The sequence below is a fragment of the Microvirga calopogonii genome (assembly GCF_003347665.1).
Classification (GTDB): domain Bacteria; phylum Pseudomonadota; class Alphaproteobacteria; order Rhizobiales; family Beijerinckiaceae; genus Microvirga; species Microvirga calopogonii.
The window spans coordinates 1-56,746 of sequence record NZ_QDGA01000012.1 but is presented as its reverse complement, the minus strand read 5'-3'; the positions used below and the strand labels follow the sequence as shown (position 1 = coordinate 56,746).

The following is a 56,746-nucleotide window of genomic DNA, read 5'->3' as shown; positions in this document are numbered from 1 at the left end:
CTATCTCAGTTCGGATCGCGAACATCCGCACGATGCGCTAGTGCCGGTCCTCGAGGGACCCATCCCGCACCCACTGGTAATGGGCATCGGGCATTCGTTCTTCGTTGCCGGAGCCATCGGTCGTGGCGACCAGCCGAAAGCCCTGCCGTTCGTAGAAGCGGCGGGCCTGGGCGTTGTCCTGGAAGGTCCAGAGATTGAGTTCCGGTCGATCCGCTCTGACAGCTGCCAGCAGAGCCTGCCCGACTCCGCGACCGTGCCAGAGCGGATCGACATACAGATGATCGAGCCAATCAAGCCTTGCACCGGCGAATCCGGTCAGCAGGCCTCCGGCCTGCGCGAGCCAAACCTCCGACGTGGGGAAGACCTGGTCCCGGAAAAAGACAAGATCCTCCTCCGGCGTGTGGAGATCGGGCAGATAAGGAAGGCAGGTCTTGCGGACATGGCGGTTCAGGCGCGCGACAGCCGGCATATCCGATAAAACAGCACGGCGCAGGGTGAAGCGGGACACTACTCCGCCATGACCCGCGTCGGCGGGAAGATCACCTCGACGAGGGTCCCCTCGCTCGGCTGGCTTGCGATCTGGAGCGCACCCCGGTTCGCCTCCACGAGCGCCTTGGTGAGCGGCAATCCGAGCCCGGTGCCGCCACGCCTGCGCGACGTGGCGAGCTGGCGGAACGGCTCGAGGGCGGCCTCGACCTCCTCGGGGGTCATGCCGATGCCGGTATCGCGCACCCGGAAGGCCACCTCGCCCCGGTCGGTTATGGCCGTGGAGACGATGACCTGCCCGCCTGCGTCCGTGAACTTGATGGCGTTGGAGACGAGATTGAGCACGATCTGGCGCATGGAGCGCTCGTCGGCCACCACCGGAGGCAGCTTCGGGGCGAAGCTCATGCGCATCACGATGCGGTCGCGCGCGGCCTGCGGCTGAAGCAGCGTCACGCAGGACGAGACCAGCTCGTTCAGACTCACCCCCGTGAAGGACAATTCCAGACGGCCGGCCTCGATCTTAGCCAGGTCCAGGAGATCGTTGACGAGGCTGATCACGTGAGAGCCGGATGCGTGAATGTCCTTGAGATATTCCTTGTAGCGGTCGTTGCCGATGGCCCCGAACCGCTCCTCGAGCATGACCTCGGCAAAGCCGAGAATGGCATTCAAGGGCGTGCGGATCTCATGGCTGATCGTGGCCAGGAGATCGGATTTCTGGGCGCTCGCCTCCTCGGCCGCGTGCTTGGCGCCGATCAATTCGCCCTCGGTCCTCTTGAAGGCCGTGATGTCGCGAAGGACGGCGCAGAAACGCCGATCCGGCCCGTCGCCCAAGCGCCCCATGGTCATGAAGAGCGGGATCGATCCGCCCTGACGCTCCCGGCCGACAACCTCGCGCCCGTCGTTGAGCAGGCTTCTCACCCCCGGCGAGCGCAGACTTTCGAGATAATCGAGGGCCACCATGTGGCTCTCCGGCGCCAGGAGCACGGTGATGGCATCGCCAGCCACCGCCTGCTCGTCAAAGCCGAACAGCGCCTCGGCCGAGCGGTTGAGTGAGAGGATCCGTCCCGTCTCGTTGAGCACGATCACGCCGTCTGTCGCCGTGTCGAGGATTGCCTCCAATTCCTGGATTCGGCTGTCCTGCGGCTGTGTCTCCCTATTCGACACCTTGCGGATGACCATCAGATCCGCAGGCTCTCCCTCCCACTCGGCGGAGGAGGAACGCACGTTGACGGCGATGTTCTCGTTTCCACGTGTGGTCAACGCGAGAGCGAAGTCCTCGTCTCCTGTCCCACCGAGAACGGGGGAGCCTCGGAACAGATGGACCAGACCGCCCTCGGAGCCGATCTGCTCGACATCCTCATAGCCGGTCAGTTCCAGAAGGAAGCGGTTGATGAACAGGATCCTGTCGCCGCGATGGACCAGAATTCCGATCGGCAGCCGGTCGAGAATGCCGCCACCGTCGGGAGGAGCCAGCGACCGCGAGGGAGGCGTTGGCGCTGGCCCTGCAGCGGGCTCATTTTCCTCGGAGTGAGCGGCCTCCTCGGACGCGGGCGTACCTTCTTCCAGGCGTGCTCCGAGCGCGCGTGCAATCTCCCGGAAGGCATTCCGCTCGGCGCTGGAGAGGCCCGATGCTTGGGGCTGATTCTCGGCAGGACGGTTGCGTTGGACGGGTTCCGGCTCGTGCGGCTTGGGGCCGGAAAGCGCTGCGGCCACTTGGTCGCGCAAGTTCGAGAACCAAGTGTCCTCGTCCGAGGGGGCGGCTTCGGCAGCTGGCTCGTCAGCGGGCTTTTCCTCAGGCGGCCGGAACGGCAGGGTCTCGTCGTTGACCAGGCTTTGCGCAATCAGGTCGGCGGCTGCATTCGGGATCTTCCGCTCCTGGACGGCGTCCATGCGCAGGAGGCCGAAGCCCCGGAAACCGATGAGCTCCCGGGCCGGACCGAAGACAGGCATCCCGGCCCAATCGACGGGAACCTGCAGCGGGGAATTGTCGATGCTCCAGAGAATGGTGCGCCCGCTCCAGGTCTCACGGCGTGCAAACAGGGCGGCGACGCTCCCGTCCGGATCCTCCACGACGCTCCGCGACACCTCCTCCCACGTCTGGCCGACGATGTTGCCGGCCATGGCTCCCACAGCCAGGGGAAGATCGTTTGATACATCAGTGAAACGTGTTGCCGCATCCGTGTGCCAGATGAAGCGAACCGGACCAAGGCGTCTTTCCGGCAGGCGAGTGGCATCGCCTTCCACTTGCGTTGATGGCTCGCTGTCTGGCTGCTCCGATTGCCGGGCCGAGCGGAAGAAAGAGGATTCTTTCGGCACGGGTCCGACGAAGGCCGTTACGAGAACATCATCGCCGTTCTCCAGTGTCGCCAGGCGGGAGAGGGTTGCAACGGGCAGCCAGGGACGGGAGGGATCGAGCCGCAGGCGCTCTTTTAGAGCACCGTGACGGGGTGCTAGCCCTCCCGCCAGAGCCTTGATCCGATCGCGGGCCCGGAGGCCTGGAACCGTCCGGCCGTCTTCCTCGGCCAGTGCGTTACGCAATCCCTCTGCGGCGGGCGACGCCCAGAGCAGCCTCTCCCCTGCCCGATCCCACACGAGCACGCCAGCTCCAGGCTCTGCCAGCAGGCTCAAGCTCGGCTCGGCGGCAAGCTGTGCGATCAGCGCTTCAAATGGATTGGGGCCACCTGTCATCAACGGCCTTTACGGTGAAGGATCTCAGAGTCACTCAAGAAGAGCTTCTAGACTAATATCGACTGCCAAGCATGCAAGGCAGGACACTTGAATCCTTTTACTTTCAGGTAACCTTAATAGGGCGAGGCATGAAGGAGTTGATTTTGCATCGCACAATGTGATATTGCACTGCACAAATGCCCAATGATGAGGAGCAGCCCATGGCCACGAATCCGACCCAAAGTTACGAAGTTCCCCCGGAGATGCGCGATTTCGCCGAGAAGAGCGTCGAGCAGGCCCGCAAGGCCATCGATGGTTTCATGAGCGCCGCACAGAAGACGGCCGACACGTTCGAGGGATCGGCGAACACCGTCCAGGCCAGCGCCAAGGATGCCGCGCGCAAGACCTTCGCCTATACCGAGCAGAACCTTTCGGCCGCTTTCGACCTCGCCCAGCGGATGGTGCGCGCCAAGGACATGCAGGAAGCCATGCAGATCCAGGCCGAGTTCGTCCGGACCCAGTTCGAGGCGATGCAGACCCAGATGAAGGAATTCGGTTCCCTGGCCCAGTCGGCCATGAAGCAGCCGGGCTCCAAGAAGTAACTCCCTTCTCCCTTAAACCTTGCGAGGACCTCACGATGGCGGAAGTGAAGAAGCCTAAAGCCAAGACGACAGCCAAGAGCGTGCAGAAGGCCGACGATCTCGTCGAAATGGCCGCCATCTCGGCAGCCGAGACGATCAAGGCCGTCGCGGACACGAGGCCCGCTTCGTTGCCTGTGACGATCGCTGCGCCCGTCGAGGCAGGTGCCATCTTCTCGTCCGCCAAGAAGCAGGGTGACGTCTTCCGCAAGGCCATGAGCGACGCCGTGGCGGCCTCGGCCCAAGGGGCCCTGGAAGTGAACGACAAGATCATCGACGCCGTGAACACGCAGCGCCATGCGGCCCTCGACCTGTGGCGCTCGGCGATCAGCCCCTCCCCTCTGCCTGAAGCCTTCAAGGCCCAGAGCCAGGCCACGCGCCAAGCCTACGAGACGGCCTCCGCCCAGTGGAAGGACATCGCCGAGACGACGGCGCTCTGGTTCACCAAGAGCCTGGAGCCGCTGCAATCGGCCCTGCACCGGTCGGGACGTTAATCGCTCCACATCGGCGATCCCATGCATTAAGGCTCGGCTATGCGTATAGCCGGGCCTTTTTCATGTCCCCATCCCCGATTCCCGCCGTCATCGCCGTCGTGATCCGTGACGACCGGACGCTGCTCGTGCGCCGCGCCAACCCTCCCGATGCCGGTCTGTGGGGCTTTCCGGGCGGAAAGATCGAGTTCGGCGAGGCGGTCAGGGAAGCAGCCGCGCGAGAGCTTTTCGAAGAAGCTGGCGTTCGCGCCGAAGCCCAGGACATCATCACCACTCTCGATGTTCTCGTGCGGGATTCTGTCGGCCTGGTGGAGCAGCACTACATTCTGATCGCGATTCAGTGCCGTTGGATTGCCGGCGAGCCCGTTGCGGGCGACGACGCTCTCGAGGCGCGCTGGTTCGATCTTGCAGAGCTTGACCCGAGCCGATTGGCCATGAGCGCAGACGTGGATGTAATTGCTCGCCGGGCTCACGCGGCCTCGAACCTCGGCTCTTCCTGAACCAGCGCCACGACAAAAAGGCCTCGCCTTGGGAAAAGGCGAGGCCAAGTTCTGTCTCTTGCTTTGAGGCCTCGCGGCCGAACTTCACGGCACGATCTGCGCATAGTCGGCCTTCGATCTCAAGCTGAACGCGCGCGTCATGGTTGATGAAAAGTAAACATTTATCATTCATCAAGCATGTTTCGACTGATCATCCTCTGACATATTGCAACAATCTCTCGCGATCCCTTATTAGACCCGTGACAGGCAATAAATGCCTATCCGATCTTTTGTTGCTAAGCACGGAATACAGTAATGCGTCACTCTGCTCTTGGACTTCTCGCGGCCACTGCGGCTCTCGCCATCACGGCTTCGACGGCTCACGCGGCTGACCTGCCGAGCCGCTACTCTCCTGCCCCGGCCTATAATGCGCTTCCGGTCTTCACCTGGACGGGTTTCTATGCCGGCCTGAATGCCGGCTACGGCTGGAACGTCGGCGACAGCCGCTTCTACGATCCTGCCTTCGGCACGGTCAGGGGCAGCCGCGGCGGCGGCTTCGTAGGCGGCGCCCAGGCCGGCTACAATTACCAGTTCGGCATGTTCGTGGCCGGCGTCGAGACCGACCTTCAGTATGCCGCCGTCGGCAACAAGGGCGCATCCTACGGCACCACGTATTATGACGGCGATTCCGACGGCTTCTTCGGCACGATCCGCGCCCGCGCCGGCGTCGCCTTCGACCGCGCCCTTGTCTACGGCACAGGCGGCTTCGCCTATGGCGATATTGGCGGCAACCGCGGCTACGATCCGGTGCTCGGCCATCACACCGGTGACGAAGTCAACTGGGGCTGGACCCTCGGCGGCGGCGTGGAATACGCCATCACCAACAACTTCACCGCCAAGGTCGAAGGCCTCTATGTCGACCTCGACACGAAGGACAACTACGTGCTCGGCGGCCGCGTGAACGTAAACCGCGATGCGGAATTCGGCGTGATCCGCGCAGGCCTGAACTACAAGTTCAACTGAGCAAGCCGTATCCTCAAAATTGCAGAAGGCCCGGTGGCAGCACCGGGCCTTTTTGCTTGATGAAGCAATCAAGCACACATCAGGGATCGTTGACGCCCTTCGGCATCGTAAACGCCCCCCTGGTGGTCTCGTCCCGCTTGAGAGCCAACAGACGCCGCGCGGCAACACCGCCGGGCTCGGAGGAATAGAGCCTGTTATTGAGCACCTCGATCTGCCAGCGCTGCAATTCGAGCAGGGCCTGCAGGCCCCTCACCCGTGCCTGGAGAGCGAGAGCATCCTTCAAAGGGTCTGGTCCGCCAGTCGTCATGGGACCATCCCTCACAATCTTGGGATGAATCATGTCTGAACGCGCAATGTGAGAGGCTGAACACTAATCAGTTTTGACGGCCGAGGACATCGTCCTTGAGGCCTTTGAGCAATGGTGCTCAAGCTAGACAATATTACGCCAGAAATATGGCCCCTGCGCCTGTCCAGATTGTCGCGCAGGAACCCGAAGATCAGTCAGGCCGTTCCACCCGCATAGCTTGCTGGAGATTGTCATGCCTGAGCCACGTTACGAAATCGAGGCTGAAAAGATCCTCGCCGCGCTGAGCACAACGGCCCCGGACGAGCATGCCCTGATGCAGAGCCGCCGCCTTCTGGCCGAAGCCTTGGAACAAGCGGAGCAGCGCGGGCGTCGGATCTCCGGACATCAGAAGGAATCGAGCGGCTAGGGCATTTAACGGGAATGTGGACCTGGTTTGCGCTGGCATAGGCCTGTGGGTTTGCCTCAAACAATGCGCAGTTCTTCAGACATCTCTAACGATGGCGTGTGACATTTATCAAAGGCGGTCCAGCTCTCCCCTGCGACATTGACGGCGAGGAACGGCCCCTCGCGAGGGACGTTGCTCCTCGTGTGCGATAGGACACAGCAGAACGACCTCGGACGTGATGATCTCCGAGCGTTGGGAGAACCGATCAATGCGCTCTACTTTGCTTGCAACCACGCTCGGCACCATGGGTGTCTTCGCAGCCGGCTCTGCAGCTCTGTCGGCCGACACGCGCATTGCGTCCATGCCATTCAGCGAATGCCTTTCCATCATCAACGAAGCGGCACAGGACGTCGACGAGGAACCGGTCAAGCTTGTCAGTAAGGACGATATGGTCACGGTTCGGATCAACGCCTCTGACGGCTTCGTCACCGTGTCCTGCGACCGTAGCGCCAACAAGATGACCTTGACCAAGAGCCCGGTTCCTGAAGCAGCCGGCCTGACAGCCTCCGCTCACTGACGCTTCACAGGACTGAGCAGTTCAAAATGCAACGGCGAGCCGAAGCTCGCCGTTCTTGTTTCGAGAGAAGGGCACGAACGCCTGCCCTCACTTCTTCCTGTTGTAGACATCGAGGGAGACGGCGGCGAGCAGCACGAGGCCCTTGATGACCTGCTGGTAGTCGATGCCGATGCCGAGGATCGACATGCCGTTGTTCATCACGCCCATCACGAAGGCGCCGATGACGGCTCCCGTCACCTTGCCGACGCCGCCCGTGGCCGACGCGCCGCCGATGAACACGGCCGCGATCACGTCGAGCTCGAAGCCGAGACCGGCCTTCGGAGTCGCGGTGTTGAGGCGCGCCGCGAAGATGAGGCCCGCGAGACCCGCCAGCACGCCCATGTTGACGAAGGTCAGGAAGGTCAGGCGCTCGGTCTTGATGCCCGACAGCTTGGCCGCCTTCTCGTTGCCGCCGAGCGCATAGATGCGCCGGCCGATCGTGGTGCGATTGGTCACGAAGGCATAGAGCGCGATCAGCACGGCCATGATGACGAGCACGTTCGGCAGGCCGCGATAGGTTGCCATCAGGTAGCAGAATGCGATCACGAGGACGGCGAGCAGGCCGTTCTTGAAGGCGAACAGGCCGAAGGGCGCCGTCTCGACCGCATGCTTGAGCTGGTTGGCGCGGCTGCGGAAGCTGAAATAGACCAGCGCGGCCACGCTGGCCACGCCCAGGAACAATGCCGTGTAGTTGAAGCCCTCGCCGCCGAAGACGTCCGGAATGAAGCCGGAGCTGAGCCGCTGGAACACGACCGGGAACGGGCCGACCGACATGCCGCCGAGAAGCGCCAGGGTCAGGCCCTTGAAGACCAGCATGCCCGCGAGCGTGACGATGAAGGACGGGACCTTGAAATAGGCGACCCAATAGCCCTGCGCAGCGCCGATCAGGCCACCCACGATCAGGCATGCGATGGTGGTGGTCACCGGATCGAAGCCCCAGCGCACCATCATCATGGCTGCCAAGCCACCGACGAAGCCCACGATGGAGCCGACGGAGAGGTCGATATGCCCCGCCACGATGACCAGGAGCATGCCCAGCGCCATGATGACGATGTAGCTGTTCTGGAGCACCAGGTTGGTAAGGTTGAGCGGTCGCAGCAGGGTTCCGTCGGTCACCACCTGGAAGAACAACATGATGACCAGGAGCGACAGCAGCATGCCGTAATCGCGGAAATGGGTTTTGACGAACTCCATCCACGACGTCTTCTGCTGGGGGACGTGAAGCTCGTCAGCGGTTCTCGTGTCCATCTCAGCGTCTCCCCGACTTAACGATAGCGTGCATGATCTTTTCCTGGGATGCCTCGGCAATATCGAGCTCGGCGATCAGGGAGCCCTCGTTCATGACATAGATCCGGTCGCACATGCCGAGCAGTTCCGGCATCTCGGATGATATCATGAGGACGCCCTTGCCTGCATCCGCCAACCTGTTGATGATCGTATAGATTTCGTATTTCGCCCCGACGTCGATGCCGCGGGTCGGCTCGTCCAGGATCAGGATCTCCGGATCGGAGAAGAGCCATTTGCTCAGGACCACCTTCTGCTGGTTGCCGCCTGAGAGGTTCACCGTCTCCTGGAAGACGTTGGAGCAGCGGATTCGCATCTGGCCCCGATAATCGTTGGCGACCGCCAGCTCCCGGATGTCGTCGATGACGAGGTTCTTGGACACGCCCTCGAGATTGGCGAGCGTCACGTTCTTGCGGATATCCTCGGCCAGGACCAGGCCATAGGTCTTGCGGTCCTCGGTGGCATAGGCGATGCGGTTCGAGACGGCCTTTTCCACCGTGCTGACGTCGATCTCCTTGCCGTGCAGGGTCACGCGACCGGAGATGTTCTGGCCATAGCTGCGCCCGAACAGGCTCATGGCGAATTCGGTCCGCCCTGCTCCCATCAGCCCGGCAATGCCCACGATCTCGCCGCGCCGGATGTTCAGGTTGACGTTCTTGACCACCTGCACGTGGCTGTGGAGCGGGTGATAGGCCGACCAGTTCTCGACCTGGAAGATGGTCTCGCCGATCTTCGGTTCGCGCTTCGGGTACCGATCCTCCATGGTGCGGCCCACCATGCCGCGGATGATGCGGTCCTCGCTCACGGCTTCAGCCCGGCAATCCAGCGTCTCCACCGTGCCGCCGTCGCGCAGGACCGTGATGGAATCGGCGACCTTCGAAATCTCGTTCAGCTTGTGCGAGATCAGGATGGAGGAAATCCCCTGCTCCTTGAACTGGAGCAGCAGATTTAAAAGAGCATCGCTGTCCTTCTCGTTCAGGCTCGCGGTTGGCTCGTCGAGGATGAGAAGCTTCACCTTCTTCGAAAGCGCCTTGGCAATCTCCACGAGCTGCTGCTTGCCGACGCCCAGATTGGTGATCAGCTCCTCGGGCGATTCCTTGAGGCCTACGAGCTTCAGCAGCTCCTTCGTCTTCGCGAACGCGACGGACCAGTCGATGACGCCGTACTGGGCCTGCTCGTTGCCAAGGAAGATATTTTCCGCGATCGACAGGAGCGGCACGAGCGCCAGCTCCTGGTGGATGATGATGATGCCGAGCTTCTCGCTGTCGGCGATGCCCTTGAACTGGCGCTCCTCGCCTTCGTAATGGATCTCGCCGGAATAGGAGCCGTGCGGATAGACGCCGCTCAGAACCTTCATCAGGGTGGATTTTCCGGCGCCGTTCTCGCCCACCAGGGCGTGGATCTCGCCGGCCTTGACCGAGATATTGACGTTGTCCAGCGCCTTCACGCCGGGAAACGTCTTGGTGATCCCCCGCATTTCAAGGATCGCATTCATCGCATGTCCTCAGGCAACAGGCCTTCTAGCGCATCGTGCGGAAAGGTGGACCCGGTTTTCCGCTAAGAACGATGCGCTCTTCAAAGGGTGGAGCATCGGATCCGACCCCAAAAGTGGGTTCCACTTTTGGGTCCGATGCTCTGGAAATGAGCATGGACCCTGCGCGGGCGCGCAGGGTCCATTCTTCATCGGACCAATTACTTGAACTGGTCTTCCTTGTAGTAGCCGCTGCCGACCAGAACTTCCTTCCAGTTGGAAGCATCGACGCTGACCGGCTTCAGCAGGTAGGCCGGAACGACCTTCACGCCGTTCTCGTAGGTCTTGGTGTCGTTGACTTCCGGCTGCTTGCCCGAGAGCACGGCGTCGACCATGTTGACCGTCACCTTCGCGAGCTCGCGGGTGTCCTTGAACACCGTCGAGGTCTGCTCCTTGGCGAGGATCGACTTGATCGAGGGCACTTCGGCGTCCTGGCCGGTGATGATCGGCATCGGCTGCTTCGGCGTGCCGTAGCCCACGCCCTTGAGCGACGAGATGATGCCGATGCTCAGGCCGTCATAGGGCGAGAGGACCGCATCGACGCGCTTGTCGGTGTAATAGGCGGAGAGCAGGTTATCCATGCGGGCCTGGGCCACGGCGCCGTCCCAGCGCAGGGTCGAGACCTTGTCCATGCCGGTCTGGCCGCTGACCACCTTGAGCTTGCCGCTCTTGAGGTAGGGGTCGAGCACGGACATGGCGCCGTTGTAGAAGAAGTAGGCATTGTTGTCGTCGGGCGATCCGCCGAACAGTTCGATGTTGAACGGGCCCTTGCCCTCCTTCAGGCCGAGCGCCTTCTCGATGTAGCCGCCCTGAAGCACGCCGACCTGGAAGTTGTCGAAGGTGGCGTAGTAGTCGACGTTCTTGGAATTGCGGATCAGGCGGTCATAGGCGATGACCTTGATGCCCTTGTCGGCGGCCTGCTGGAGCGCATCGGAGAGCGTCGTGCCGTCGATGGCCGCGATCACGAGCACCTTGGCGCCCTTGGTGATCATGTTCTCGATCTGCGACAGCTGGTTCGGGATGTCGTCTTCCGCATATTGCAGGTCGACGTTGTAGCCCTTCTCTTTGAGCACCTTGACCATGTTGTTGCCGTCGTCGATCCAGCGCGCGGACGACTTCGTGGGCATGGCCACGCCGACCGTGCCCTTGTCCTGTGCCTGCGCGGCGCCGAGGAGGCCAAAGGCTCCCAGAGCCACGGCCGCTATTGTGGTCGTGAATGTCTTCAAGGTCGTTCTCCCTCTCGTCCATGCCCGGAACGACATTCTCGCGCCCGGCGCATATTCACATTCTTCGTTCCAGGTCCGAGCCGGTGCTGTTTTCCAGGCGCCGCTCGGCCTGCCCTTTAGATCCATCATAACGGCAGAGCAGTCCTCAGGAACAGCCCCACCTCATGCCCCTCATGAGCGTGTGTTAGACCTCTCCTAACGGCTAATAAATCATACTATAATACTATTCTTCTCGACAAGGCGCCTGAGTGGCGATGATCCACTTGGCTGGCAGCCCTGGCAGATTTCCGGCAAGACTATTCCCCCGAGAAAGCATGAACCTGGACCGTCGCCAGTGCACTCTCCGCATGCTTGATCCGAACCCGCTCCGCTGCCTGGAGAATCAGCTCCGACATGGCCTCGCTCGCCGCCACCGGGCTCCCCCGCTCGATGGCGTCGAACACTGCTTGGTGCTGCCGCATCACTTCACGGAATCGGTCGTCGCTCGAGACCGGGGAGCTGATCGTGAACGAGGTCGCCAAGGCGGCACCGATCACCGAACCGATCGATTGCAGGAAGGGATTGGCGGACGCCTCAAGGATAGCCTGGTGGAAGGCTAGATCGGCCTTCGTGAAGCCCTGCCGGCTGCTCTCGCAATGATACATGGCCTGAAGTGCCCTGCTCATCTCCGTCAGCTGCTCCGGCGTCCGCCGCACGGCTGCCGTGGCACAGGCCAACGGCTCCAGCATCTGCCGGATCTCGAAGAGCCATCCGAGGAAACGGGCATCGACGCCCATTTCGAGATGCCATCCGAGGATGTCGGCATCGAACATGTTCCAGTTGTTGCGGTCCAGAACCTTCGTGCCGACCTTCGTCTTGGACTCGATCAGGCCCTTCGCGGCCAGCGTCTTCAGCGCCTCCCGGAGAGCCGTTCGCGAGACCCCGTACAGCTCCATCAGCTCCGCATCGCCCGGCAGGGTGCTGCCGACGGGAAAGCGGCCCTGCATGATGTTCTGACCGATCCCATGGGCAACGAGATCATGAGCTGATCGCGCTCTCGCAGGCCTCTGGATACCGTTCAGCAACACCATTCTCCCTTTTTACCTTGTTCGAAGCGACGCCGCCGAAAGGCCGCGCTGCAGCACGATGAATGTGAACAGCAGAGCCCCGATGGCGATTTTGGTCCACCACGAACTCAAGGTCCCCTCGAACGTGATGTAGGTCTGGATCAACCCCTGGATCAGGACGCCGACGAGCGTTCCGATGATCGTCCCGTAGCCTCCCGTGAGCAGGGTGCCGCCGATGACGACCGCCGCGATCGTGTCGAGCTCGACGCCGGTCGCGGCCAGGGAATAGCCCGCAGAGGTATAGAAGGAAAAGACGATTCCGGCCAAGGCCGCGAGAAAGCTCGACAGCATGTAGATGCGGATCGTCGTTCTCCCCACGGGCACGCCCATCAGCTCCGCCGAGGTCCGGTTGCCGCCGAGCGCATAGACATTGGCGCCGAAGCGGGTGAAATGCGCCAGGACGATGCCCATCGCGAATGTCAGCAGCATGACCAGGGCGATGAAGGTCAGCCGCCCGCCGCCGGGCAGCCCGAAGGCGATGTCCGTGATCTGGCCATAGGCCGGTGCGTTGATGGGGATCGAATCCGTGGTGAGCACGAAGCACAGGCCTCGTGCCAGGAACATGCCCGCCAGCGTCACGATGAAGGCGGGGATCTGGAAGGTGTGGATCAGGAGGCCCATGCCGGCCCCGAACAGAGCCGCGATCCCTAGGATGAGAACGAAGGCAATGTAGGGGTTGAGCCCGTATTTCTCGATGGTGACGGCCAGGAATACGCCCGTGAAGGCGATGACCGAGCCGACCGAGAGGTCGATGCCGCCGGACAGGATGACGAAGGTCATGCCGACGGCCACGATGCCCAGGAAAGCATTGTCGGTCAGAAGATTGCCGATCACGCGGGTCGAGGCGAAGCTCGGAAACTGCGCGAGGCAGATCAGGTAGCCGACGATGAAGACCGCGAGCGTTATGAGAACGGGAAGGTGACGCCTGATCATGCTCTTGCCTTCCAGACGGAACGGACGGCCGACAGAACGGGCGACTGGGCGAGAAGCACGGCGAGCACCACGATGGCCTTCACGATGAGATTGTATTCGGGCGGATAGCCGCTCAGCAGGATGCCGGTGTTCATCGCCTGGATGATCAGGGCGCCGACGACGGAGAGCCCGAGGCTGAAGCGCCCGCCGAACAGGGACGTGCCGCCGATCACCACTGCCAGGATGGCATCGAGCTCGAGCCAGAGCCCGGCATTGTTGGCATCGGCCCCGCGGATGTCCGCCGTCACGATCAGCCCGGCGATCGCCGCGCACAGGCCGCACCACATATAGACCGCGATGGTCACGACCTTCGTGCCGATGCCCGCATAGGAGCTCGAACGGACATTGGCTCCGATGGATTCGATGAAGAGGCCGAGGGCCGTGTAGCGGACGATGAAATGCGTGATGACGAGCATCACGATGGCGATCACCACCGGCATCGGCAGCGTCAGGAAGGATCCGCCGCCGATGGCCGCGAAGCCTTCGCTCACGAAGGTGATGATCTGTCCCTCGGTGATCAGCTGCGCGAAGCCGCGCCCCGCCACCATCAGGATCAGGGTCGCCACGAAGGGCTGGATTTCGAGGACCGCGACGAGGAAACCGTTCCAGAGGCCGCAGGCGAGACCGATGCCCGCGGCGGCCGCCAGCGCGGCGGGCAGCGGATAGCCCTGCGCGGTCAATGTCGCGGCCGTGGCGCCCGCGATCGCCATGACGGCGCCGACGGAGAGATCGATGCCCCGGGTCGCGATGACGAGAGTCATCCCTAGGGCCAGGATGGCGACAGGCGCGCCGCGGTTCAGGACGTCGATGAGGCTGCCGAAGAGCCGCCCATCCTGCAGGCGCAGGGCGAAGAAGTCGCGGAAGACGAGCCAGTTGACGAGAAAGACGACGAGGAGCGCCGCGACCTGCGGAAGCCCCCTGGGAAGCGTGCGAGCGCTACTCACTTGAATCATGCCGCTCATGAATGGCCCGCGATGGTTGTCATGATGGTATCGGCACTCACTTCGGCTCCGGAGAGTTCGCGCACATGCCGCCGGTCGCGCAGGACGACGACCCGGTCGCTGTAGGAGGCGATCTCCTCCAGCTCCGACGAGATGACGAGAAGGGCGAGCCCATCCTCGCACAGACGTTCGATTAGGCGGATGATCTCCGCATGGGCCCCCACGTCGATGCCGCGCGTCGGCTCGTCGAGGATGAGGAAGCGCGGTTCGGTGGCGAGCCAGCGGGCGAGCAGCGCCTTCTGCTGATTGCCGCCGGAGAGAAGCCCGATGGGCTTTTCCGCATCCGGCGTGCGGATGTCGAGAAGCTTGATGAAGCGGTCGGCGATCTCTTCCTGCTTGCGTCTCGGGATCAGGCGCAGCCAGCCGCGCTGCGCCTGGAGAGCCAGGATGATGTTCTCGCGCACGGACAATTCCGCCACGATGCCTTCCGTCTTGCGATCCTCGGGCGTGAACCCGAACCGCAGCCGGGCCGCATCGCGCGGCGTGGCGATGCGCACGGGCCTTCCAGCGACGAAGGCCTGCCCGCTGTCGGAGCGTTCGATGCCGAAGACCAGTTTGGCCGTTTCCGTCCGGCCGGAACCGAGCAGGCCCGCAAGTCCAACCACCTCGCCGGGACGCACAGCCAGATCGAACGGCTCCAGGAGGCGGCGCTTGCCGTAATCTTTGAACGCGACGAGTGGCTCGCCCGCGACGGGTTTACGCTGGTTGCGGTGGAGCGCTTCCGCGGCAAGCTCGCGCCCCAGCATCATGGAGACGAGCTCGATTCGCGGCAGTTCTGCGATGGGGCGTGAACCAACGAGGCGGCCGTTGCGCAGAACGGTGATCCGGTCGCAGACCGCATAGACCTGATCGAGGAAATGCGTGACGAACACGATGCCGATGCCGCGGCTCTTGAGATCCCTCAGGATCTTGAAAAGCGTTTCGACCTCATGCGCATCGAGGCTTGCCGTCGGCTCGTCGAGGATCAGCACCTTGGCGGAGAGATCGACCGCACGGGCGATGGCGATGATCTGCTGAACGGCCACCGAATAGGTGTTCAGCGGATTGGCCACGTCGATATCGAGACCATAGCCCGCCAGAAGCTCTTCCGAGAGACGGCGCATCTCGCCGGTTCGCACGAGGCCGAAGCGGTGCGGCTGACGGCCGATGAAGAGATTTTCCGCCACCGACAGGTTGGGCAGAAGATTGACTTCCTGATAGACGGTTCCAATGCCGAGTGAAAGTGCGTCAGCGGGATCCCGCGCCTCGATTTCCTGCCCGTCGAGACGAATAGTACCGCCATCGCGCTTGAAGACGCCGGTGAGCACCTTGATCAATGTCGACTTGCCAGCGCCGTTCTCGCCGAGCAGGCCGTGAATTTCGCCCGCGTGCAGCGTGAAGTCCACGTGGTCGAGGGCCTGCACGCCCGGAAAGCCCTTCGTGAGACCTCGGATCTCGAGAAGCTGAGGCTGCTCTGTCAATGATGGCATCCCATCCTCGTCGGTCCCATACATGAGGCAGCAGGCGATTGCCCGCCTGCTGCCGGGATCATGCGACGATTTCAGTAGAGGTCCTTGCGCTTGTCGTATTCGGCCTTCGCCGTCTCGGGCGTGAAGACCTTGGATTCCGTCTGGATCCATTTCTTCGGCGCGGTGCCGTTCTTCTTGAAGGCCGTGAGCGCGTCGAGCGCGGGACCGGCCATGTTCGGCGTCAGCTCGACCGTGACATTGGCCTCACCGTCGGCCATGGCCTTGAAGATGTCCGGAACGCCGTCGATGGACACGATCTTGATGTCCTTGCCGGGCTTCAGGCCGGCTTCCTTGATGGCCTGAATGGCGCCGATCGCCATGTCGTCGTTATGCGCGTAGACCGCGCAGATATTCTTGCCGCCGCCTTCGGCCTTAATGAAGCTTTCCATCACTTCCTTACCCTTGGTGCGGGTAAAGTCGCCTGATTGCGTGCGGATGATCTTCATGCCGGGATTGGCAGCGACGACCTGATCGAAACCCTTCTTGCGGTTGATCGCCGGGCTCGACCCCACCGTGCCCTGCAGCTCAACCACGTTGCACTTGCCGCCGGTTTCCTTGGCGAGCCACTCGCCGGCGACCTTGCCTTCATAGACCGTGTCGGACGTCACGGCCGTGAGATAGAGCGACTCGTCCTTCGTATCGATGGAACGATCGAGCAGCACGACCGGGATCTTGGCGTCCTTGGCCTCTTTCAGAACCGCATCCCAGCCGGTCGACACGACCGGCGCGATGAAGATCGCGTCCACACCCTGCGCGATGAAGGAGCGAACGGCGCGGATCTGGTTTTCCTGCTTCTGCTGCGCGTCGGAAATCTTCAGATCGACGCCACGCTTCTCGGCCTCGATCTTCGAAACTTTCGTCTCGGCGGCGCGCCAGCCGGATTCCGATCCGACCTGAGAGAACCCGATGGTCATTTTATTCTGAGCATAAGCGGCACCAGAGGACAGCATCAGCGCAGCCATGCCGATCGTCGTCAAAAGATGACGGGCCTTCATAAGCATTCTCCCTAAATTTGTCGTTGCTCTTCGACTTTAGCAGCCTTATCAGCTGACTATTAGTACTATTATATGAATCATATGGGTCGCATATTCGACCAAAGTCGCGCCCTTATGCACCCGACAACCGAGCGATACAAAGTTTCAAAGGCACCAAAAGAAATGACCGAAGAGAAGAAACGCCCGCTTCGCAGCCAAGCCTGGTTCGGCCGTCAGGACAAGATGGGGTTCTATTATCGCTCCTTCCTGAAGAACAGCGGTTTTCCGCAGGACCAGTTCGAGGGCCGGCCCGTGATCGGCATCTGCAACACCTGGTCCGAGTTGACGCCCTGCAACGCGCATTTTCGCACCATCGCCGAGCATGTGAAATACGGCGTTCTGGATGCCGGCGGCTTCCCGCTCGAATTCCCGGTCTCCTCGCTCGGCGAGGTCACCATGCGTCCGACGGCCATGCTGTTCCGCAACCTCGCGGCCATGGACGTGGAAGAGGCGATTCGCGCTCACCCGCTCGACGGTGTCGTGCTCCTCATGGGCTGCGACAAGACCACCCCTGCCCTGCTGATGGGCGCGGCCTCGGCGGACCTGCCCACCATCGGCGTGTCGGGCGGCCCGCAGCTGCGCGGCGTCTATCGCGGCAAGTATATCGGCTCTGGCACCAACATCATTTCGATGAGCGAGCAGCTGCGCGCCGGCGAAGTGACCTTGCAGGAATTCCACGAGGCGGAAGGCGGCATGAACCGATCGGCCGGCCACTGCATGACCATGGGAACCGGCTCCACCATGGCGTCCATGGTCGAGGCGCTCGGCGTCGGTCTGCCGGAGAACGCCGCGATCCCGGCCGCCGACGCGCGGCGCAACCATCTCGCCCGCATGGCCGGCCGGCGCATCGTCGAGATGGTGAACGAAGACCTCGTGCTGTCGAAGCTCATGACGCGCCAGGCCTTCGAGAACGCCATCCGCACACTCGCGGCCATCGGCGGCTCGACCAACGCAGTCGTGCATCTTCTCGCCATCGCCGGGCGGTGCGGCGTCGACCTGACCCTCGACGATTTCGACCGTCTCGGGCGCGACATTCACTGCCTCGTCGACCTAATGCCCTCAGGCCGCTTCCTGATGGAGGATTTCTATTACGCCGGCGGCCTGCCGGTCGTGCTGCGCACGCTCGGCGAGCGCGGCCTGCTGCACAAGGATGCTCTCACCGCCAACGGCAAGCCGATCTGGGAGAACGTGAAGGACGCGCCGTGCTGGAACCGCGAGGTGATCACCACCTTCGAGGAACCCTTCAAGCCGGAAGCCGGCATTGCGATCCTCAAGGGCAACCTCGCGCCCAACGGCGCGGTCATCAAGCCGTCCGCCGCCTCGCCCGAACTGATGCAGCACACGGGCCGGGCAGTCGTGTTCGAGACTATCGAGGATCTGCATCATCGCATCGACGACGAGGATCTCGACATCGACGAGACCTGCATCATGGTGCTGAAGAATTGTGGCCCGAAGGGCTATCCGGGCATGGCCGAGGTCGGCAACATGCCGCTGCCGCAGAAGCTGCTCAGGAAGGGCGTGCGCGACATGATCCGCATCTCGGATGCGCGCATGTCCGGCACGGCCTACGGCACAGTGGTGCTGCACGTTGCGCCGGAAGCCGCCGCCGGCGGCCCGCTGGCGCTGGTGCAGAACGGCGATCTCATCACGCTCGATGTCGCGGCGCGAAGCCTGCATCTTCACGTCGAGGCCGAGGAGATGGAGCGCCGCCGCGCCGCCTGGATTGCGCCCTCACCGCATGCCGATCGCGGCTGGGCCAAGCTCTATGTTGACCACGTTCTGCAGGCCGACAAAGGTGTCGATCTGGACTTTCTCGTCGGACGGACAGGATCGCCCGTTCCACGAGACAACCATTGAACGCGACACCATCAATATTGTGAAGGGAGAAACCATGTCCATGTCCGGCAAGACCGCCACGCGCCCCTATCGCGGCGTGTTCCCTGTGGCCCCCACCATCTTCGATGACGGCGGCAGGCTCGATCTCGAAGGCCAGAAGCGCGCCATCGACTTCATGATCGATGCAGGCTCCGACGGCATCTGCATTCTCGCGAACTTCTCCGAGCAATTCCTGCTGACCGATGCCGAGCGAGAGGCCGTGATGACGACGGTGCTCGATCATGTCGCCGGGCGGGTTCCGGTCATCGTCACCACCAGCCACTTTGCGACCGAGATCTGCGTCGATCGCTGCCGCCGGGCCGAGGCCGCGGGCGCCGCCATGGTCATGATCATGCCGCCCTTCTTCGGCGCGACGCTGCGCGTGTCGGAGGCCGGGATCTACGAGTTCTTCCGCAGGGTCTCGGATGCCATCACCATCCCCATCATGATCCAGGACGCCCCGATGGCCGGCACCTTCCTGTCGGCCTCCTTCCTGGCCCGCATGGCCAAGGAGATCGCCAACGTCTCCTACTTCAAGATCGAGGTGCCCGGCACGGCCGGCAAGCTGCGCGAGCTGATTGCGCTGGGCGGCAACGCCATCGAAGGCCCCTGGGACGGCGAGGAAGCGATCACCCTCATGGCCGATCTCGATGCCGGTGCGACGGGCGCGATGACGGGCGGCGCCTACCCGGATGGGATCCGCAAGATCATCGATCCCTACATGGCCGGCAACAAGGAGGAGGCCGCTGCCGCCTACGAGCGCTGGCTGCCGCTGATCAACTATGAGAACCGGCAATGCGGGCTGCTGGCCGCCAAGGTGCTGATGCAGGAAGGCGGCGTGATCCGATCCGACGCCGTGCGCCATCCGTTGCAGCCCCTTCACCCGGACACCCGCAAAGGCCTGCTCGAGGTTGCTCGCCGCCTCGATCCGATGGTCTTGCGCTGGGGCCGGTAGTCCGCCGAGCCAGTACGCCATCCCTGAACCTTATCGGGAGCGTCGCAGCCGCAAGGCCGCGACGCTCTTCCTGTTTCGGTGCCTCGTCACATGATGGAAACTGGCTGCGCGAGACTTATATGGGGGAAAACCCCACGAGATGCCCTCCATGCCCGATACAGACGACCAGCCGGAAGACGAACTGGAAGAGCTTAACGGTACGAAGCGGATCAACTTCCGCGACTATCCGAGTTCCGGCCTCGTGGTGATCGCCGCCCTCAGCTCGGGCTTGGGGTGGATGCTGTTCAAATGGCTTGGCAAGAAGCGCAAGGCCCGGAACGGCACATCGGCTGACGAAACCCCCGCCACCTCCCCTTCTGAAACGGGATCGTCGGAGGGCGGGAACCGGTGAGCCGGGATGGCCCCTCCCATGGGATGTGCTGCTGCGCACCGCCTCCTGAGGCACATGGGTTTACCTTAGGGAACCAATTGGAGGTTCCTATGGCTCATTCGGCCGTTTCCTTCGTTCTCGGCATTATCGCCCCCGTGGCACTGGTCGGCTGGCTGCTCGTGCTCCACTGACAGTTCTCGTCGCTCCGTTGCCCCATCGCTGTCCTTACATGGAGTGGCACTGCGCTTTCGAAGTTCGCGACTCCGAGCCGTTCCAGCATGATCGTTCAACGAGGGTTCCAGCTTCTTCTCCAGCTAGCCCCGTTTTTGCGGCGGAGCCAGCCGCTCTCCTTCGCACAGTGAAGCGCGCCGCGGTGACAGGCCTGCCGCTCTTTAATCGTGTCGGCGAGTGCACTGGTAACGAAATCCAGAACGATTCCATGGAAAATCGGAGGCTCTCCTGGGCAAGCTTCTAAAGCATCGGATCCGATAATGGGTGCATCGTTGATGCGGAAAACCGGGTCCACTTTTCCGCACGATGCGCTAGCATCCCGTGTATAAGAGCCACAGCGACACGCCAGACTCAAGGAAGACCGATGGTGGACCTTCAACGCAATGCATTCAAAGCCGCTCTCCAGAACAGGCAGCTGCAGATCGGGCTCTGGAGCAGCCTCTGCAGCAACATTGTGGCGGAGATCATTGCTCATAGCGGCTTTGACTGGATTCTGCTCGACATGGAGCATTCCCCCAACGAGGTGCCAGGAATCCTGAACCAGCTCCAAGCCCTTTCTGGCGGCACTGCCACTCCCATCGTACGTCCGGCCTGGAATGATCCCGTTCTGATCAAACGTCTCCTCGATATCGGCGCGCCGGCGGTTCTGATCCCGTTCGTTCAAAATGCCCGGGAAGCAGAGCAGGCGGTTGCCGCCTGTCGCTATCCTCCCGCAGGCATTCGCGGAATCACGTCGGTAAGCCGTCCCAGCGGGTATGGCCGCTTGCCGGCTTACCTGAAGCGGGCAGACCAGGAGACATGCGTTCTGGTGCAGATCGAGACGTCAGCGGCTCTCGCAGAACTGGAGGCGATTGCAAGCGTCGATGGAGTTGATGGCGTCTTCATCGGCCCCGCAGATCTGTCTGCATCCTTGGGCCATATTGGGAACCCGCAGCACCCTGAGGTGCAGGCCGCCATTCAAGATGCCGTGCGGCGGCTCAAGGCTGTGGGAAAGCCCGCCGGCATTCTTGCACCGCGTGAGGCGGATGCGCGCCGCTACATCGAGTGGGGCTATGAGTTCGTCGCGGTCGGATCCGACCTGGGACTTCTCGTTAAAGGCGCGGACGACCTAGCAAACAGCTTCAAGACAATCACGTCAAAGTAAGTTTGCCGCTGCCGTCTCAAAGGGTAAATTGCGAGGCAAGAATTGTCCTAGCAATGCTCCGACGACGGCACCAGTACAGCCTTACTCACTCTGACCTTGTATGCCATCGCTCTCGATTTGCGTCTGATAGGGTGTAGGCGTCGGTTCGTAAGTGGCCTCGGCGACGGTGTCCGGCTCGTGCCAATCTTCCGGTTCGGCATACACCGATCGCCTTGGCTCCTTGCAAAGATCCTCACAAACGCTCCGGGTTGCCCGCCTATTGCTGGCTTCAATGCGTTTGTTGAACTTCTCTTGCTTCACAAACCAGTCGCTGTTGCGGTCAGGCGTCTGAGCACCGGCATGACTTGCTATGATAAGTCCAGTGATCGCCAGGAAGAGTGGTTTCAGTCGCATCATCATACTGCCAACGATAATCCTGCCGGGCATGGTGTCCGACGCTGTTGCACTATCACTATGACTAGAGTGAAGAAACTGAATCACAAACAACCCTGTAGTCGAAGCCGGCTGACTACAAAGTATGAAGCCTCTCGGTCGCCTTCATTCACATCGGCTCCGGCAGAAGCCATTCTTCCATCCGCAATTCATCATTGTAGCCAGGGGTCAGGAGCATTCCGACGTCAGGCGCCCGCTCGCGCACGCCATCAACAAGCGCCAACATGCTGCGTACCGTCGTCGGCCCGGATATTCGGATCGTCGTGGAGATGAAGAGCCATCGTCATCGCGGAGGATGTCGGCCTCCCGTTATACGTCTCAGAATCCGCGACAGTTCCTCAGCCGCGTAAGGCTTCTGCAACAACTCGAACCCGTGCCGCCCTTTCTCGGCCAGCACATGGCTGTAGCCCGAGGTCAGGACGACCGGCAGGTCTGGATAGCGCCGACGGATCTCCTGACCGAGCTCGATGCCGCTCATGCCCGGCATGACCACATCGGAAAAGACGACGTCGAAATCGTCCGCTCTTTGCAAAAGCGCGAGGGCCTAGGTGGCATTGGCGGCCCAAGTCGTCTCGTAGCCGAGATCCTGGAGGACCTGCGTCGAGAAACGCCCCACCTCGACGTTGTCCTCCACCACGAGCACCCGACGTCCACGCCCCTCCTCCGGAGCCGAGCCGGAGGGAACGTTGCGCGTGTTCCCAGCAGCGGCTGTTTCGTCGATGCGTGGTAGATACAGGGTAAACGTTGTGCCGCGGCCAACCTCACTCTCCACCGCCACATCGCCACCCGATTGCTTGGCAAAGCCGTAGACCTGGGACAGCCCCAGCCCCGTACCCTTGCCGACCTCCTTGGTGGTGAAGAACGGCTCGAAGATCCGGACGAGCTCGTCTGGCGCGATGCCAGCGCCGGTATCCTTCAGCGAAACGGCCACGAAAGGACCCGCCCCACCGCGATGCCCACGGATCGCCGGCACCCCGGACGCCTCCTCGACCCGTACCGTGAGCGTGCCTTCACCGTTCATGGCATCCCGCGCATTGACCACCATGTTGACCAGAGCAGTCTCGAACTGGCTCATGTCGGCTTCGATCAGGCAACGCTCGCTGCTCATCTCCACGATGATCCGAATGCGCGAGCCGACGACGGTTCGCAGCATGTCGGTGATGGCGCGGATGCGCTCGGACGCGTCGAACACCTCCGGCTTCAGGGCCTGCCTGCGGGCAAAGGCCAGGAGCTGGCCGGTCAGCCTGGCGGCACGGTCGACCGTATCGGAGATCGCATCGACGTAGCGCCGCCGCCGCTCGTCCGGCAATCCGGGCTTGCGCAGCAGATCGGTGGACGACTTGATGATCGTGAGCAGGTTGTTGAAGTCATGCGCCACGCCCCCCGTGAGCTGCCCCACTGCCTCCAGCTTCTGCGACTGGCGCAAGGCGTCCTGAGCCTGTGCCAAGGCTGCGGCGGCCTCCTTCTCGGCCGTGACATGGCGCCCGTAGGCATAAACCTGGTCGCCTTCCACAGAGGTGTGCCAGGAGATCCAGCGGGGACTTCCGTCCTTGTGGCGGTAGCGGTTCTCGAAATTTGTGAGATCATGCGCAGCGGCCGCTTCGTCGAGACCGTCCTGAGTCAGGGCGGCATCCTCGGGCCAGATGAACTCCAGGAAGCTATGGCCGACCACCTCGTTCGGCAGGTGGCCGAGCATGGTCGTCCAGGCCGGATTGACGGCCCGGAAGATGCCGTCGGCACCAACGATGACGAGTAGGTCCCGCGAATTGCGCCACACACGGTCGTACTCGGCGCCTCGCTCCGCGACTTGCTGCTCCAGCGATGCGGCCAGCGCTTGCAGCTCCTGCTCGGCCTCCAGCCGCGCCACCGCGGTCCGGGTGCGCTCGGCGACCTCGCGCACGAGGGCAAGCTCGTCCTCTTGCCATTCGCGGGCCGTGGAGTGATTCAGAAACAGCAGGGCGACGAGGTTTCCCCGTTCCGTCACGGGCATGTTGATGAAAGCCTGCGCGCTGATGCCCTTCAACATCTCAGCCGTCGCGGCTGTTCGTGGATCCAGGTAGGCATCGGCGATCACGGCAGTCTCCCCACGCTTGAGGTCCTCGATGTACGAGCCGTAGTCGCGGAAATGGAGGATGCCTGCGATGGTCTTGATGCCCGGGGCGTTCCAATCGCGTGCGATGGTGATGGTCTCGGCGGATTTATCGACTGTGCCATAGCCCGCCCGGCTCACCTCCAGAGTCCGTCCAAGGATCTCGGCTGCGGCGAACGAGAGTTCCTCGGGATCGGTGATGTCGCGAATGCGTTCCCCAAGTTCGACGAGTGCCCGGCGGTGGGTCTCGCCACGAACGCGGTCCGTGACGTCGTACCCCTCAACGAATATGCCGGTCACGGCGCCGGCGGCATCCGTCAACGGCTGGTAGACGAAGTCGACGTACCTTTCGTCGACAGGCCCGTCTTGTATCGCTTGAACGGCATACCTCGCGGCGGTGAGCCTCAGAGCCCTGCCGCTGCGATAGACCTCGTTGAGCAGATCGACATAGCCTTGCCCGGCAGCCTCTGGGAGCGCCTCGGCGATCGTCTTGCCGATGATGTCGCGATGGCCGACCACCTGCATGTAGGCAGGATTGGCCAATCCGAACCGATGTTCCGGTCCTTCCAGCAGCGCCACGAAGCCTGGCGCCTGCTCATACATCCGGGCCAAGCGCTCTCTATCAGCCTGCATGCGACGACCGGCCAGCACCTTGGCGGTTGTCTCCTGAGCAACGCAGAAAATGCCCATGATTCGGTCGTCGTCACCCCGCAGCGGCGTGTAAGAATAGCTGAACCAGCTCACGTCCCGGTCGCGACCGGCGAGCGCGAACGGCATGTCCTCGAACCACTGCGCCTCGCCCGCGAGCACGGCCGCGTTGATCGGACCCAGCGTATCCCAGACCTCCGCCCACAGGGTCGGTGCAGGCTGACCCAGCCCGGCTGGATGCTTGCTGCCAAGAATGGGAATGTAGCCGTCGTTGTAGAGCGAGATCTGTTCGCTCCCCCAAGCGACATAAGCCGGCTGGCGGGCCTGAAGCATGAGGCTCACGGCCGTCTTCAGGGCCTGCGGCCAAGTCGCGGGAGGTCCAAGGGAGGTCGCGGACCAGTCATGTGACCGGACCAGTGCCCCCATCTCACCACCACCAGACAGGAAACCAGGACTGGCAGGAAAAACAGGCTTGCTGTCCCTCATCCGCGAGCATGCTCCGAGCGCAGCGCGGCTCCCTTTTTCCGATTTCGCTGCTCCGGTCTCCAGAGCTGGCGCAGGTTCGCCCCGACCGCGTCGCCGTCCCGATGCCGGCAGGACGCGATCTGAGCACGAATGAACGGGTTCAGCTCCGCCGTGAGCGAGGCGTTGCGGATTGGATCGAAGGCCATGAGGACAAGTCCAGTGAGAGAGAGCATCTAGTTGTCAAGCATTGGCAATCAAGGAAATACAAATGCGTCACCTAGGCTGATGCAAGGATGAATGGGAACCCGAACCACCGGATATGTCCTGTGACACTCAGTACTCTGGCACAAGCCGTTCCTCGACGAGAGGAATATCCATATGGCAGGAGAGCCCCTCGCGATCATAAGCGATGTTGATCGTCGCATGGCATTGGTGGGTCAGAACCCGATGCAGCAACGTGGAGCCGAAGCCTTTACGACTGGGCTTCGCGACTGGCGGGCCGCCGCGCTCCAGCCATTTGATGTCGAGCCGGCGCCCTGCCTCTAGATCACGCACAGTCCAAATCACGGTGATCTGTCCACCTGGAACCGAGAGTGCCCCGTGTTTGGCCGCGTTCGTCGTCAGCTCGTGCACGGCCATTCCGACCGGCACGGCCAGGTCCGCCGAAAGTTCCACGGGTGGCCCGTCGAGGGTGATCCGTTGTTGCGCACCATCGTCGTAATGGGACAGCTCATTCCTGAACATCTCGATCAGTGGCGCCGTCTGCCAGTAATCCTCCGTAAGGAGGTTGTGCGTATTGGACAGGGACACGATCCGGTCGGCGAAGGAGTGATAGAATTCGTCGACGGAGCGCGTGGAACGGGCCGTGGCCCCGAGCAGGCCCTGCACGGTCGCAAGGGTATTCTTGACGCGATGATGCAGTTCGCGGATCAGCAGGGCTTGACGCTCATGCGTCCGCTGCCGCTCTTCGAGATAGGTCTCCACCTCTCTCTGACGCTGGCGCGCCCGCAGGGCCGACCGTACGGCATTCACCAGGACTGTCGGATGAAACGGGCGCTCCAGCACCGTCACATTCCCGAGCAACTCGGTGAGGTGCTCGACTGGCGAGCCGCCGCGATAGGTCAGCAGGATGAACGGCAAGTCGGACCAGGGCGGCTGTCGTTCAACCCACCGGGCAAGCTCCCGCCGGTCGGCACTGAGCAGCGCCTCCTCCGTGATCACACCGCACGCGGCCGCATCCAATCCCGCGACGAGTGTTTCGAGATCGGAACAGATTGTGGCTTTGATTCCGACTTCGCCGAGAATGGCCGCTGCCACCGTGCCGTCCCGCCCGTGCGGAGCGAGGATCAGCACGGACACCTCATCGGCCTGCGTCATTGTCGGTCTCACGCCCCTCAAGAAGTGAGGTGCGACGGCCCTCGAATGTCGGCACGCCCGTCAACACACCTCGGAACTGCTCCAGTGGTGGACCAACGCGCAAACCCTGACTATCGATCCGGAACTCCCGGATCGTGTCCTCGTGCGCGCCCGTGCGCCGTTTCACGACCGACAAGGCCCGCCTGATACGCCCGTCAGCCTCGAAGAAGCGAAGCAGAACAACCGCGTCGCTCAAATAGGTGAGATCGATAGGCGAGACCATCTGGCCGACCATCCCGTGCTGGGCCAGGATCAGGACCGTCACCACGCCTTGCTGGTTCAGATAAGTGAGCAGTTCATGCATCTGAAGCACGATGAAGGGCTGCTCCGGCATCGCGTTCAGGTACCCGGTCAGGCTGTCGATCACAACGACCTTCGCCCCGCCCTTCTCCACGGCATCCCGCACCCGTCCGGAGAACTCGCCGGGCGAGACGTCCGCGGGATCGATCTGCTCGATGCGTAGCCGCCCGGATTCCACATGGGGCGTCAGGTCGAAGCCGACGCCCATTGCCCTTTGGAGCAGAATGCCGGTTGTCTCGTCGAAGCTGACCATGAGTCCAGGCTCGCCGCGCTCCAAGGCAGCCCAGAGGTAGCCGAGCGCGAGCGTCGACTTACCGGCCCCTGAGGGACCGACCACAAGCGTGGATGTCCCGCGGCTCAAGCCACCACCGAGAATGGTGTCGAGTTCATCGATACCGCTGGCGATCACCTCGAATGCGAATGGAGTGTGATGATCTGCCGCTACAAGACGGGGAAAGATCCGCAGGCCGCCACGCTGGATGACGAGATCATGGAAGCCGCCCCGGAAAGCGGTGCCGCGCATCTTGGTAACGCTGATCCGGCGCCGCTCCGACCCATAGGCGGGAACAACCTGCTCAAGACGGATGACGGCATGGCTGATCGAGTGAAGGTTGAGATCGTCCTGCTCGGATGTGAGGTCGTCGAGCATCAGGACCGTGGCATCGTTGAGCAGGAAATAGCTCTTCAAAGCCAGCACCTGCCGCCGATAGCGCAGGGAGCCCTGGGACAGGAGCCGAATTTCGGACAGGGAGTCGAACACGACCCGGCTCGGCTTCACCCGTTCGATCTCCGCCAGCGCCATCCGCACCGTCTCGCCAAGTTCCAGATCAGACGAGTAGACGAGGCTCTGCTGCTGTTGCGGGTCGAGGCTCAGCTCCGGCGGCACCAGTTCGAAGATCTCGATGCCGTCGAGAACCCAGCCATGGCGGGAGGCAACGGACATGAGTTCCCGTTTGCTCTCGGACAGGGTGATATACAGGCAGCGTTCCCCCTGCTTCGCACCTGCGAGCAGAAACTGCATGCCCAACGTCGTCTTGCCGGATCCGGGACGCCCTTCGATGAGATGAGCGCGATTGGCGGCATACCCGCCGGCGAGAATATCGTCGAGACCGGGGACCCCGGTCGGAATCGGCGTGGCATCGGAATGCGACGGAAGCGTCATGAGGGTCTCAACGGGTCAAAGATTTCGATTACGACCGAGTCAACGCCTTAGGGCCCATATTACTCATTGGGTCTGACGTCCGGCTCATCGATAAGGGCAGCCCACATGGTGAGGCGCTTATGTGCCCTTGTAGACATGAACCACGGCGCTGTCTGTCTACTTGTGCACACAGTTCGGAGGTTATGTTCACAGTTGAACGCAAGTTGATCTTGCGCGTTGGACCTGCCGAAGGAGTGGAGGGAAGACACCCGATGCAGCCTGCCATGATCCCATCGCGCCTCAGGGAGCGGATTGCCTGCAACAATCTCCTGAGCGCTCTCAGACCTGATGACCTGGCCATCGTGGCGCCTTCACTTCAGGAATGGGAGGGAGAAGCCGGAGCCATGCTTTACCAGCCTGGAGATGAAGTCAGGTTCGTCTACTTCCCCTGTGGGCCCAGCCTGGTCTCATTCGTGGTCGAGCTCGAGGATGGCCTGACGGTGGAAACGGCCCTGATCGGACGCGAGGGAGCGGTTGGTGGCATCGTGAGCCAAGGACGCCTTCCGGCCTTTGCCCGCTCCGAGATCCAGTTCCCTGGTCCGTTCCTGCGCCTCTCCACAGCGGATCTCGAGGAGTTCGAAGTTCGATCACCGAGCCTGCGGCAACTGTTTGCCCGCTATGCGGACTGCATGCTTGCACAGGTGTTCCAGTCGGTAGCGTGCAATGCGGTTCATACGATCGAGCAGCGCACGGTGAAATGGCTTTTAGCCGCCATTGATCGAACGGGCGACCATGACATTCCCCTGACCCAGGAACAGTTGGCCAGCATGATGGGAGTCGGTCGAAGCTATGTCAGCCGGGTCATCCAGTCGTTGAAACGCCGGCATCTGCTGGAGACGCGAAGAGGAGGCGTCCGCGTCCGCGATCTGGATAGCTTGAACGGCTTGTCCTGCGGCTGCAACAATGCGCTGCGCCGCCATTTCGATCAGGTCCTGGCAGGCGTCTATCCTACCGTGGAGGAGAGTTCGGCACAAAAGGTGGAAGCAGGTAGCAAGCGTCCTGGTTCCCGGATGAAGGCCTGACGCATCACGAACCTGGTCGATGCCTCCTGCGCGGCTCGGACAAGCTGGGAACTCTTTCCCCTTGGAGAGGCGTTATCGTGAACGTGAGTCCTTTCTGCTTGCAGACCTGTTCACGCTTCCCGTGGTAGAGACATCATTCGTGTTGGCTGCGAGCATGCCACCGGATTTCACAGCATCCGTATTCCACGCAATGTTTTCAGCCGGGAGAAGATGAGCAACAAGCTTGCGGGTCTCACGGGACAGGTGTTTGCCTGCCTGGGCCAGGGGCTTGAAGTCGGTGAGCTTGTGCGGGCCTCCAGGTCGGCCCGTAAACACGCGCAGGCCATCCGGGAACATCACCATGTCACCAGGACGCAAGGTGCTGTCAGCCAGAAGAGCCGGAACAGGATTGGCGATCTCGCCGACCGGTTTTGGCTCAACGGGTTTCTTGGTCTCCGGTTGTTCAAGAACGACGGGCTTCGGGCGGGGCCGGGCTTTTTGGTACGAACGCTCAAGCGCAGGATCGGGCTGGTACCCGAAGGATTGCGGCGGCGGAGACGGTGCAGCGGGCTGTGTGAGTGCTTGAAGGAATGCGAAGATCCCTTGAGCCTGGGCGGGCATGCTCCCGACGATGGCCGGGAGGATCAGGGCCAGAGCCAAAACGCGTCCAGGTTTTGCCTGTGTTGAAAGTGGAACTTTAAGCTTCAGCATCCCCGCCTCCTACGATGATGGAAGCAACGTGGCCAAGCTCCTCACGTTCCTGTTACTTAGTAACAAATGAAAAATAAACATAAGTTATTGAAATCTGCAGAACGAACCGGAACGGACTCCGCGAAAATGAGTTGAATTTCCACTCTGAAAAGTGAGCCAGTGATGGGGATATCGATGGACCTTGGAGCAGACGAAGACTGGCCGGAGGGCCATATCATCGTTGTGCCTCATGCATGGCGAGGCGATGGTCTCTGGAACGACATGCAAGCTGAAGCTCAGGAGCGGATCGGAACGACATTATGCGAGATGTACGCCGAATTTCTTCAGCAACCGCTCCCTCCCGGATTACAGAAAGCGATCCTCTCACTCGAGACGGGATCGAAGATGCACTGACATCGATGCTGGGCCATCAGGTAAAGATGGGCATGCGGAGGATCGGCACCTACCCCGCAATGTATTGACCTGCCGAAAGACAGCGCTCGGACGTTCTGTTTGTGCTCCTTCACTTGATCCTCTCTCCTGGAGCAACAGCCGCAAATAAAATGCGCCAGGTCTGAGATCACTTGCGAAGCGGATGCTTGCGGCGCGCTTCGCTCACTCCTCGCTTACGCTTTGCCCTCCTGCCCGTGGTTGCGGCCTGGAAACGATCTCCATAAGGAGCCCCCCGACCCCAAGGGACATGATGTCCGCCTGGGTTACCGGCACATCGGCCAGAAGGCGGTGCAGGATCCAGTCGAAGCCATTCTCCTTCGGAGACCGGGCACAACCAGGTGCGCCAATGATGGGCTTGCCGGCGATTGATCCGACAAGCAGCAGATTTCCCGGATCGACCGGCATGCCGAAATGCTCCACTCGTCCGCCGGCTCTCTCGATGGCCGAGGGAATGACGTCACGGCGGTCGGCAATGGCCGAGGCTCCAAAGACGACGATGAGCTCCGCCTGGCCGTTTGCCTGGAGAGCCAGTTCCTCGGCCAGGGGGGCGGTTTCGTGGGGCACGCGGCAATCCTGCTCCACGCGCGCATGCGCCGGCTCCAGTCGCCTGCCGAACACGGCCAGAGTCTTATCGACGACGCTCGGCTTGAGCCCGGGAAGAAGCGTTGAGACGACCACTACCTTACGCCGCCTGTAGGGTGCGATTCTCAAGGCGCCGTTTTCGGCTTCCGCGATTCCCTTCTGCAGCAGCCCCCCTGGAATGGCATAGGGAATGATCTTGACGGTGCCGATCATCTCGCCCGCGACGACTGGCTTGTAGGCCGGCAGGGTGGCGGCCGTCATGGACTCGTCGACGGCGTTGAACCCGTGGATTGCATCGACATCAATGACGAGTACACCCGAGGTTTCGGCATAGAGATTGGAGCGCCCCGTGAAGGGTGCTTCGACGATGACGTTGCTCCCCGCAAGAGCATGCGCGAGCCGGGAGGCGGCCTCGTCTTCGGCGATGTCGCCGGGTTCGAAACGGGCTGCGATGAGTGTCTCGACACCGGCCTGCTTCAGCCGTCCGGCGATCTCGGATGTAACGAGGGTTCCTTTCTTCACAACCGTTTCGCCGGCCCTGACGCTGTGAGCCGCCAAGGCCCCAACGGCCTCCTCGACTGGAACCTGACCAAACTTCACGTGGAGCGCCTCCGCTCCTTGCGCAGGCTTGCGACGATTTCGGCCAAGATGGAAACCGCGATCTCCGCAGGCGAAACGGCCCCGATGTCGAGGCCGATGGGCGCATGGATCCGAGCGAGGTCCGTTTCGCTGAACCCGGATGCGATCAGGCGCTGAATTCGGCGTTCATGGGTTTTACGCGAGCCCAGCGCTCCGATGTAGAAACACGCCGACCGCAGAGCGGCCGTGAGCGCAGGATCGTCGATCTTCGGGTCATGGGTGAGCGCGACGAGGGCCGTGTACCGGTCGATCCCGAGGTCCGACAAGACGACATCGGGCCATTCGGCCAAGACCGGGACATCGGGAAAGCGTTCGGGCGTCGCGAATGCGGTGCGCGGATCGACGATGGTGACGTCGAGGTCGAGGCCTTTGGCCATGGGCGCTAGGGCCTGACTGATATGGACGGCCCCGATGACGATCACCTTCACAGGTGGCGCCTGTACGGTCAGGAAGTACCGGCGGCCATCCCGCTCAATGAAACCGCTCTTGCCCTGGCGTAGAGCCCCCAGAACCTCCTGGGTCAGCGGGTCGTCCCCGATATCCGCCTCCCGGACGAGTCGCTGCCCGCCCGACTCGACATCGGTCACGAGGACGGCAGCGCGGCGGGCGGCACGTTCTGCATTCAGATCGGACAGGAGGCTCAGGCGCATGCTGCTTAGTCCACCCGCTCTACATAGACACTGATCCGCCCGCCGCAGGACAGGCCGACTTGCCAGGCGGTCTCGTCGGCGACTCCGAATTCGATCATGCGTGGCCTCCCATCGGCAATCACGTCCAGAGCCTCCGTGATGACCGCTCCCTCGACGCAACCGCCGGAAACGGAGCCAAGGAAGTTCGTGTCTTCGTCGATGACCAGATGGCTGCCTACGGGTCGGGGTGCCGATCCCCAGGTCTCGACTACGGTCGCGATCGCAACCCCCCTGCCCTCGCGTCTCCAGGCTTCCGCCGTCTTGAGGATGTCCAAATCGGTCGAGAGCATGATCCTCCCCGGTGGCAAGTGCATCGTGAAGCCCAAAAAGCGGGCCAGATGTATCTAGAGCATCGGACATCAATTCGAAGTCACGTCCGATGCCTTACGTTTCTGGTTCTGAGGATCGCACGCAAAATCGTTCCCGCTTTTGCACTCGATCCTCTGGAGCGCCGTCCGCGGCCGCCCATGTTCGATATTGCCACCTCCGGTCCTGCGACGGCAACCGGCATTGAAGCAGGCACCTATCGTATCATTGACAGATACAGTGCAGCGGCGTCTCATCTGTCAGGAACAAGCACCTTCGTCGGATGGAACACGGCCGGGATGCTGAACGACATCTACAGCCGCCGCATCCTGGAACTGGCGGCAGACATACCGCTTCAGGGGACGTTGCAGGACGCCCATGCCAGCGCCAAGGCTCATTCGAAGCTGTGCGGGTCGACGGTCACGGTTCACCTCAAACTCGACGGAGATGTCGTCAGTGCCTTCGCCCATGAGGTGAAGGCCTGCGCCCTCGGTCAGGCCTCCTCGTCGATCATGGGACGGCATGTAGTCGGCTCGACCGTGAATGAACTACGGGCACTCCGGGAGGACATGCGTCGCATGCTGAAGGATGGCGGGGAGCCTCCTTCGGGCAAATGGGCCGAACTGGGGCTCCTGAAACCGGCGCGGGATCTGAAATCCCGTCATGCCTCCATCCTCCTGACCTTCGACGCCGTCGTGGAGGCGCTTGCCAGGGCGGAAGCGACCGGACCGGAACAGGCCGCCATCGCGCGGCACTCCTAGGGCCTCGAACCGTGTGTGCACCGCAGCAACGCTTGGCAGATGACGCGCCATTCGATTTGCACTTACTCTGCGGTTCGACTGAGACACGAGGAGAACCAAACATGGCGATGACGATGCAGGGTGAAGTCGAGCTTCCAGCCGACCGGTCAGCCGTCTGGGCCGCCCTCAACGATCCGGAGGTCCTGAAGGCGGCAATTCCCGGGTGCCAGGAGTTGGACAAGATCAGCGATACGGAATTCCAGGCGACCGCCAAGGTATCGGTGGGCCCCGTCAAGGCGACCTTCAAGGGCGGCGTTACCCTCACCGATCTCGACCCGCCCAACGGCTACACGATCGGCGGCGAGGGTCAGGGGGGCGTGGCCGGCTGGGCCAAGGGTGGGGCAAAGGTACGGCTCGAAGACATCGAGGGCGGAACGAAGCTCATCTACGATGTCGAGGCCAATGTGGGCGGCAAGATCGCCCAGCTCGGCGGCCGTCTCATCAATGGTGTCGCCAAGAAATATGCCGACGAGTTCTTCGCGAACTTCGCCAGGATACTCTCGCCTGCGACTTCCGATGCGTGATCGTTCTATGGGTCATTCTGCGCCATCTCCCGATACTTGACCGTTCAACCGGAGAAGGCCACACTCGGCTTCGACGGATCGCATTCATGCGGCCGTCCAACAAGAATATCTGCCGGTACCTGAGACCACCTGAAGGTTGGCCGGGCTGCTGGCACCAGAGGAGGATACCACGCATGACCACCGTCTCCCTGACGGTGAACGGTCAATCCGTCACCGCAGACGTCGATCCCCGCACCCTGCTCGTTCAATTCCTGCGCGACAATCTTCGACTTACCGGAACCCATGTGGGCTGCGACACCAGCCAATGCGGTGCCTGCGTCGTTCATCTGAACGGACAGGCCGTAAAGTCCTGCACCGTTCTCGCCGTTCAGGCGGCTTCCAGCGTCGTCACCACCATTGAGGGCATCGCTGAAGGCGGCGAGCTGCACCCGATGCAGGCGGCCTTTCGCGAGCATCACGGCCTTCAGTGTGGATACTGCACGCCCGGCATGATCATGTCGGCCATCGACATCGTGAACCGCAAGGGCAACGCTCTCGACGAGCAGACCATCCGGGCCGAACTCGAAGGCAACCTGTGCCGCTGCACGGGCTATCACAACATCGTCAAGGCTGTGGCCGCCGGCGCTCAGGGCATGGCCCAGGCACCCATGCGGCAGGCGGCGGAATAGACCGACAGGCTCACCGAAGACGCGACGCCCTCATTAGCGGGTGGAAGCCCCGGGCGAGCCTCGAAGCAGGCGTAGTCTCACCGACGTCAGTAACGAGGTCCCCGCTCCCGCCTCATGAGGCCCATGAAGACAAGTGAGGACAGCATGACCGCAACAGGGATCGGCGCACCCGTCCGCCGGAAAGAGGATCAGCGTTTCGTCACCGGCCAGGGGCGCTACGTGGACGATTTCAACCGGCCTGGCCAGACATATGCATACTTCCTCCGCTCGCCCCACGCACATGCCGTGATCCGTTCCATCGACACGGGCCCGGCCACGATCATGCCGGGCGTGGTCGCCGTATTCACGGGGGATGATCTGGCCGCCGACAAGATCGGTGGCCTCATCTGCGGCTGGATGATCCATTCCAAGGACGGCTCTCCGATGAAGGCCGGGCCTCATCCAGCCCTCGCCCAAGGCAAGGTGCGCTACGTGGGAGACCATGTGGCGGTAGTGGTCGCCGAAACGCTTACCCAAGCCAAGGACGCTGCGGAGGCCATCGTGGTCGACTACGACGTTCTCCCGGCCGTCGTCGACACGGCACAGGCCACGAAGACGCCAGTCCAGGTGCACGACGTTTCGCCCGACAATACCGTCTTCAATTGGCATCTCGGCAACAAGGACGAGACGGAAGCAGCCTTCGCGCGGGCGAAGCACGTCACCAAGATTGACCTCGTCAACAACCGGCTGGTGCCCAACGCCATCGAGCCCCGCGCGGCCGTCGGCGAGTACGACCTTGGGACCGACAATTACACGCTCTACACGACGAGCCAGAACCCTCACGTGGCCCGGCTTGTTCTCTCGGCATTCATCGGCGTAGCGCCGGAACACAAGCTGCGCGTCATCGCACCGGATGTGGGCGGCGGGTTCGGCTCGAAGATCTTCATCTATGCCGAGGAAACGGTCTGCGTCTGGGCGGCCAAGAAGGTCAAGCGGCCGGTGAAGTGGACGTCCGACCGCTCGGAAGCCTTCCTGTCCGACGCGCACGGCCGCGACCACGTCACCCACGCGGAGATGGCAACCGACGAGAACGGCAAGATCATAGGCCTGCGGGTGCACACCACAGCCAATCTCGGCGCCTATCTCTCGACCTTCTCCTCGTCCGTGCCGACCTATCTCTATGCTCCGCTCCTGTCGGGCCAGTACGACATTCCAGCCATCTACTGCGAGGTGGATGCGGTCTACACGAACACGGCGCCCGTCGATGCCTATCGCGGGGCGGGTCGACCGGAAGCCACCTTCGTGGTCGAGCGGCTCGTCGAGAAGACAGCCCGCGAACTGGGCCAGGATCCGGCCGAGTTCCGCCGCCGGAATTACATCACGCAGTTCCCGCATGCGACGCCGGTCATCATGACCTACGACACGGGAGATTACGCTGCCTCGCTCGACAAGGCGCTGGAGATCGCCGATTACAAGAACTTCCAACAGCGCAAGCAGGAGAGCGCCCGTCGCGGCAAGCTTCGGGGCATCGGATTCTCGAGCTACATCGAGGCCTGCGGCATCGCTCCCTCGCAGGCCGTGGGATCTCTCGGTGCGGGCGTAGGCCTGTGGGAATCTGCCGAGGTGCGCGTCAACCCCACCGGCTCCGTCGAGGTGCTAACGGGCTCGCACAGCCACGGCCAGGGCCACGAGACCACCTTCGCCCAGTTGGTCTCGGACCGGCTCGGCATTTCCATCGACCAAGTCAGCATCGTCCATGGCGACACCGACAAGGTGCAGTTCGGCATGGGCACCTATGGATCGCGCTCTGGGGCCGTCGGCATGTCGGCCATTGCCAAGGCCATCGACAAGGTGATTGCCAAGGGCAAGAAGGTGGCAGCCCACGTGCTCGAAGCGTCGGAAGGCGACATCGAATTCAAGGACGGACGATTCGGCGTGGCCGGCACCGACCGTTCGCTGGCCTTCGGAGAAGTGGCACTCCAGGCCTACATTGCGCACAAGTTCTCGGGCCAGGATCTGGAGCCCGGCTTGAAGGAAGGTGCGTTCTACGATCCCACCAACTTCACCTTCCCGGCGGGCGTGCATATCTGCGAAGTGGAAATCGACCCGGATACGGGCGTGACCAGCATCCAACGATGGACGGCGGTGGACGATTTCGGCGTGATCATCAACCCGATGATCGTCGAGGGCCAGGTCCATGGCGGCATCGCACAGGGCGTCGGCCAGGCGCTTCTCGAAGGCGCCGTCTACGACCAGAGCGGGCAGCTCATCACAGCCAGCTTCAACGACTACTGCATGCCACGCGCCATCGACCTGCCGTCTTTCCAGGTCGGCATGACGGTGACCCCCTGCCCTTCGAACCCGCTTGGGATCAAGGGTTGCGGCGAAGCCGGCGCCATCGCGGCGCCACCGGCCGTCATCAATGCGATCACCGATGCCCTCGGCCATGAGGACATCGCCATGCCGGCGACGCCTCAGGCGGTGTGGCGTGCGGCCCAGAAGGCACGCATGCCCGTGGCAGCGGAATAAGGGGAGGATGGGATGTACGCTTTCGAATACCACCGCCCGACGAGCATCAAGGAGGCCGTCAGCCTCACTGGTCAGGTCGAGGATCCCAAATTTCTCGCCGGCGGACATACACTGCTGCCGACGATGAAGCTGCGGCTCGCCGGACCCGCCAACCTGATCGATCTCGGTCAGATCGCCGAACTGCGCGGCATCGAGCGCTCCGGCGACACGCTCACCATCGGAGCCATGATGAAACATGCTGAGGTCGCGAATTCAGCAGAAGTGAAGGAAGCGATCCCGGCCCTGGCCGAACTGGCCGAACTCATCGGCGATCCGCATGTGCGCAACCGTGGCACCATCGGCGGATCGATCGCCAACAACGATCCTTCGGCGGATTATCCGGCCGCCTGCCTGGCCCTGAACGCGACGATTATCACGAACCAGAGGAAGATCGCGGCAGACGATTTCTTCCAAGGCATCTTCACGACGGCCTTGGAAGAGGGAGAGATCATTACCGGGATCTCGTTCCCCATTCCCTCCCAGGCGGCCTATGCCAAGTTCCGCAACCCGGCGTCGCGTTATGCTCTCGTGGGCGTGTTCGTGGCCAAGCATGCTGATGGAGTGCGTGTCGCTGTGACAGGCGCAGGCTCGAACGGCGTGTTCCGCGCGAGCGAACTGGAGCAGGCGCTGAGCGGAAACTTCACCCCTGAGGCCCTCGCCGCCGTTACCGTGTCGGAGACCGAGATGAACAGCGACATCCATGCGGATGCCGCCTATCGGGCCCACCTCGTCGGCGTCATGGCTCGCAGGGCCGTCCAGGCGGCCGCCGCACGAGGCTGAACGGCCACTTTAGAAGGATGGTGACTCGATGCCCGGGCTCGCCTCGGGCATCGTGCCTTTAGGAGCAGCAAAGCCCGTGGCCGACAAACCCGGTTCCATCGACGACACTTTGACCCTTCTGCAAAGCACCGGCTACGTGGCCGACCGCCCCCTCGCGACGGTGCTCTTTCTGGCCCTCAGGCTCGGGCGGCCGCTCTTTCTGGAGGGAGAAGCGGGCGTCGGCAAAACCGAGATTGCGAAGGTGCTCTCATCTGCGCTCGGACGGCGCCTTATTCGCTTGCAATGCTACGAGGGGCTCGATGTCGCGTCGGCAGTCTATGAGTGGAATTATGCCGGGCAGATGATGGCTATCCGTCTGGCCGAGGCCATCGGTGCGGTGGAGCGCGACACGCTGGAAAGCGACCTGTTCTCAGAACGCTATCTGGTGAAGCGTCCGCTCCTGCAGGCTCTCGAGCCCGATACCGCCGGCGCGCCGGTTCTCCTGATCGACGAACTCGACCGCACCGACGAGGCCTTCGAGGCCTTCCTTCTGGAGGTGCTGTCCGACTTCCAGGTCACCATACCGGAATTCGGCACGATCAAAGCGGAGCATCCGCCGATCGTCATCATCACATCGAATCGCACACGCGAGATTCACGACGCCCTCAAGCGGCGGTGTCTCTACCATTGGGTCGATTATCCGGATGCGGAGCGGGAACTCGCGATCCTCAGGAGCCGTATCCCGGAGGCTTCGGACCGATTGTCCCAGGAAATCGTCGCCTTCGTTCAGTCGATTCGTCAGGAGGATCTGTTCAAGGCGCCAGGCGTGGCGGAAACCCTCGACTGGGCCTCGGCCCTCGTGGAACTCGATGCGGTGGCGCTCGATCCCGCCCTGGTGTCGGATACGCTCGGCGTTCTCCTGAAATACCAGGACGACATCCAGAGGATGCAGGGCAGCCGGGCGAAGGATATGCTGGATCGGGTTCAGAGCGTGTTGAGGACACCCACGTGACCGATCCCACCGGTCAGGGTGAAGGCCGCCTTGCGGACAACATCGCTTATTTCGCGCGGGCCCTACGAGCCGCAGGTCTGCCGGTCGGCCCCGGGGCAGTTCTCGATGCCGTTACGGCGGTTCAAGCGGCGGGGATTGGACCTCGTGAAGACTTCTATTGGACACTCCATGCCGTGCTCGTAAAACGGCACGAGCACAGCATCCTGTTCGACCAGGCTTTCAGGATCTTCTGGCGGCGGCGTGCCCTGATCGAGAAGCTGATCGCGCAGATGTCGCCCATCGCTCCCGGCGCGGCAAGAGAGGAGAAGAAGCCGCAGGCCGGTGCCCTGCGCGTGGCCGAGGCCCTCGCGACGCCCCAGCAGGAGAAGCCGGATCCGGTCGAGAAGACGGAATTCTCCGCCCGCCTGACGGTATCGGATCGTGAAGTCCTGAAAGCGAAGGATTTCGCGCAAATGTCGGCCACGGAGGTCGCCGTCGCCAAGCGCTTGATCGCCGGCATATCCCTGCCGGATGACGAGGTGACCACGCGCCGATTCCTGGCCGATCCGCGAGGCCGCAGCATTGATCCGCGGAGGACCTTCCGACGGTCATTACGCGGCGGCGGGGCCGCGATCGACTTGGCCTATCGCTCTCAGACCATCAGGCACGTGCCGGTGGTGGCACTCATGGACATTTCCGGCTCCATGGCGGATTACACTCGCGTCTTCCTGCACTTCCTGCACGCCGTCGCCGAGAAGAGACGACGGGTCTATTCCTTCGTCTTTGCAACCCGGCTGACCAACATCAGCCGCGAATTGACAAGCCGCGACCCGGACGAGGCCCTCGCCCGCGCCTCGAAGCGCGTGCAGGACTGGGAGGGTGGAACACGCATCGCCCATGCGCTCCACAGCTTCAACCGCCACTGGTCGCGCCGGGTGCTCGGTCAGGGGGCTATCGTGCTGCTCTTCACCGATGGTCTCGAGCGGGAAGTGACGCCGGAACTGACCTTCGAGATGGATCGTCTCAAGCGCTCCTGCCGACGCCTCATATGGCTCAACCCACTCCTCCGATTCGACTCCTTCGAGGCTCGCGCCGCCGGGATTCGCACGATGCTGCCCCATGTCGACGAGTTCCGTCCCATCCATAATCTCGCGTCGATGGAGGATCTCTGCCGCACGTTGTCCGGCGACCCGTCCAAACGAACCGATCCACGCCGATGGCTGCGTGCGTCCTGAGGCTTGAACATGCCGCGCGATGAACTCCCTTGCGCGTTGTCGCAAGAGGCATGGCTAATTCTCTGCCGCGTCGGACCGCTTGGCTGACGTCGATCGATTGCGTGGCTTGCGCGTGTATGCGTTTGGCCGAGTCACAGGCTTGCGAGGCGCGACTGGTTTCTCCGGCTTCGTCCTCTCACGGCTGAAGAACACAGCACTGCAGGACAGGACGAACAGGAAAGGCATCACCAGAAAAGCGAAGATCTGTGTATCGGTCATTCCTATGAATCGCGTGGAACTGTCGGTGTTGAATGCCGCCCTCAACACGCTCGCACGGTGTCTCAAGGTTGGCCAGAACTTGGCAGGAATGTGGGATTGTCTGCTCCAATGAGCGACCTACATCCAGGATGTGCGTCATTCCCTTGGCACATGAGCGCCCCAATCGAGGCTTGAGACAGCGCTTCGGTCGGGGCGCTCTCTCGTTTTCTCATTTGCCATCGATGATCCCGGTTCCGGGAGGCCGCGCTCGACATTTGAATGAATGGTGCGGCCGAGAGGACTCGAACCTCCACGGGTCTCCCCGCTACCACCTCAAGGTAGTGCGTCTACCAATTCCGCCACGGCCGCGCTGGCACTCTGTTAGCGCATCGTGCGGCAATGTGGAACCCCGCTTTCCACTCGCGACGATGCGCACGTCCGGGATTGCAGCATCGGCTCCCGGGCTCGTCCTGCCCGTGTCGACGCATCGGGTTCATAAAAAAGCCGTTGATCTCCCCGATGGCCTGCACTCCCCACCGACCATTACGAGGTTAAAGGCACCTTGAGCACAGGTATTATCGCGACTGCAATCGTCCTGATCATCGGCTACGTTGTCGTGACCAGGGTCATCGGCTTGGCGTTCCGCCTTGTGGTTCCTCTGGCTCTGCTCGCCATCGTGGGTGGAGCCGGCGTGTTCTCGAGCCTGATTCCGGAGCGTGCCCCGGATGTTTCCTACGGCCAAGCTCAGCAACGCGTCGGGAGCGGCATCGGGGATCTCCGCCTGCGCGACATCGCCGATGTCGCGATCGATGCGATTCGCTCCGCTCTGCAGGGCAGCCTTGCCCTCTTGAATGGCGTTCGTGGCGACAGCGAACCGGAGCTGCGACGCGAGCCGCGCTGGACCGATGAGCAGCAGCGCATCCGTCGATATGAGCCCCATGAAGATCGGTCCGAGTTTGCCGATGACATGCGACAGGACGAACCTCGGCACCGGTGGTAAGCAGCCTTTGGCAATTCCTGTCGCGCAACAAAGCGGTTGAAGAGAGTCAGTCGCCGGATTTCCCGGCGGCTTTGCGCAGGGCTGCGTTGATACGCTCCTGCCAGCCCGGACCGTCCTCCTGGAAATACGCGAGCACGTCCTGGTCGATGCGCAATGTGATGGTCTCTTTCACGCCCGGGATCGCCGTTGTCTTGGGAGGTCCTTCGATCGGCTTCGCGGTGACCTTCTTGAATGCTGCCTCTGCCGCTTTCAGGGGATCGGTCGTCCGACGTCCGCCAGGTGCTCTCGACATGCTGTTCCTCCTCCGATCGAGCCATAGGGATCTGACAGGTGCATGGTAGCAGGTCCAGAAGGATTTGAACTCCACCCGATCCTTTTGAGCGACCGCTGCAGATCGACCGCACCTCCGATCGATATCCTACATCATCGCAGGAGTGGCGAACTTAGACTTGTGTCTGCGCCAACTTCTCCTTGCTGAGGCCCAGCCCGTCTGCGTACATTGAAGCCCATCAAAGAGAATAACAAACGATCCTGCGGGGACCTTGGGGGGAGCCTATTGGCAGAATACGATCTCGTCATCAAAGGTGGACGCGTCGCGACTACCGAAGGCGTCTCAACGATGGATGTGGCAATCCACGATGGAACGATCGCCGCTTTGGGCCGAGAGCTTCAGGCCCGGGCTAGCATCGATGCTGCCGGCAAGCTCGTTCTGCCCGGTGGCGTGGATGCGCATTGCCATATCGAGCAACTCTCCGGTGGCGGATTGATGAATGCCGATACCTTCGAGACGGCGACACGCTCCGCAGCGTTCGGCGGAACGACGACGGTCATTTCCTTTGCGGCCCAACATCGGGGAGACAGTCTGCGCGATGTCGTGGAGAACTACGCGCGCCTCGCGGCAGCCGGCGCGGTGACGGACTATGCCTTCCATCTCTGGATCTCCGATCCGACACCTGAAACATTGGAGCGGGATCTGCCGGAGCTGATCGAGACCGGCCATCGGTCGATTAAGATCTTCATGACTTATGATCGGGTGCGCCTCCTCGACGAGCAGGTCCTCGACGTGATGATGGTGGCCCGCAAACACGGAGCCCTGGTTTGCGCTCATGCCGAGAACCACGGCATGATCAAATGGATGGCCGAGAGACTCATAGGCCGTGGATACGTTGAGCCGAAATTCCATGGCGTCAGTCACCCGCGGGTGTGCGAGATCGAGGCTTTCGAGCGCCTCATCCGGTTTTCCCAGCTTCTGGACCAGCCTGTCATGCTGTTCCACGTCTCGACTGCGGAGGGCGCCGCGATCATCCGGCGCGCACGCGGTGAGGGCATCAAGGTCTTCGCGGAAACCTGTCCGCAATACCTGTTCCTGACCGCCCGGGATCTCGACCGTCCGGGCGTCGAGGGCGCCAAATGGATGTGTTCCCCTCCTCCACGCACGATCTCGGACCAGGAGGCCCTGTGGCGCGGGCTTGATCTTGGCGACCTCCAGATCGTTTCCTCCGACCATGCCCCTTACCGATTCGATGAAAGCGGCAAGCTTGCCGCTGGCGCAAACCCGGATTTCAAGCAGATTGCAAACGGACTTCCGGGACTGGAGACCCGCCTGCCGCTGCTCTTCGACGCCATGGTGAGCCAGGGTCGATCGACCATCGAGAAATTCGTCGAGCTGACAGCCACCGCCCCGGCGAAGATCTACGGACTTCATCCTCGAAAAGGCGCCATCACAGTGGGCGCCGATGCGGATATCGCGATCTGGGATCCCGACCGGGAGACGGTTCTCCGGGATGACGGCCTGCATGACAATGTCGGCTATAATCCCTTTGCGGGTCGCAGGCTGAAAGGCTGGCCGGAGATCGTGCTGCGCCGCGGCGACACGATCATCGCCGACGGACGGCTTCAGGCGTCTCCCGGATCGGGACAGCTGCAGCTGCGTGGCATCGCGCCCTCCATGTGGCCGACTGGCAGGCTCAGTCCTGAGTTCGATCCCGCCACCAATTTCGGCGCACACCTCCTGTGATCACGCCGGCAGCTTGCTCCCTTAACACTCAACCCATTGCATTGGCCGATAGATCATGACTGACACAATCAAGGTTGTTCGAAAGGCCGACTGGGCCATTGCGTGGGACGCGGACGCTTCGCAACACGTTTACATGCAGGACGCCGATATAGCCTTCTCGGCATCCGGCATCCTGTATGTCGGCCCGGCTTTTGAGGGCCATGCCGATGAAGTGATCATCGGCGCAGGCGTCATGGTCATGCCCGGCCTCGTCAACATCCATTGCCATTCCGGCGACGAGCCGATTGCCAAGGGTCTTTTCGAGGATGTCGGAACGGCCGCTCTCTGGGGCAATGCTCTGTATGAGTATTCAGCCCTGGTCGATGCCGATATGGATGCCAAGGCAGCCTGCCAGACGGTGATGCTGAGCGACCTGATGCGCAGCGGCGTGACCACTCATCTCGACATCGCATCGCCCTCTCCGACCTGGCTCTCTCTTGCTGCCGAGAGCGGCTTGCGGGCATATCTCGCGCCTGGCTTCCGGGAAGCGCAATGGCGCATGGCCGGCAGCCACCGCCTCGACTTCGACTGGAACAGAGCCCAGGGTCGCGAGCGATATGCCGAAGCCCTGACTTTCGTTGATAAAGCACGCGCGCATCCGAGCGGCCGCATCGATGGCGTGATCGCCCCATCCCAGATCGAGACCTGTTCCGAGGAGCTGATCCAGGAAGCCGTCACTGAGGCACGCCGCCGCGGAATGCGCGTCACCATCCATGCGGCCCAGACCATGGCCGAGCATGAGGAATTGCTGCGGCGTACCGGGGAGACCGCCCCGGCGTTTCTGGAGCGCCTCGGCGTCCTCGGACCGGACCTGATCCTGGGCCATTGCATCTTTCTCGATCACCATTCCTGGACAAGGCAGCGCAGTCGTGACGACCTTGCACGGCTCGCCGCAAGCGGAACATCGGTCGCCCATTGCCCCGTCACGTTCGCGCGCAGCGGCATGACCCTGGAAAGCCTCGGCGCCTATCGCCGTGCCGGCGTCAATGTCGGGCTCGGCACCGACAGCTACCCGTTCAACATGCTGGAAGAAATGCGGGAGGCGCTGATCTGCTCGCGCATTTCCGGCCGCAGCGTTTTCGATCTCGATACGGGCAGCCTGTTCGCGGTTGCAACGACGGGCGGGGCGAAAGCCCTCGGCCGAGACGACATAGGACGGCTGACGGCCGGCGCCAAGGCGGATCTTGCATTAGTGGATTTGAGCCATCCAGCCATGCAACCCGTTCACGATCCGTTACGCAATCTGATCCATTGCGCTGCGGAGCGCGCCGTTCGCGACGTTTACGTGGATGGACACGCTGTCCTGAAGGACCGCCGCGTCGTCAATCTCGACTATGAAGGCGCGGTTCGCGAGCTGCAAGATACACAGAAGCGCGCCTGCCGGCGGGCTGAGCGGGACGATCCCCAGGGCCGCCCGCTGTCTGTTCTCTCCCCCTACTCCCTGCCGCTTGCACGCCGAGGGTAAGACGATCATGGGCTCCCCGGTCTATGTGATCAATCCGAATTCATCCCAAACCGTCACGGCAGAGATCGACAAGGCCGTGGCACCCCTGCGAAGCACCGATGGGCCGGAGATTGTCTGTCTCTCCCTGGCCGAAGGCCCGCCCGGCATCCAGTCTCAGCGGGATGTCGACGGCGTGGTCACGCCGATCCTGCGCAAGGCGGCTGACTTGGAGGAGAGTGCAGGCGCGTTCGTCATTGCCTGCTTTTCGGATCCAGGCCTCCACGCCCTTCGCGAACAGAGCCGCCATCGCGTTCTCGGCATCGCCGAATGTGGCGTGCTGACGGCACTCACATTCGGTCAGCGCTTCGGCGTCATCGCGATCCTGCCGACATCCATCCCAAGGCATCTTCGCTATTTCGGCGCGATGGGCGTCATGGATCGCTTCGCAGCCGATCTTCCGATCGGGCTCAGCGTTGCAGAACTCTCCGATGAAGATCGAACGTTGGCCCGCATGGCCGATGTCGGGCAGACGTTGAGAGACGTGCACGGCGCCGACGTTCTCGTCATGGGATGCGCCGGCATGGCCCGATACCGTGCCGCGCTGCAAGACGCGGTCGGCATCCCTGTCGTCGAGCCGACCCAGGCCGCTGTTGGCATGGCTGTCAGCCATGTTCGCCTCTCGCAGGCGCTCGCATCCTGAAAACTCCTATCGTTTCCCCGCCTCTTGGAGCCCGAAATGACCACCCCTGTCGCCAAGACAACGCTTTTCCGGAACTGCGACTGGATCGTCGCCTGGGATGAAGCCGCTGGATCCCATGTCTATCTCCGCAATGCGGATTTTGTGATCCGAGGTTCGGACATCGTCCATGTCGGCAAGGACTATCCCGGTCCTGTCGATGTTGAAGTCGACGCCAGCAAGATGATGATCATCCCTGGCTTCGTGGATATCCACAGTCATCCCGGACATGAGCCCGGTTGGAAAGGAATGCTGGAGGAACTGGGCAGCCCGCGCCTCGGACAGAGTTCGCTCTACGAATTCATGCCAGTCTTCCAGATCGGTCCCGAATACACGCGCCCTGCCCTGCGCGTGGCAACGTCCGAGCTCTTGAAAAGCGGCGTCACGACGATCTGCGATCTCGGTCGCCCCCGCACGACCTGGGCCGATGAATATGCGGAGACCGGCATCCGCGCCGTGCTCTGGGGCATGTTCCGGTCCGGTCCCTGGAAGACTACCAACGGCCACTCGGTGGAGTACGACCTCGATCCGGCCACCGGCGACCGGCTGCTGCGCGAAGCCATCGAGATCGCGGATGCTTCCTCGAAACATCCGAGTGGTCGCATCACAGGGTTCATCGGCCCGGCTCAGATCGATACCTGCACCGAGGGGCAGATCCGGGACGCACTCGATGCGGCACGGGAGCGGGGCCAGCCGATCCAGATCCATGCCGCGCAGAGCATCGTCGAGTTTCAAGAAATCATGCGCCGCTATGGCTGCACGCCCATCGAATGGCTCGACAAGATCGGAGCGCTGGGTCCCGACACGATCATCGGCCACTGCATCTTCCTGAACGACCATCCGTGGCTGCACTGGCCTCACGCCAACGACTTCGAGCGTCTGCGCGACAGCGGCGCCCAGGTGGCGCATTGTCCTGTCGTCTTCGCGCGCCGCGGCATCGCTCTGAACACATTGACCCGCTACGTGAAGGCTGGCATCCGGTGCGGCATCGGGACGGACAGCTTCCCGCACAACATGCTCGATGAACTCCGCATGGCCTGTTACGCCGGCCGCATCGTGGGAGGCAGCTTCACGGCCGCCACGACCCACGATGCATTCATGGCTGCCACTGCTGTTGGTGCCGACATGATCCATCGGCCCGATCTGGGACGCCTCGCGCCCGGCTGCAAAGCAGATTTCTCGGTCGTCGACATGAGCAATCCCTATATGCAGCCGGATTACGAACCTGTTCGCAGCCTCATCTATTCCGCCAATGACAGAGCTATCAAGGATGTCTACGTGGACGGGCGTCAGGTCGTAAGAGACGGCGAGATTCTCGACTTCGACATCAGCGACGATCTCGAAATGCTGCGCAGGGGGCAGGCGGAAGCCATTGCGGCGGCGCCTCAACGAGACTGGGCCGGGCGTGGGCTTGAGGAGCTGAGCCCCAGGGTCTTTCCCATTCGCAATTAAGCTACGTCGAACAGACGGTCCAAAAGACAAAAGGCTCCGAATGGATTCGGGGCCTTGTTAGATTCGAATGCTGTTGGTTCGACGGGTAGCACTCAGCTAGCCATCTCCCCATGGCGATCAAACACGATCTCGCCCCCGCGAATCGTGAGGTCGCACCGGGTGTCATGCAGGATCTCTTCAGGGGACGCCGTCAGGAGATCGCGGGAAAAGACCGCTACATCTGCCGCAAGGCCGGGAACGAGACGCCCCCATTCGTGCTCGGCCTTGTTCACATAGGCTCCGAATTCCGTGAAGGCCATGATCGCCTGCTCGATGGACACCACCTCCCGCTCGTCCATGATGGTTCCGTGAGCCGTCTTGCGGGTCAGCATCGAGAAGAAGTTCGGGAAGGGGTTGATGTCGCAGACCGGAGCATCGCTGCCGGCAGCAGGCTTGAAGCCGAGATCGATCCATGTCCTGAGCGGATAGGAGGGCTTCGCCCGCTTCTCGCCAACAACCGAAACATAAAGATCACCGAAGTCGTAGATGAACACCGGCTGCGGCACGGGCTGAACACCCAGTCGCTTCATGCGGGCATTCTGGTCGGCTCTCGCATAGCCCGCATGCTCTATTCTGTGACGACGGTCTGAGTCCGGCATGGCCTCAAGAGCGAGTTCGAAGGCATTGAGGGTCTGCTCGATGGCCGCATCGCCGATCGCATGGACGGCAAGCTGATATCCTTTGGCGTGATAATCATGCACGAGATCGTTCATCTCGTTGTCGTGCAGGAGCATCAGGCCGTTGGTCTTGGGCTCTCCGAGATAGGGCTCGCTCATGGCGGCGGTTCGCCCACCGGCACTGCCGTCGGTAAAAATCTTCACGGGTCCCACGCGCAGCATGGAATCGCCCACACCCGTCACCACGCCGTCCGCATAGGCTTGCTCCACGATGCCTCCTGGCCCGCCGAGTAGGCACTGGGTCGTCCGAACAGGCAGACGATGGAGGCGCTGGGCCGTGCGATAGGCAGCGACCTCGCGGTACCCTGCCCTCATGCCGACACCGGCATCCATCACGCTGGTGATGCCGTAGGACAGGCACGCGCGGCCGGCGTCGTCGATGGCCTGGACGAGTTCCTGGTCCGTCGGCTCCGGCAGTACCGCCTTGAGCTGGTCGCGCCCGGTCTCGGCCAGCAGTCCGGTGAGCCGTCCGTCCCGTTGCTCGATGGCGCCTCCCTGGGGAACGGGCGTGGTCTCGTCGATGCCCGCCAGTTCAAGCGCCTTCGAGTTGCAGATCGTAACATGGCCGCAGGCCCGCACGATCGCGACCGGGTGATCGGGCGCCGCCGCGTCGAGCTCCTCCCGGAGCGGATGGCGTCTCACATCGAGTTCGAACTGGTCGTATCCACGCCCTTGAATCCACTGTCCCGGCGGCGTGACGGCGGCACGCTGCCGAACCTTGTCGAGCAAAGCCGCAAGTGTCGGCGCGGAGGATGCGCGCACGTCCACATGTCCCATGATTACGCCATAGGGGAGAAGATGCATGTGAGAGTCGCACAGTCCCGGGGTCGCGAGGCGGCCTCGAAGATCGATCACCTGGGTCGACGGCCCGATAAGGGGCTCCATGTCGGCCGCCGATCCTGCAGCGAGAACCTGACCGGCCCACAAGGCAACGGCTTCGGTCACCCGCTCTGAGAATCCGCGAAAGACGCGGCCGTTCGTGAGGATGATATCGGCTTTCGGCAGGATAGGCATGGACCACTCGCGCGGCAGGGGTGGTTGCAGCAGAGGCTGCAGTCGAAGGCGGGCGAGTGTGCATACCTTTTAGTCAATCAGCAAGATCTCAAACGCCTTACGTTAGGAAATTCTATCCTTGAAACCTTGATTGTTTCGGGTCTAGCTTGACACGGAGCGACCAGATAAGGCGCAGGGAAAAGAGGGAGTACAATGATTCAATCGAAAACCATAGGCCGGTGGCTCGCACTGGGCCTCATCGCCGGTGTCGCGGCTGTTTCCGCAGCACCGGCATCTGCTCAATCAACCCTTGAGACGGTCAAGAAGCGCGGCAAGATTCTGTGTGGCGTATCGCCTGTCGCTCCAGGATTCTCCTATGCCGACGACAAGGGCGTTCGACGGGGCTTCGATGTCGACATCTGCCGTGCCGTGTCGGCCGCCGTCTTCGCCGATCCCGACAAGGTCGAATATGTTCCGCTGAATACCAACGTCCGCTTCCAGGCCGTTCAGTCCGGAGAAGTCGACATCCTCTCCCGCCAGAATACCTGGAGCTTCACGCGCGATGCCTCCCTCGGCCTCGATTTCGGGCCCGTGGTGTTCTACGACGGCCAGGGCCTGATGGCGCCGGCCAAGCTCAACGTGAAAAGCGCCAGCGAACTCGCCGATGCGGCGATCTGCCTGCTGCCCGGAACGACGACCCTCCAAAACCTGGAGGACTTCTTCCGGCCCAAGAACATCAAGTATGAATCCGTGGTGTTCGAGAACTCCGACGAATGGCGCAACGCCTTCTTCAACGGACGCTGCGATGCCATCACGACGGATCGCTCGGACCTTGCTTCCGTCCGTGCGATCGCCAACGACCCGTCGCAGTATGTCGTCCTGCCCGAGACGATCTCGAAGGAGCCGCTTGCGCCGACGATCCGCCAGAACGACCCGAACTGGCGCGACATCCTGAACTGGTCGATCTATACCCTCATCGGCGCGGAGGAGAAGGGCGTCACCCAGGCGAATGTCGACGAGCAGCTCAAGAGCGAAGATCCCGAGATTCAGCGCATGCTCGGCGTGAACGGCGACTTCGGAAAGATGCTCGGCCTCGACAACAAATGGGGCTACAACATCATCAAGTCGCTCGGGAATTACGGCGAGGTCTTCGACCGCAACCTCGGCCCGAAGACCCGGTTGGGCCTGACGCGCGGACCGAATGAACTCTGGACCAAAGGTGGCCTGCTCTACGCGCCGCCGTTCCGGTAGTCTGAGATCGACGGGTGGTCGCAAGGCCACCCGTTCCCTCCTCAGTCCTATCCGGAAAGGATCATCATGCGCGTTGATGCGATGAGCGGGACGAGACTCCTGTACAATCTGCGTTTTCGGGCGATCCTCTATCAGATGATCGCCGTCGGAAGCATCGTTCTCCTGGGACTTTACCTGTTCTCGAACGTATCGCGAAAGCTGGCCGAGCAGAATATCGCGACGGGTTTCGGCTACCTGAGCCGCGAAGCCGGCTTCGTGATCAGCCAGACATTGATCGACTACAAGCCCACCGATACATATGGGCGGGCAATCCTTGCCGGCATCGTCAACACGGTCTGGGTTTCGGCTTGGAGTGTCGTGCTCGCGACAATCATCGGGCTTTTCGTCGGCATCGCCCGCCTTTCCCGAAATCCGCTGTTGGCGCTTCTGGCCTTTCTCTATGTGGAAGCGCTGCGCAATGTGCCTTTGCTGCTCTATCTCTTCCTCTGGTATGCCCTGATCGTCACGAGCCTCCCGGCCGTGCGCGAAGCATGGGAAATTCTGCCACACGTCTTCCTGAGCAATAGCGGCCTGACCGTGCCGTCTCTCGTATGGACCAGCGCTCATACGCTTGTCCTTCTGGCGCTTTTTATCGGAGGTGCTCTCGGAATTTTCGTTCATCGCCGGGCGACGGCCGAACGGATCCGCACAGGCAAGGCGCGAATGACGTGGCCCTGGGTTGCCCTGGCCCTTCTGGTGCCGCCGATGCTCGCAATTCTAATTGCGCAACCCGATCTGACCGTCAGCCTTCCGGAGAAGGGGCGCTTTCGTCTGACGGGAGGCGCTCAACTCAGGCCGGAGTTCACCGCCCTGCTCGTCGGCCTTGCTCTTTCGGCTTCTGCCGGCATTGCGGAGATCGTGCGAAGCGGGATTCTGTCCGTCCGAAAAGGACAATGGGAGGCAGCCCGCGCACTTGGCCTGCGCGATGGATTGACCATGCGTCTCGTCATTCTCCCTCAAGCGCTCCGCGTGATCATTCCGCCGCTCACCAGCAGCTATTTGAGCCTGTTCAAGAATTCGTCTCTCGCCATCGCGATCGGATATCCGGATCTCGTCATGGTATCGAATACCACCATGAACCAGACCGGACAGGCGATCGAGGGCATTGCGATCTTCATGCTCGTCTATCTCGGCCTGTCGATCATGATTTCCCTGTTCATGAACTGGTACAACAGCCGCGTCGCGCTGAAGGAGCGCTAGACCATGACGACAGCGACCGACATCGCGGAAGCTCAACTGAAGATGCCGGTACAACGGGAGCCGGATATTGGCCGCCGTCTTCTTCATCGTGCGCTCAAGCCTCTCGTCGGGACCCCTGTCAATGCGGTGATAACGTTGGTATGCCTATGGATCCTGTGGCTTGGAGCCAAAGGCGCCTATGGCTGGCTCGTGACCCGAGCGGTTACCGAAGGAGGTGCCCAGGCCTGCAAGGTCGGGAACGGGGCCTGCTGGCCATTCTATGAAGCGAAGCTGCGCTTCATGATCTTTGGTGTTTATCCCTATGACGAACAGTGGCGCGTGCTGCTCGCCATGGTGCTGTTTCTGGGCGCCATGGGGATCACCATGATCCCGCGCTTCTGGAGCAGAAATCTTCTCGTGCTCTGGGGTGTAACGATCGTCGCAACGGCAGTCCTGATCGGGGGCGGCGTGTTTGGCCTTTCCCATGTGCCAACGACGCAGTGGAGTGGCCTGCCCCTGTCCTTTCTGCTGTCTGCGGTCGGGCTTGCCTTCGGCTTTCCTCTCGGCGTGGTTCTCGCCCTTGCCCGCTCATCGAAACTCCCTGCCATCCGAGTGATCGCAATCGTCTTCATTGAGGTGATCCGAGGCGTGCCGCTCATCAGTATCCTGTTCATGGCGTCCGTGATGCTGCCTCTCTTCATGCCGAGCGGGATAACGGTGGACAAACTGCTGCGGGCTCAGATCGCCATCATAATCTTTGCCGCAGCTTATATCGCCGAGGCGGTGCGTGGCGGATTGCAGGCTATTCCCCGAGGGCAGCATGAGGCCGCCAGCGCGATGGGCCTGCATTACTGGCAAGCCATGCGCCTCGTCGTTCTGCCGCAGGCCCTGAAGATCGCGATTCCTCCGCTCGTGAACATTTCCATCGGCTTTTTCCAGGACACGACCCTCGTCACGATCATTGGCCTTCTGGATTTCCTGTCCACTGTTCGTACGGCCATGACGGACCCGAACTGGGTCGGCATCGCCGTTCTCGAAGGATACGTTTTCGCAGCCTTCGTGTTCCTGGTGTTCTCATACGGGATGGGGGCCTACAGCCGCTTCCTGGAACGGCGCATGCGCCTCGGTCACGATTGAAGCATCGCCAGAGCGGTCAGGCGGCCCGTGCCGCCCGACGCTCCTTTGCACGATCCAGGGCCTGATAGGTCCAGTACGTGATCTGCGCCGCGGCAACGCCGAACGGCCCTCCGTTCCATGCGAGGCTGAAGGGCTCGTAAAGGCGGTAACGATCGCTCGTTCCAAGAATTCCTTCCGCGATCACACGCCCGCCGATGGCGGTCGTGTTCATGCCCCGTCCACCGAAGCCGAACACGTGCCAGACACCCGGTTGAAGCTTCCCGATGAGGGGCATCAGATGACGGGCATAGGCCATGAGACCCGACCAGGCTGTCTCCACGCGCACACCCTCAAGCTGCGGATAGGTAGAGACCATCGTCTTTTGCATCATATCCGCGAGACGTCGCGGCTCCGTCGTTCGTGTCGTGATCCGTCCTCCCCAGAGAAGCCGCGCCCCTCCGTCGACAACACGATAGTAATCGCCTGCACGCCGGTTGTCGCTGATCGCCACCGGCGTTCGCACCGCCTCTGCGATCTTCTCCGGGGCCGATTCCGTTAGAAGAACATACGTTGCGATCGGGAGGATGCTGCGGCGCAGGCGAGGCACAAGATTATCCGTATAGCCGCCGCCAGCGAGGACCACGTCACGCGCCCTAACGTCGCCATGTTCCGTCCTGATAATCTTCTCCGCACTCTCGAAATCGCAATCGACTACGCGTGAACCCTCAAAGATCCTTCCTTTCAGATCTTCAACCGCTTTTGCCAGTGATCGAGCGTAGTTAAGAGGATGGAAGTGAAAGGATGCCGGGTCGTAGAGTGCCTGATAATACTTTTGTGAACGCAAGACTGCACGGACGGCGTCAGTCTGCATCACCTCGATGTGGTAATCGAACTCCTTCTTCAGCATCTCGCGCTGGCGCGTGAGACCATCGGGATCGTGGTATCGGAGCACGCTCATCTTGCCATAGACGCGCTTGTTCTCGTTCATGCCAAGGTCGTTCAGATTTCCTTCAACGACACTCACGCCTTCGATCGAGAGCCGATGCAGGGCTTTGGCCTGCTCGCTGCCAACCATGCGGGTGATGTTGGCATGGCTCGTTGCATAACCCGGACCGACGAAGCCTCCATTGCGCCCCGATGCCCCCCACCCGACCCGCTCGGCCTCCAGAACCACGACCGATCGGCCTGCTCGAGCTAGTTCGAGAGCTGCCGTGAGGCCTGCGAGCCCACCTCCGACAATGGCAACATCGGCCTTAACCGTCCCTGTGAGCGAAGGTCGTTGCGAAGCATTAGCGAGTGTACGGGCATAGTAGGTGTCGCCATAGCCGGTCATGAAGCCCCCTCGATTCCGGTGATCTTCGCGAAGCGTAGCGCATCCTGCGGAAAAGTGGATCCGGTTTTCTGCCCCGGTGTACCACGGACCAAGTCCGTTCTCCGCTCCCGCTCGTTGATGGAACCTCTGTTGAAACCCTATGACTCGATGCGGAATACGTGCTCTTCGACGAGCCCTTGAATAATCTCGACATGAAGCATGCGGTGGGCATGATGAAGCTGCTGCGCCGGGCCGCCGATGATCTGGGGAAGACGATCGTCCTCGTCCTCCACGACATCAACGTTGCATCCTGCCACTCGGACTACATCGTGGCCATACGTGACGGAGCAATCATCCGCCACGGGTCTCCCGACGAAACGATGACGAGCGAGGTGATCCGGGACATCTACGACATGGATGTCACGATACAGGAAACGAGGGGACGAAAGATCACGATCTATTATACCTAGTTCTGACGAACTTCGGCGAAGCCGTGCCCCTTGCCGGGAGAGCCCCTATAGCGGGACCGGATCCTCCGACGCGGTGAGGCATCTCTGTCTGATTGGTGGGAATGTTCTGTTCCAGCCTAGCTTAAATATTCAATGGGAGCGCCTGTCTCCCATTGGCCAGACATATTGAACGATGGTCTAGCTGTTCGGCGTGCTTCGGTTCGACGGCAAATGGCTTGCCGCCCAGATTGCCGCCTGCGTGCGGTTCTTCGCCTGAATCTTGCGCAGAATCGCTTTCACGTGGACTTTGACGGTCGCTTCCGTGATGTCGAACTTTCGGGCGATGATCTTGTTCGAGTCGCCATCCATGAGGCAGCGTGCGGATACCGGTGAAGCCGGACGCGTATTCCAAGGTGAAGCCGGACACCCATTCCGATTTCATTCCGGACAGCGTTCCGATCTGAAGCCGGACACTCTCCTCGTTTGATCCTGGGTCATGGGAGATGGTGGAGTGGGATTGGCCGGTCGTCAATCGGACGATGATGCAGCGGCCGGGGAGCGCTGCTTGCGCAGGCTCTCGCCGGACAGTTCAATCCTGTAAGCATTGTGGACCAGGCGATCCAGGATCGCATCGGCGATGGTCGGATTGCCGATGATCTCATACCAGCGGTCGACCGGGATCTGGCTCGTCACGATGGTGGAGCGCCGCTCGTACCGGTCCTCGACGATCTCCAGCAGATCCCGCCGCTGATCGTCAGCGAGCTTCTCGGGCCCCCAATCATCAAGGATGAGAAGATCCACGCGGGCCAGCGCCTTGAGCATGCGCGCGTAGCGGCCGTCCCCGCGGGCCAGACCAAGCGCCGCAAACAGCCGCGGGGCACGGTGATAAGCGACCGAGAAGTCCTCCCGGCACGCCTTCTGGCCCAGCGCGCAGGCCAACCAGCTTTTGCCGACCCCGGCTGGTCCGGTCAGCAGGAGCCCGCGTCGTTCACGGATCCAATCGCAGCCGGCCAGCTTGAGAAAGAGCCCGCGGTCGAGACCGCGCGCCGCCCTGAAGTCGACATCCTCGACATGCGCGTCATGGCGCAGGCGGGCCGCCCGCGCCCGGCTCTCAAACCGCTTCTGACAGCGCAGCGTCGCCTCGCGTTCGAGCAGCAGTGCAAGCCAGTCGCCATGCTCGAGAGCCCGAGCCTCGGGCTGGGATTGCAGAGCCTTGAAGGCACTGGCCATGCCGTGAAGACCAAGATCGGCCAGCAGAGCGAGAGTGGGATGGGTCAACATGCAGGATCTCCTTAGTGGAAGTAGCCGGGGCCGCGCAGGTTGGCGTGCTCCAGAATGGCGGTGGGCTCGGGGTCGCGGGCGGGTTGGGCGGCCAGGCGGTTGGCCAGGATCGAGGCGATGCTCTTGGAGGTGAGCGCCCCGATCTGGAGAGCGCGGGCCGACACCGCTTCAGCGCGAGCGGGTTCGAGATCGCGCAACAGGCGCAGAACCCCGAGGCAAGTCCGGAAGCCCTGCTCAGGATGCGGGCGGCGCGCCAGAATAGCCGTGATCAGACCTTCCGTCTGAGGGCCGACGGACGCCGCCCAACGGCGGAAGCGCTCCGGGGTCCAGTCGGCATAGCGCCGATGGGAACTCGGCATGTGGTCCGGGTCGGTGCCGTGCCGGCGCCCACCGTAGCGGCGCTGATGGGTTGCCACGCGCTGGCCGCGGTGGAAGATCTCGATCGTGCGGCTGGTGGCCCGCAGGTCGACCTGCGCGCGGATCAGGCCGTGCGGAACCGAATAGAAGAAGCCGTCGTACTCGACGTGATAGTCCGTGCCGACCCGCACGAAGCGCCATTCGGCGAACTCGTAGTCGTCGCCCGGCAGCGGCGCGAGCGCCGGGCGCTCCATCGTCTCGAAGAGATGCCGGCGGCTGACCCCGAGGCGGCGCACGACATGATCGTTGATGCGCTCGCACGCGCCGGCAATCGCCGCATTGGCTTCGGCCAGCGAGAAGAAAGTCTGGTGCCGCAGCCGTCCGAGAATGCAGGTCTGGGCAAAGCGCACGCCATTCTCCACTTTGGCTTTGTCCTTGGGCTTTCGTGGCCGCGCCGGCAGGATGCCGATGCCGTAATGCGCGGCCATCATGCCGTAGCTGCGGTTGATCTCGGGATCGTAGAACGAGGCCCGGTTGACCCCTGACTTGAGATTGTCCGGCACGATCAGGCGCGGAACGCCGCCGAAGACGCGGAACATGCGCCCATGCGCGCCAATCCAGTCCGGCAGGGACTGGGTCCAGGTCGCCTCAGCGTAGGTGAAGTTGGAGGCGCCGAGCACGGCGACGAAGATCTCGGCCTGGCGGATCTCGCCGGTGTCGGAATCAACGATGGCGATCTTCTTGCCGGAATAGTCGACGAACACTTTGTCGCCGGCAATATGGTCCTGGCGCATGGTCGGCGAGAGCCGGCTCTCAAACGAGCGGAAGAGCTCGCAGAAGCGGCTGTAGCCATAGCCGTTGGAATGGACGGCCCGGTACTCCTCCCAGAGGATTTGCAGGGTGACGCCGGGCTTCTTCAATTCGACGATGGCTTCGGCCCAGTGGGGCTCGGGCCGCCGGCGCTGTCCCTGCTTGACGCCGGCGCGGGCGAAAAGCCTGTTCTCCAGGGCCTCGTCGGTCAGGTCGCCGGGCAAGGGCCAGCTCAAGCCGGCCTGCTCGGCGCGCTTGAGGTTCTCCTGGACGGTGCTGCGCGCGATCCCGAGCCTCTCGGCGATGTCACGCACGCTGATGCCGTCCCGGGCCAGGCGCAGCATCTGTCTCAACTGTCTCATGGTCAGCTTCCTCTTGGCGGGCATTCCATTCTCCTCGATGACGTGAGGAGGGTGATGCCCGAGTTGCTGACCCAGGGGATCATCAGAGTGGGGAAAGTGTCCGGTAATTGATCGGAACGGTGTCCGGCTTCATTCCGGAATGCTGTCCGGCGTCAAATCGGAATCCCCGTCCGGATTGAATCGGAATCCGCA

Annotated in this window: 50 protein-coding genes, 1 tRNA gene and 4 pseudogenes; 27 read left to right on the top strand and 28 right to left on the bottom strand. The window is 62.2% G+C overall.

All coding sequences use genetic code 11. The features are described 5' to 3' along the window. Positions 1–37 precede the first annotated feature (37 nt). Both DDF70_RS12375 and DDF70_RS12370 read right to left on the bottom strand, forming a co-directional pair. Positions 38–508, bottom strand: a complete 471-nt coding sequence (locus DDF70_RS12375; protein WP_245435463.1) for a GNAT family N-acetyltransferase — start codon at positions 506–508, stop codon at positions 38–40. Further along, positions 508–3,174, bottom strand: a complete 2,667-nt coding sequence (locus DDF70_RS12370) for a PAS domain-containing sensor histidine kinase (protein WP_245435462.1) — start codon at positions 3,172–3,174, stop codon at positions 508–510. Before DDF70_RS12370 ends, DDF70_RS12375 begins: the two co-directional genes overlap by 1 nt. A gap of 200 nt (positions 3,175–3,374) precedes the next feature. Here DDF70_RS12370 and DDF70_RS12365 point away from each other — a divergent pair, with 200 nt between their 5' ends. From DDF70_RS12365 to DDF70_RS12350, 4 genes are all read left to right on the top strand, one after another. After that, positions 3,375–3,755, top strand: coding sequence for a phasin (locus DDF70_RS12365; protein WP_114945235.1), 381 nt, complete (start codon positions 3,375–3,377; stop codon positions 3,753–3,755). Between the two features lie 35 nt (positions 3,756–3,790). After that, positions 3,791–4,285: a phasin family protein gene (locus DDF70_RS12360; RefSeq protein ID WP_114945168.1), complete on the top strand. Its 495-nt coding sequence runs from the start codon at positions 3,791–3,793 to the stop codon at positions 4,283–4,285. Positions 4,286–4,347: 62 nt separating this feature from the next. Next, positions 4,348–4,782 carry an NUDIX hydrolase gene (locus DDF70_RS12355; RefSeq protein WP_114945167.1) on the top strand — a complete coding sequence of 145 codons (435 nt, stop codon included), beginning with the start codon at positions 4,348–4,350 and terminating at the stop codon, positions 4,780–4,782. 294 nt (positions 4,783–5,076) lie between these two features. Next, a complete protein-coding gene (locus tag DDF70_RS12350) occupies positions 5,077–5,784 on the top strand; it encodes an outer membrane protein (protein ID WP_114945166.1) in 708 nt (235 codons plus the stop codon). 79 nt (positions 5,785–5,863) lie between these two features. Here DDF70_RS12350 and DDF70_RS12345 read toward each other — a convergent pair whose 3' ends face one another. Further along, the gene (locus DDF70_RS12345) at positions 5,864–6,091 is read right to left on the bottom strand and encodes a hypothetical protein (protein ID WP_162820365.1); all 228 of its coding nucleotides are present in this window, start codon (positions 6,089–6,091) and stop codon (positions 5,864–5,866) included. A gap of 232 nt (positions 6,092–6,323) precedes the next feature. Between DDF70_RS12345 and DDF70_RS36545 the strand changes: the two genes are divergently transcribed. Continuing rightward, positions 6,324–6,497 (top strand): hypothetical protein, encoded by a 174-nt coding sequence (locus DDF70_RS36545; protein WP_162820364.1) that lies wholly within the window; start codon positions 6,324–6,326, stop codon positions 6,495–6,497. Positions 6,498–6,744: 247 nt separating this feature from the next. Next, positions 6,745–7,053, top strand: a complete 309-nt coding sequence (locus DDF70_RS12340; RefSeq protein WP_114945164.1) for a hypothetical protein — start codon at positions 6,745–6,747, stop codon at positions 7,051–7,053. 87 nt (positions 7,054–7,140) lie between these two features. Here DDF70_RS12340 and mmsB read toward each other — a convergent pair whose 3' ends face one another. The 8 genes from mmsB to ytfQ all read right to left on the bottom strand — a co-directional run bounded on the left by mmsB (position 7,141) and on the right by ytfQ (position 16,721). Continuing rightward, positions 7,141–8,286, bottom strand: a complete 1,146-nt coding sequence (gene mmsB, locus DDF70_RS12335) for a multiple monosaccharide ABC transporter permease (protein ID WP_425374071.1) — start codon at positions 8,284–8,286, stop codon at positions 7,141–7,143. 55 nt (positions 8,287–8,341) lie between these two features. Then, a complete protein-coding gene (gene mmsA, locus DDF70_RS12330) occupies positions 8,342–9,871 on the bottom strand; it encodes a multiple monosaccharide ABC transporter ATP-binding protein (protein ID WP_114945162.1) in 1,530 nt (509 codons plus the stop codon). A 197-nt stretch (positions 9,872–10,068) separates the two neighbouring features. Further along, the gene (chvE, locus tag DDF70_RS12325; RefSeq protein ID WP_114945161.1) at positions 10,069–11,169 is read right to left on the bottom strand and encodes a multiple monosaccharide ABC transporter substrate-binding protein; all 1,101 of its coding nucleotides are present in this window, start codon (positions 11,167–11,169) and stop codon (positions 10,069–10,071) included. 260 nt (positions 11,170–11,429) lie between these two features. Next, positions 11,430–12,197 (bottom strand): FadR/GntR family transcriptional regulator, encoded by a 768-nt coding sequence (locus DDF70_RS12320; protein WP_245435461.1) that lies wholly within the window; start codon positions 12,195–12,197, stop codon positions 11,430–11,432. A gap of 15 nt (positions 12,198–12,212) precedes the next feature. Continuing rightward, on the bottom strand, positions 12,213–13,172 hold the full coding sequence (gene yjfF, locus DDF70_RS12315) for a galactofuranose ABC transporter, permease protein YjfF (protein ID WP_114945159.1): 960 nt from the start codon (positions 13,170–13,172) through the stop codon (positions 12,213–12,215). Beyond that, positions 13,169–14,173, bottom strand: coding sequence for a galactofuranose ABC transporter, ATP-binding protein YtfT (gene ytfT / locus DDF70_RS12310; RefSeq protein WP_114945158.1), 1,005 nt, complete (start codon positions 14,171–14,173; stop codon positions 13,169–13,171). The genes yjfF and ytfT overlap by 4 nt, the downstream gene beginning before the upstream one ends. After that, a complete protein-coding gene (gene ytfR / locus DDF70_RS12305) occupies positions 14,170–15,681 on the bottom strand; it encodes a galactofuranose ABC transporter, ATP-binding protein YtfR (protein WP_114945234.1) in 1,512 nt (503 codons plus the stop codon). The genes ytfT and ytfR overlap by 4 nt, the downstream gene beginning before the upstream one ends. A gap of 71 nt (positions 15,682–15,752) precedes the next feature. Beyond that, positions 15,753–16,721, bottom strand: a complete 969-nt coding sequence (ytfQ, locus tag DDF70_RS12300) for a galactofuranose ABC transporter, galactofuranose-binding protein YtfQ (RefSeq protein WP_205772418.1) — start codon at positions 16,719–16,721, stop codon at positions 15,753–15,755. 156 nt (positions 16,722–16,877) lie between these two features. Between ytfQ and DDF70_RS12295 the strand changes: the two genes are divergently transcribed. From DDF70_RS12295 to DDF70_RS12280, 4 genes are all read left to right on the top strand, one after another. Continuing rightward, positions 16,878–18,611: an IlvD/Edd family dehydratase gene (locus tag DDF70_RS12295; RefSeq protein ID WP_114945157.1), complete on the top strand. Its 1,734-nt coding sequence runs from the start codon at positions 16,878–16,880 to the stop codon at positions 18,609–18,611. Between the two features lie 34 nt (positions 18,612–18,645). Further along, on the top strand, positions 18,646–19,584 hold the full coding sequence (locus DDF70_RS12290) for a dihydrodipicolinate synthase family protein (protein WP_114945156.1): 939 nt from the start codon (positions 18,646–18,648) through the stop codon (positions 19,582–19,584). A gap of 148 nt (positions 19,585–19,732) precedes the next feature. After that, positions 19,733–19,975, top strand: coding sequence for a hypothetical protein (locus DDF70_RS12285; protein WP_162820362.1), 243 nt, complete (start codon positions 19,733–19,735; stop codon positions 19,973–19,975). 577 nt (positions 19,976–20,552) lie between these two features. Then, complete coding sequence (locus DDF70_RS12280) at positions 20,553–21,329, top strand: HpcH/HpaI aldolase family protein (protein WP_114945232.1); 777 nt, start codon at positions 20,553–20,555, stop codon at positions 21,327–21,329. Positions 21,330–21,410: 81 nt separating this feature from the next. Here the strand turns inward: DDF70_RS12280 and DDF70_RS12275 are convergent, their stop codons facing one another. The 6 genes and pseudogenes from DDF70_RS12275 to DDF70_RS12250 form a co-directional block, all read right to left on the bottom strand. Next, the gene (locus DDF70_RS12275) at positions 21,411–21,728 is read right to left on the bottom strand and encodes a hypothetical protein (protein WP_162820361.1); all 318 of its coding nucleotides are present in this window, start codon (positions 21,726–21,728) and stop codon (positions 21,411–21,413) included. Between the two features lie 316 nt (positions 21,729–22,044). After that, a pseudogene (locus tag DDF70_RS12270) lies at positions 22,045–24,051 on the bottom strand (ATP-binding protein). Between the two features lie 63 nt (positions 24,052–24,114). Then, positions 24,115–24,453: pseudogene (locus DDF70_RS39200) on the bottom strand (PAS domain-containing protein); the annotation flags it as partial. Positions 24,454–24,980: 527 nt separating this feature from the next. Then, positions 24,981–25,196 (bottom strand): hypothetical protein, encoded by a 216-nt coding sequence (locus DDF70_RS12260; RefSeq protein ID WP_114945153.1) that lies wholly within the window; start codon positions 25,194–25,196, stop codon positions 24,981–24,983. A gap of 100 nt (positions 25,197–25,296) precedes the next feature. Next, entirely contained in the window at positions 25,297–26,340 is a 1,044-nt protein-coding gene (locus tag DDF70_RS12255) for a sensor histidine kinase (RefSeq protein ID WP_114945152.1), read from the bottom strand. Beyond that, the gene (locus DDF70_RS12250; RefSeq protein ID WP_114945151.1) at positions 26,324–27,841 is read right to left on the bottom strand and encodes an ATPase domain-containing protein; all 1,518 of its coding nucleotides are present in this window, start codon (positions 27,839–27,841) and stop codon (positions 26,324–26,326) included. Before DDF70_RS12250 ends, DDF70_RS12255 begins: the two co-directional genes overlap by 17 nt. A 263-nt stretch (positions 27,842–28,104) precedes the next feature. Here DDF70_RS12250 and DDF70_RS12245 point away from each other — a divergent pair, with 263 nt between their 5' ends. Continuing rightward, positions 28,105–28,902 (top strand): Crp/Fnr family transcriptional regulator, encoded by a 798-nt coding sequence (locus DDF70_RS12245; protein ID WP_245435460.1) that lies wholly within the window; start codon positions 28,105–28,107, stop codon positions 28,900–28,902. A 72-nt stretch (positions 28,903–28,974) separates the two neighbouring features. On the opposite strand, the gene DDF70_RS36540 is transcribed toward DDF70_RS12245, so the two are convergent. The 4 genes from DDF70_RS36540 to DDF70_RS12220 all read right to left on the bottom strand — a co-directional run bounded on the left by DDF70_RS36540 (position 28,975) and on the right by DDF70_RS12220 (position 32,224). Beyond that, positions 28,975–29,592: a hypothetical protein gene (locus DDF70_RS36540; RefSeq protein WP_162820360.1), complete on the bottom strand. Its 618-nt coding sequence runs from the start codon at positions 29,590–29,592 to the stop codon at positions 28,975–28,977. A gap of 594 nt (positions 29,593–30,186) precedes the next feature. After that, positions 30,187–31,206 carry a molybdopterin-binding protein gene (locus tag DDF70_RS12230; RefSeq protein WP_114945148.1) on the bottom strand — a complete coding sequence of 340 codons (1,020 nt, stop codon included), beginning with the start codon at positions 31,204–31,206 and terminating at the stop codon, positions 30,187–30,189. Next, positions 31,203–31,895, bottom strand: a complete 693-nt coding sequence (locus DDF70_RS12225; RefSeq protein ID WP_114945147.1) for an XdhC family protein — start codon at positions 31,893–31,895, stop codon at positions 31,203–31,205. The genes DDF70_RS12230 and DDF70_RS12225 overlap by 4 nt, the downstream gene beginning before the upstream one ends. Before the next feature lie 5 nt (positions 31,896–31,900). After that, positions 31,901–32,224 carry an XdhC family protein gene (locus DDF70_RS12220; RefSeq protein WP_114945146.1) on the bottom strand — a complete coding sequence of 108 codons (324 nt, stop codon included), beginning with the start codon at positions 32,222–32,224 and terminating at the stop codon, positions 31,901–31,903. 315 nt (positions 32,225–32,539) lie between these two features. On the opposite strand from DDF70_RS12220, the gene DDF70_RS12215 reads away from it, so the two are divergent. The 7 genes from DDF70_RS12215 to DDF70_RS12185 all read left to right on the top strand — a co-directional run bounded on the left by DDF70_RS12215 (position 32,540) and on the right by DDF70_RS12185 (position 39,764). Next, positions 32,540–33,001 (top strand): iron-sulfur cluster assembly scaffold protein, encoded by a 462-nt coding sequence (locus DDF70_RS12215; RefSeq protein WP_114945230.1) that lies wholly within the window; start codon positions 32,540–32,542, stop codon positions 32,999–33,001. Between the two features lie 101 nt (positions 33,002–33,102). Beyond that, positions 33,103–33,564: an SRPBCC family protein gene (locus DDF70_RS12210; RefSeq protein WP_114945145.1), complete on the top strand. Its 462-nt coding sequence runs from the start codon at positions 33,103–33,105 to the stop codon at positions 33,562–33,564. Between the two features lie 173 nt (positions 33,565–33,737). Next, positions 33,738–34,232, top strand: a complete 495-nt coding sequence (locus DDF70_RS12205) for a (2Fe-2S)-binding protein (RefSeq protein ID WP_114945144.1) — start codon at positions 33,738–33,740, stop codon at positions 34,230–34,232. A gap of 144 nt (positions 34,233–34,376) precedes the next feature. Further along, the gene (locus DDF70_RS12200) at positions 34,377–36,740 is read left to right on the top strand and encodes a xanthine dehydrogenase family protein molybdopterin-binding subunit (protein WP_114945229.1); all 2,364 of its coding nucleotides are present in this window, start codon (positions 34,377–34,379) and stop codon (positions 36,738–36,740) included. A gap of 12 nt (positions 36,741–36,752) precedes the next feature. After that, the gene (locus DDF70_RS12195; protein WP_114945143.1) at positions 36,753–37,559 is read left to right on the top strand and encodes an FAD binding domain-containing protein; all 807 of its coding nucleotides are present in this window, start codon (positions 36,753–36,755) and stop codon (positions 37,557–37,559) included. 28 nt (positions 37,560–37,587) lie between these two features. After that, positions 37,588–38,550 (top strand): AAA family ATPase, encoded by a 963-nt coding sequence (locus DDF70_RS12190; protein WP_114945142.1) that lies wholly within the window; start codon positions 37,588–37,590, stop codon positions 38,548–38,550. Next, positions 38,547–39,764, top strand: coding sequence for a vWA domain-containing protein (locus tag DDF70_RS12185; protein WP_114945141.1), 1,218 nt, complete (start codon positions 38,547–38,549; stop codon positions 39,762–39,764). The genes DDF70_RS12190 and DDF70_RS12185 overlap by 4 nt, the downstream gene beginning before the upstream one ends. A 521-nt stretch (positions 39,765–40,285) precedes the next feature. Here DDF70_RS12185 and DDF70_RS12180 read toward each other — a convergent pair. Next, a tRNA-Leu gene (locus DDF70_RS12180) sits at positions 40,286–40,370 on the bottom strand. 193 nt (positions 40,371–40,563) lie between these two features. Between DDF70_RS12180 and DDF70_RS12175 the strand changes: the two genes are divergently transcribed. Continuing rightward, entirely contained in the window at positions 40,564–41,001 is a 438-nt protein-coding gene (locus DDF70_RS12175) for a hypothetical protein (RefSeq protein ID WP_114945140.1), read from the top strand. A 46-nt stretch (positions 41,002–41,047) separates the two neighbouring features. Here the strand turns inward: DDF70_RS12175 and DDF70_RS12170 are convergent, their stop codons facing one another. After that, positions 41,048–41,293 (bottom strand): BrnA antitoxin family protein, encoded by a 246-nt coding sequence (locus DDF70_RS12170; protein WP_114945139.1) that lies wholly within the window; start codon positions 41,291–41,293, stop codon positions 41,048–41,050. Positions 41,294–41,557: 264 nt separating this feature from the next. Between DDF70_RS12170 and hydA the strand changes: the two genes are divergently transcribed. Genes hydA through DDF70_RS12150 form a run of 4 tightly spaced genes read left to right on the top strand, consistent with a single transcriptional unit; the run spans position 41,558 to position 46,689 of the window. Then, on the top strand, positions 41,558–43,018 hold the full coding sequence (hydA, locus tag DDF70_RS12165) for a dihydropyrimidinase (RefSeq protein ID WP_114945138.1): 1,461 nt from the start codon (positions 41,558–41,560) through the stop codon (positions 43,016–43,018). 55 nt (positions 43,019–43,073) lie between these two features. Next, positions 43,074–44,522 carry an amidohydrolase family protein gene (locus DDF70_RS12160; protein ID WP_114945137.1) on the top strand — a complete coding sequence of 483 codons (1,449 nt, stop codon included), beginning with the start codon at positions 43,074–43,076 and terminating at the stop codon, positions 44,520–44,522. A gap of 7 nt (positions 44,523–44,529) precedes the next feature. Then, positions 44,530–45,201: an aspartate/glutamate racemase family protein gene (locus DDF70_RS12155; protein ID WP_114945136.1), complete on the top strand. Its 672-nt coding sequence runs from the start codon at positions 44,530–44,532 to the stop codon at positions 45,199–45,201. Positions 45,202–45,237: 36 nt separating this feature from the next. Continuing rightward, positions 45,238–46,689, top strand: coding sequence for an amidohydrolase family protein (locus tag DDF70_RS12150; RefSeq protein ID WP_114945135.1), 1,452 nt, complete (start codon positions 45,238–45,240; stop codon positions 46,687–46,689). A gap of 92 nt (positions 46,690–46,781) precedes the next feature. Here DDF70_RS12150 and DDF70_RS12145 read toward each other — a convergent pair whose 3' ends face one another. Continuing rightward, positions 46,782–48,419, bottom strand: a complete 1,638-nt coding sequence (locus DDF70_RS12145) for an amidohydrolase (protein ID WP_114945134.1) — start codon at positions 48,417–48,419, stop codon at positions 46,782–46,784. A 192-nt stretch (positions 48,420–48,611) separates the two neighbouring features. Here DDF70_RS12145 and DDF70_RS12140 point away from each other — a divergent pair, with 192 nt between their 5' ends. The 3 genes from DDF70_RS12140 (at position 48,612) to DDF70_RS12130 (ending at position 52,004) form a co-directional block, all read left to right on the top strand. Then, positions 48,612–49,649, top strand: coding sequence for an amino acid ABC transporter substrate-binding protein (locus tag DDF70_RS12140; RefSeq protein ID WP_114945133.1), 1,038 nt, complete (start codon positions 48,612–48,614; stop codon positions 49,647–49,649). Between the two features lie 66 nt (positions 49,650–49,715). Beyond that, positions 49,716–50,888: an amino acid ABC transporter permease gene (locus tag DDF70_RS12135; RefSeq protein WP_114945132.1), complete on the top strand. Its 1,173-nt coding sequence runs from the start codon at positions 49,716–49,718 to the stop codon at positions 50,886–50,888. 3 nt (positions 50,889–50,891) lie between these two features. Next, positions 50,892–52,004 carry an amino acid ABC transporter permease gene (locus DDF70_RS12130; RefSeq protein ID WP_114945131.1) on the top strand — a complete coding sequence of 371 codons (1,113 nt, stop codon included), beginning with the start codon at positions 50,892–50,894 and terminating at the stop codon, positions 52,002–52,004. Between the two features lie 16 nt (positions 52,005–52,020). On the opposite strand, the gene DDF70_RS12125 is transcribed toward DDF70_RS12130, so the two are convergent. Further along, the gene (locus DDF70_RS12125; protein WP_114945130.1) at positions 52,021–53,316 is read right to left on the bottom strand and encodes an NAD(P)/FAD-dependent oxidoreductase; all 1,296 of its coding nucleotides are present in this window, start codon (positions 53,314–53,316) and stop codon (positions 52,021–52,023) included. A gap of 146 nt (positions 53,317–53,462) precedes the next feature. Here DDF70_RS12125 and DDF70_RS12120 point away from each other — a divergent pair. Then, positions 53,463–53,765 (top strand): annotated as a pseudogene (locus DDF70_RS12120) (ATP-binding cassette domain-containing protein); the annotation flags it as partial. A 177-nt stretch (positions 53,766–53,942) separates the two neighbouring features. Here the strand turns inward: DDF70_RS12120 and DDF70_RS12115 are convergent. The 3 genes and pseudogenes from DDF70_RS12115 to istA all read right to left on the bottom strand — a co-directional run. Continuing rightward, a pseudogene (locus DDF70_RS12115) lies at positions 53,943–54,113 on the bottom strand (LuxR C-terminal-related transcriptional regulator); the annotation flags it as partial. Positions 54,114–54,272: 159 nt separating this feature from the next. Next, positions 54,273–55,025 (bottom strand): IS21-like element helper ATPase IstB, encoded by a 753-nt coding sequence (gene istB / locus DDF70_RS12110; RefSeq protein ID WP_114945129.1) that lies wholly within the window; start codon positions 55,023–55,025, stop codon positions 54,273–54,275. A gap of 11 nt (positions 55,026–55,036) precedes the next feature. Next, entirely contained in the window at positions 55,037–56,578 is a 1,542-nt protein-coding gene (gene istA / locus DDF70_RS12105) for an IS21 family transposase (RefSeq protein WP_281024360.1), read from the bottom strand. Positions 56,579–56,746 lie beyond the last annotated feature (168 nt).

What these genes read in the sequence shown, in the direction of transcription:
- DDF70_RS12370 (WP_245435462.1), bottom strand. Translation starts at nt 3,174, where the DNA reads ATGACAGGTGGCCCCAATCCATTTGAAGCGCTGATCGCACAGCTTGCC.
- DDF70_RS12365 (WP_114945235.1), top strand. Translation starts at nt 3,375, where the DNA reads ATGGCCACGAATCCGACCCAAAGTTACGAAGTTCCCCCGGAGATGCGC.
- DDF70_RS12360 (WP_114945168.1), top strand. Translation starts at nt 3,791, where the DNA reads ATGGCGGAAGTGAAGAAGCCTAAAGCCAAGACGACAGCCAAGAGCGTG.
- DDF70_RS12355 (WP_114945167.1), top strand. Translation starts at nt 4,348, where the DNA reads ATGTCCCCATCCCCGATTCCCGCCGTCATCGCCGTCGTGATCCGTGAC.
- DDF70_RS12350 (WP_114945166.1), top strand. Translation starts at nt 5,077, where the DNA reads ATGCGTCACTCTGCTCTTGGACTTCTCGCGGCCACTGCGGCTCTCGCC.
- DDF70_RS12345 (WP_162820365.1), bottom strand. Translation starts at nt 6,091, where the DNA reads ATGACGACTGGCGGACCAGACCCTTTGAAGGATGCTCTCGCTCTCCAG.
- DDF70_RS36545 (WP_162820364.1), top strand. Translation starts at nt 6,324, where the DNA reads ATGCCTGAGCCACGTTACGAAATCGAGGCTGAAAAGATCCTCGCCGCG.
- DDF70_RS12340 (WP_114945164.1), top strand. Translation starts at nt 6,745, where the DNA reads ATGCGCTCTACTTTGCTTGCAACCACGCTCGGCACCATGGGTGTCTTC.
- mmsB (WP_425374071.1), bottom strand. Translation starts at nt 8,286, where the DNA reads ATGGAGTTCGTCAAAACCCATTTCCGCGATTACGGCATGCTGCTGTCG.
- mmsA (WP_114945162.1), bottom strand. Translation starts at nt 9,871, where the DNA reads ATGAATGCGATCCTTGAAATGCGGGGGATCACCAAGACGTTTCCCGGC.
- chvE (WP_114945161.1), bottom strand. Translation starts at nt 11,169, where the DNA reads ATGTCGTTCCGGGCATGGACGAGAGGGAGAACGACCTTGAAGACATTC.
- yjfF (WP_114945159.1), bottom strand. Translation starts at nt 13,172, where the DNA reads ATGATCAGGCGTCACCTTCCCGTTCTCATAACGCTCGCGGTCTTCATC.
- ytfT (WP_114945158.1), bottom strand. Translation starts at nt 14,173, where the DNA reads ATGAGCGGCATGATTCAAGTGAGTAGCGCTCGCACGCTTCCCAGGGGG.
- ytfR (WP_114945234.1), bottom strand. Translation starts at nt 15,681, where the DNA reads ATGCCATCATTGACAGAGCAGCCTCAGCTTCTCGAGATCCGAGGTCTC.
- ytfQ (WP_205772418.1), bottom strand. Translation starts at nt 16,721, where the DNA reads ATGCTTATGAAGGCCCGTCATCTTTTGACGACGATCGGCATGGCTGCG.
- DDF70_RS12295 (WP_114945157.1), top strand. Translation starts at nt 16,878, where the DNA reads ATGACCGAAGAGAAGAAACGCCCGCTTCGCAGCCAAGCCTGGTTCGGC.
- DDF70_RS12290 (WP_114945156.1), top strand. Translation starts at nt 18,646, where the DNA reads ATGTCCATGTCCGGCAAGACCGCCACGCGCCCCTATCGCGGCGTGTTC.
- DDF70_RS12285 (WP_162820362.1), top strand. Translation starts at nt 19,733, where the DNA reads ATGCCCGATACAGACGACCAGCCGGAAGACGAACTGGAAGAGCTTAAC.
- DDF70_RS12275 (WP_162820361.1), bottom strand. Translation starts at nt 21,728, where the DNA reads ATGATGATGCGACTGAAACCACTCTTCCTGGCGATCACTGGACTTATC.
- DDF70_RS12260 (WP_114945153.1), bottom strand. Translation starts at nt 25,196, where the DNA reads ATGCTCTCTCTCACTGGACTTGTCCTCATGGCCTTCGATCCAATCCGC.
- DDF70_RS12255 (WP_114945152.1), bottom strand. Translation starts at nt 26,340, where the DNA reads ATGACGCAGGCCGATGAGGTGTCCGTGCTGATCCTCGCTCCGCACGGG.
- DDF70_RS12250 (WP_114945151.1), bottom strand. Translation starts at nt 27,841, where the DNA reads ATGACGCTTCCGTCGCATTCCGATGCCACGCCGATTCCGACCGGGGTC.
- DDF70_RS12245 (WP_245435460.1), top strand. Translation starts at nt 28,105, where the DNA reads ATGATCCCATCGCGCCTCAGGGAGCGGATTGCCTGCAACAATCTCCTG.
- DDF70_RS36540 (WP_162820360.1), bottom strand. Translation starts at nt 29,592, where the DNA reads ATGCTGAAGCTTAAAGTTCCACTTTCAACACAGGCAAAACCTGGACGC.
- DDF70_RS12225 (WP_114945147.1), bottom strand. Translation starts at nt 31,895, where the DNA reads ATGCGCCTGAGCCTCCTGTCCGATCTGAATGCAGAACGTGCCGCCCGC.
- DDF70_RS12220 (WP_114945146.1), bottom strand. Translation starts at nt 32,224, where the DNA reads ATGCTCTCGACCGATTTGGACATCCTCAAGACGGCGGAAGCCTGGAGA.
- DDF70_RS12215 (WP_114945230.1), top strand. Translation starts at nt 32,540, where the DNA reads ATGCTGAACGACATCTACAGCCGCCGCATCCTGGAACTGGCGGCAGAC.
- DDF70_RS12210 (WP_114945145.1), top strand. Translation starts at nt 33,103, where the DNA reads ATGGCGATGACGATGCAGGGTGAAGTCGAGCTTCCAGCCGACCGGTCA.
- DDF70_RS12205 (WP_114945144.1), top strand. Translation starts at nt 33,738, where the DNA reads ATGACCACCGTCTCCCTGACGGTGAACGGTCAATCCGTCACCGCAGAC.
- DDF70_RS12200 (WP_114945229.1), top strand. Translation starts at nt 34,377, where the DNA reads ATGACCGCAACAGGGATCGGCGCACCCGTCCGCCGGAAAGAGGATCAG.
- DDF70_RS12195 (WP_114945143.1), top strand. Translation starts at nt 36,753, where the DNA reads ATGTACGCTTTCGAATACCACCGCCCGACGAGCATCAAGGAGGCCGTC.
- DDF70_RS12190 (WP_114945142.1), top strand. Translation starts at nt 37,588, where the DNA reads ATGCCCGGGCTCGCCTCGGGCATCGTGCCTTTAGGAGCAGCAAAGCCC.
- DDF70_RS12170 (WP_114945139.1), bottom strand. Translation starts at nt 41,293, where the DNA reads ATGTCGAGAGCACCTGGCGGACGTCGGACGACCGATCCCCTGAAAGCG.
- DDF70_RS12160 (WP_114945137.1), top strand. Translation starts at nt 43,074, where the DNA reads ATGACTGACACAATCAAGGTTGTTCGAAAGGCCGACTGGGCCATTGCG.
- DDF70_RS12155 (WP_114945136.1), top strand. Translation starts at nt 44,530, where the DNA reads ATGGGCTCCCCGGTCTATGTGATCAATCCGAATTCATCCCAAACCGTC.
- DDF70_RS12150 (WP_114945135.1), top strand. Translation starts at nt 45,238, where the DNA reads ATGACCACCCCTGTCGCCAAGACAACGCTTTTCCGGAACTGCGACTGG.
- DDF70_RS12145 (WP_114945134.1), bottom strand. Translation starts at nt 48,419, where the DNA reads ATGCCTATCCTGCCGAAAGCCGATATCATCCTCACGAACGGCCGCGTC.
- DDF70_RS12140 (WP_114945133.1), top strand. Translation starts at nt 48,612, where the DNA reads ATGATTCAATCGAAAACCATAGGCCGGTGGCTCGCACTGGGCCTCATC.
- DDF70_RS12135 (WP_114945132.1), top strand. Translation starts at nt 49,716, where the DNA reads ATGCGCGTTGATGCGATGAGCGGGACGAGACTCCTGTACAATCTGCGT.
- DDF70_RS12130 (WP_114945131.1), top strand. Translation starts at nt 50,892, where the DNA reads ATGACGACAGCGACCGACATCGCGGAAGCTCAACTGAAGATGCCGGTA.
- DDF70_RS12125 (WP_114945130.1), bottom strand. Translation starts at nt 53,316, where the DNA reads ATGACCGGCTATGGCGACACCTACTATGCCCGTACACTCGCTAATGCT.
- istB (WP_114945129.1), bottom strand. Translation starts at nt 55,025, where the DNA reads ATGTTGACCCATCCCACTCTCGCTCTGCTGGCCGATCTTGGTCTTCAC.
- istA (WP_281024360.1), bottom strand. Translation starts at nt 56,578, where the DNA reads ATGCCCGCCAAGAGGAAGCTGACCATGAGACAGTTGAGACAGATGCTG.